General features: G+C 46.7%; 52 protein-coding genes and 1 riboswitch (2 of these 53 cut by a window edge). Of the genes, 20 read left to right on the plus strand and 32 right to left on the minus strand.

Translation table 11 applies throughout. From position 1 onward, the window contains the following. A protein-coding gene (locus tag ACDE64_RS21615) for a hemolysin family protein (protein WP_411348253.1) crosses the window boundary here: on the plus strand, window positions 1–301 show its end. 1,037 nt of this gene lie to the left of the window's left edge; the window shows 301 of its 1,338 coding nt (coding positions 1,038–1,338); the start codon falls outside the window, past its left edge; the stop codon is at window positions 299–301. 238 nt (window positions 302–539) lie between these two features. Here the strand turns inward: ACDE64_RS21615 and ACDE64_RS21620 are convergent, their stop codons facing one another. The 10 genes from ACDE64_RS21620 to ACDE64_RS21665 all read right to left on the minus strand — a co-directional run bounded on the left by ACDE64_RS21620 (window position 540) and on the right by ACDE64_RS21665 (window position 10,258). Then, window positions 540–2,282: an adenine deaminase C-terminal domain-containing protein gene (locus ACDE64_RS21620; protein WP_411348254.1), complete on the minus strand. Its 1,743-nt coding sequence runs from the start codon at window positions 2,280–2,282 to the stop codon at window positions 540–542. Further along, entirely contained in the window at window positions 2,279–3,355 is a 1,077-nt protein-coding gene (locus ACDE64_RS21625; protein WP_411348255.1) for an ABC transporter ATP-binding protein, read from the minus strand. Before ACDE64_RS21625 ends, ACDE64_RS21620 begins: the two co-directional genes overlap by 4 nt. A gap of 81 nt (window positions 3,356–3,436) precedes the next feature. Beyond that, the gene (locus tag ACDE64_RS21630; protein ID WP_411344132.1) at window positions 3,437–4,228 is read right to left on the minus strand and encodes an ABC transporter permease; all 792 of its coding nucleotides are present in this window, start codon (window positions 4,226–4,228) and stop codon (window positions 3,437–3,439) included. Window positions 4,229–4,235: 7 nt separating this feature from the next. Then, on the minus strand, window positions 4,236–5,060 hold the full coding sequence (locus ACDE64_RS21635; protein ID WP_411348256.1) for an ABC transporter permease: 825 nt from the start codon (window positions 5,058–5,060) through the stop codon (window positions 4,236–4,238). Between the two features lie 296 nt (window positions 5,061–5,356). Continuing rightward, window positions 5,357–6,313: a nucleoside hydrolase gene (locus tag ACDE64_RS21640; protein ID WP_411348257.1), complete on the minus strand. Its 957-nt coding sequence runs from the start codon at window positions 6,311–6,313 to the stop codon at window positions 5,357–5,359. A gap of 44 nt (window positions 6,314–6,357) precedes the next feature. Beyond that, window positions 6,358–7,443, minus strand: a complete 1,086-nt coding sequence (locus ACDE64_RS21645; protein WP_411348258.1) for an ABC transporter substrate-binding protein — start codon at window positions 7,441–7,443, stop codon at window positions 6,358–6,360. 205 nt (window positions 7,444–7,648) lie between these two features. Next, the gene (locus ACDE64_RS21650; RefSeq protein ID WP_411344136.1) at window positions 7,649–8,011 is read right to left on the minus strand and encodes a DUF2294 domain-containing protein; all 363 of its coding nucleotides are present in this window, start codon (window positions 8,009–8,011) and stop codon (window positions 7,649–7,651) included. A 150-nt stretch (window positions 8,012–8,161) separates the two neighbouring features. Beyond that, window positions 8,162–9,115 carry a nucleoside hydrolase gene (locus ACDE64_RS21655; RefSeq protein WP_411348259.1) on the minus strand — a complete coding sequence of 318 codons (954 nt, stop codon included), beginning with the start codon at window positions 9,113–9,115 and terminating at the stop codon, window positions 8,162–8,164. 32 nt (window positions 9,116–9,147) lie between these two features. Continuing rightward, on the minus strand, window positions 9,148–9,324 hold the full coding sequence (locus ACDE64_RS21660) for a hypothetical protein (protein WP_411344138.1): 177 nt from the start codon (window positions 9,322–9,324) through the stop codon (window positions 9,148–9,150). 19 nt (window positions 9,325–9,343) lie between these two features. Next, complete coding sequence (locus ACDE64_RS21665) at window positions 9,344–10,258, minus strand: diacylglycerol/lipid kinase family protein (RefSeq protein ID WP_411348260.1); 915 nt, start codon at window positions 10,256–10,258, stop codon at window positions 9,344–9,346. Between the two features lie 425 nt (window positions 10,259–10,683). Here ACDE64_RS21665 and ACDE64_RS21670 point away from each other — a divergent pair, with 425 nt between their 5' ends. Beyond that, complete coding sequence (locus ACDE64_RS21670; RefSeq protein WP_411344140.1) at window positions 10,684–11,550, plus strand: YitT family protein; 867 nt, start codon at window positions 10,684–10,686, stop codon at window positions 11,548–11,550. 245 nt (window positions 11,551–11,795) lie between these two features. Here ACDE64_RS21670 and ACDE64_RS21675 read toward each other — a convergent pair whose 3' ends face one another. Further along, window positions 11,796–12,779, minus strand: a complete 984-nt coding sequence (locus ACDE64_RS21675) for a phosphotransferase enzyme family protein (RefSeq protein ID WP_411348261.1) — start codon at window positions 12,777–12,779, stop codon at window positions 11,796–11,798. A 376-nt stretch (window positions 12,780–13,155) separates the two neighbouring features. Between ACDE64_RS21675 and ACDE64_RS21680 the strand changes: the two genes are divergently transcribed. Then, on the plus strand, window positions 13,156–13,863 hold the full coding sequence (locus tag ACDE64_RS21680) for a DNA-3-methyladenine glycosylase family protein (protein WP_411348262.1): 708 nt from the start codon (window positions 13,156–13,158) through the stop codon (window positions 13,861–13,863). A 331-nt stretch (window positions 13,864–14,194) separates the two neighbouring features. Here the strand turns inward: ACDE64_RS21680 and ACDE64_RS21685 are convergent, their stop codons facing one another. Genes ACDE64_RS21685 through ACDE64_RS21695 form a run of 3 tightly spaced genes read right to left on the minus strand, consistent with a single transcriptional unit; the run spans window position 14,195 to window position 18,362 of the window. After that, a complete protein-coding gene (locus ACDE64_RS21685) occupies window positions 14,195–16,135 on the minus strand; it encodes an ABC transporter ATP-binding protein (RefSeq protein WP_411348263.1) in 1,941 nt (646 codons plus the stop codon). Then, window positions 16,132–17,865: an ABC transporter ATP-binding protein gene (locus ACDE64_RS21690; RefSeq protein WP_411348264.1), complete on the minus strand. Its 1,734-nt coding sequence runs from the start codon at window positions 17,863–17,865 to the stop codon at window positions 16,132–16,134. The genes ACDE64_RS21685 and ACDE64_RS21690 overlap by 4 nt, the downstream gene beginning before the upstream one ends. Then, on the minus strand, window positions 17,862–18,362 hold the full coding sequence (locus ACDE64_RS21695; RefSeq protein WP_411344145.1) for a MarR family winged helix-turn-helix transcriptional regulator: 501 nt from the start codon (window positions 18,360–18,362) through the stop codon (window positions 17,862–17,864). The genes ACDE64_RS21690 and ACDE64_RS21695 overlap by 4 nt, the downstream gene beginning before the upstream one ends. Window positions 18,363–18,812: 450 nt before the next feature. On the opposite strand from ACDE64_RS21695, the gene ACDE64_RS21700 reads away from it, so the two are divergent. After that, window positions 18,813–21,377 (plus strand): S-layer homology domain-containing protein, encoded by a 2,565-nt coding sequence (locus tag ACDE64_RS21700; protein WP_411348265.1) that lies wholly within the window; start codon window positions 18,813–18,815, stop codon window positions 21,375–21,377. Window positions 21,378–21,535: 158 nt separating this feature from the next. On the opposite strand, the gene ACDE64_RS21705 is transcribed toward ACDE64_RS21700, so the two are convergent. After that, the gene (locus ACDE64_RS21705) at window positions 21,536–23,824 is read right to left on the minus strand and encodes an ATP-dependent DNA helicase (protein WP_411348266.1); all 2,289 of its coding nucleotides are present in this window, start codon (window positions 23,822–23,824) and stop codon (window positions 21,536–21,538) included. A gap of 348 nt (window positions 23,825–24,172) precedes the next feature. Between ACDE64_RS21705 and ACDE64_RS21710 the strand changes: the two genes are divergently transcribed. The 4 genes from ACDE64_RS21710 to ACDE64_RS21725 all read left to right on the plus strand — a co-directional run bounded on the left by ACDE64_RS21710 (window position 24,173) and on the right by ACDE64_RS21725 (window position 30,040). Next, complete coding sequence (locus ACDE64_RS21710; protein ID WP_411348267.1) at window positions 24,173–26,509, plus strand: AraC family transcriptional regulator; 2,337 nt, start codon at window positions 24,173–24,175, stop codon at window positions 26,507–26,509. A gap of 505 nt (window positions 26,510–27,014) precedes the next feature. Further along, on the plus strand, window positions 27,015–28,046 hold the full coding sequence (locus tag ACDE64_RS21715) for a tripartite tricarboxylate transporter substrate binding protein (RefSeq protein WP_411350366.1): 1,032 nt from the start codon (window positions 27,015–27,017) through the stop codon (window positions 28,044–28,046). 72 nt (window positions 28,047–28,118) lie between these two features. Further along, a complete protein-coding gene (gene kdgT, locus ACDE64_RS21720) occupies window positions 28,119–29,153 on the plus strand; it encodes a 2-keto-3-deoxygluconate transporter (RefSeq protein WP_411348268.1) in 1,035 nt (344 codons plus the stop codon). 164 nt (window positions 29,154–29,317) lie between these two features. Continuing rightward, window positions 29,318–30,040 (plus strand): NPP1 family protein, encoded by a 723-nt coding sequence (locus ACDE64_RS21725; RefSeq protein ID WP_411350367.1) that lies wholly within the window; start codon window positions 29,318–29,320, stop codon window positions 30,038–30,040. A gap of 221 nt (window positions 30,041–30,261) precedes the next feature. On the opposite strand, the gene ACDE64_RS21730 is transcribed toward ACDE64_RS21725, so the two are convergent. After that, window positions 30,262–31,305 (minus strand): 2,3-butanediol dehydrogenase, encoded by a 1,044-nt coding sequence (locus ACDE64_RS21730; protein ID WP_411348269.1) that lies wholly within the window; start codon window positions 31,303–31,305, stop codon window positions 30,262–30,264. Between the two features lie 157 nt (window positions 31,306–31,462). On the opposite strand from ACDE64_RS21730, the gene ACDE64_RS21735 reads away from it, so the two are divergent. Then, complete coding sequence (locus ACDE64_RS21735; RefSeq protein ID WP_411348270.1) at window positions 31,463–32,368, plus strand: LysR family transcriptional regulator; 906 nt, start codon at window positions 31,463–31,465, stop codon at window positions 32,366–32,368. A 172-nt stretch (window positions 32,369–32,540) separates the two neighbouring features. On the opposite strand, the gene cidR is transcribed toward ACDE64_RS21735, so the two are convergent. Next, window positions 32,541–33,425, minus strand: coding sequence for a cidABC operon transcriptional activator CidR (cidR, locus tag ACDE64_RS21740; RefSeq protein WP_411344155.1), 885 nt, complete (start codon window positions 33,423–33,425; stop codon window positions 32,541–32,543). A 216-nt stretch (window positions 33,426–33,641) separates the two neighbouring features. Here cidR and ACDE64_RS21745 point away from each other — a divergent pair, with 216 nt between their 5' ends. The 3 genes from ACDE64_RS21745 to ACDE64_RS21755 all read left to right on the plus strand — a co-directional run bounded on the left by ACDE64_RS21745 (window position 33,642) and on the right by ACDE64_RS21755 (window position 35,591). Beyond that, window positions 33,642–34,013 carry a CidA/LrgA family protein gene (locus tag ACDE64_RS21745; protein ID WP_411344156.1) on the plus strand — a complete coding sequence of 124 codons (372 nt, stop codon included), beginning with the start codon at window positions 33,642–33,644 and terminating at the stop codon, window positions 34,011–34,013. Further along, window positions 34,010–34,690: a CidB/LrgB family autolysis modulator gene (locus tag ACDE64_RS21750; protein WP_411344157.1), complete on the plus strand. Its 681-nt coding sequence runs from the start codon at window positions 34,010–34,012 to the stop codon at window positions 34,688–34,690. The genes ACDE64_RS21745 and ACDE64_RS21750 overlap by 4 nt, the downstream gene beginning before the upstream one ends. A gap of 424 nt (window positions 34,691–35,114) precedes the next feature. After that, window positions 35,115–35,591 carry an AbrB/MazE/SpoVT family DNA-binding domain-containing protein gene (locus tag ACDE64_RS21755; RefSeq protein ID WP_411344158.1) on the plus strand — a complete coding sequence of 159 codons (477 nt, stop codon included), beginning with the start codon at window positions 35,115–35,117 and terminating at the stop codon, window positions 35,589–35,591. A gap of 407 nt (window positions 35,592–35,998) precedes the next feature. On the opposite strand, the gene ACDE64_RS21760 is transcribed toward ACDE64_RS21755, so the two are convergent. Both ACDE64_RS21760 and ACDE64_RS21765 read right to left on the minus strand, forming a co-directional pair. Next, a complete protein-coding gene (locus ACDE64_RS21760) occupies window positions 35,999–36,784 on the minus strand; it encodes a DUF2087 domain-containing protein (protein WP_411348271.1) in 786 nt (261 codons plus the stop codon). Between the two features lie 84 nt (window positions 36,785–36,868). Beyond that, window positions 36,869–37,369 (minus strand): DUF2087 domain-containing protein, encoded by a 501-nt coding sequence (locus ACDE64_RS21765; RefSeq protein WP_411348272.1) that lies wholly within the window; start codon window positions 37,367–37,369, stop codon window positions 36,869–36,871. A gap of 299 nt (window positions 37,370–37,668) precedes the next feature. Between ACDE64_RS21765 and ACDE64_RS21770 the strand changes: the two genes are divergently transcribed. Further along, a complete protein-coding gene (locus tag ACDE64_RS21770; RefSeq protein ID WP_411348273.1) occupies window positions 37,669–38,037 on the plus strand; it encodes a GIY-YIG nuclease family protein in 369 nt (122 codons plus the stop codon). 174 nt (window positions 38,038–38,211) lie between these two features. Here ACDE64_RS21770 and ACDE64_RS21775 read toward each other — a convergent pair whose 3' ends face one another. Both ACDE64_RS21775 and ACDE64_RS21780 read right to left on the minus strand, forming a co-directional pair. Next, on the minus strand, window positions 38,212–39,405 hold the full coding sequence (locus tag ACDE64_RS21775) for an MFS transporter (protein ID WP_411348274.1): 1,194 nt from the start codon (window positions 39,403–39,405) through the stop codon (window positions 38,212–38,214). 143 nt (window positions 39,406–39,548) lie between these two features. After that, window positions 39,549–39,647: riboswitch (purine riboswitch) on the minus strand. A gap of 78 nt (window positions 39,648–39,725) precedes the next feature. Continuing rightward, window positions 39,726–40,646, minus strand: a complete 921-nt coding sequence (locus ACDE64_RS21780; RefSeq protein WP_411348275.1) for a LysR family transcriptional regulator — start codon at window positions 40,644–40,646, stop codon at window positions 39,726–39,728. 108 nt (window positions 40,647–40,754) lie between these two features. Between ACDE64_RS21780 and ACDE64_RS21785 the strand changes: the two genes are divergently transcribed. The 4 genes from ACDE64_RS21785 to ACDE64_RS21800 all read left to right on the plus strand — a co-directional run bounded on the left by ACDE64_RS21785 (window position 40,755) and on the right by ACDE64_RS21800 (window position 43,504). Further along, window positions 40,755–42,158 carry an MFS transporter gene (locus tag ACDE64_RS21785; RefSeq protein WP_411348276.1) on the plus strand — a complete coding sequence of 468 codons (1,404 nt, stop codon included), beginning with the start codon at window positions 40,755–40,757 and terminating at the stop codon, window positions 42,156–42,158. Between the two features lie 368 nt (window positions 42,159–42,526). Continuing rightward, window positions 42,527–42,682: a CAT RNA binding domain-containing protein gene (locus ACDE64_RS21790; protein ID WP_411348277.1), complete on the plus strand. Its 156-nt coding sequence runs from the start codon at window positions 42,527–42,529 to the stop codon at window positions 42,680–42,682. Between the two features lie 104 nt (window positions 42,683–42,786). After that, window positions 42,787–43,011: a transposase gene (locus ACDE64_RS21795; RefSeq protein WP_411348278.1), complete on the plus strand. Its 225-nt coding sequence runs from the start codon at window positions 42,787–42,789 to the stop codon at window positions 43,009–43,011. After that, window positions 42,923–43,504, plus strand: coding sequence for an IS5 family transposase (locus ACDE64_RS21800; protein WP_411348279.1), 582 nt, complete (start codon window positions 42,923–42,925; stop codon window positions 43,502–43,504). The genes ACDE64_RS21795 and ACDE64_RS21800 overlap by 89 nt, the downstream gene beginning before the upstream one ends. 87 nt (window positions 43,505–43,591) lie before the next feature. Here the strand turns inward: ACDE64_RS21800 and ACDE64_RS21805 are convergent, their stop codons facing one another. The 6 genes from ACDE64_RS21805 to ACDE64_RS21830 form a co-directional block, all read right to left on the minus strand. Continuing rightward, window positions 43,592–44,029, minus strand: a complete 438-nt coding sequence (locus ACDE64_RS21805) for a disulfide bond formation protein B (protein WP_411348280.1) — start codon at window positions 44,027–44,029, stop codon at window positions 43,592–43,594. Further along, entirely contained in the window at window positions 44,010–45,350 is a 1,341-nt protein-coding gene (locus ACDE64_RS21810; protein WP_411348281.1) for a glycosyltransferase, read from the minus strand. Before ACDE64_RS21810 ends, ACDE64_RS21805 begins: the two co-directional genes overlap by 20 nt. Window positions 45,351–45,369: 19 nt before the next feature. Then, the gene (locus ACDE64_RS21815; protein WP_411348282.1) at window positions 45,370–45,780 is read right to left on the minus strand and encodes a thioredoxin family protein; all 411 of its coding nucleotides are present in this window, start codon (window positions 45,778–45,780) and stop codon (window positions 45,370–45,372) included. 20 nt (window positions 45,781–45,800) lie between these two features. After that, window positions 45,801–47,651: an ABC transporter transmembrane domain-containing protein gene (locus ACDE64_RS21820; RefSeq protein WP_411348283.1), complete on the minus strand. Its 1,851-nt coding sequence runs from the start codon at window positions 47,649–47,651 to the stop codon at window positions 45,801–45,803. Window positions 47,652–47,656: 5 nt separating this feature from the next. Next, window positions 47,657–47,863, minus strand: coding sequence for a cysteine peptidase family C39 domain-containing protein (locus ACDE64_RS21825; protein WP_411348284.1), 207 nt, complete (start codon window positions 47,861–47,863; stop codon window positions 47,657–47,659). 73 nt (window positions 47,864–47,936) lie between these two features. After that, the gene (locus ACDE64_RS21830) at window positions 47,937–48,122 is read right to left on the minus strand and encodes a bacteriocin (protein ID WP_411348285.1); all 186 of its coding nucleotides are present in this window, start codon (window positions 48,120–48,122) and stop codon (window positions 47,937–47,939) included. A gap of 271 nt (window positions 48,123–48,393) precedes the next feature. Between ACDE64_RS21830 and ACDE64_RS21835 the strand changes: the two genes are divergently transcribed. Next, window positions 48,394–48,849: a DUF4385 domain-containing protein gene (locus ACDE64_RS21835; RefSeq protein WP_411348286.1), complete on the plus strand. Its 456-nt coding sequence runs from the start codon at window positions 48,394–48,396 to the stop codon at window positions 48,847–48,849. Window positions 48,850–48,899: 50 nt separating this feature from the next. Here the strand turns inward: ACDE64_RS21835 and ACDE64_RS21840 are convergent, their stop codons facing one another. Continuing rightward, window positions 48,900–49,448, minus strand: coding sequence for a hypothetical protein (locus ACDE64_RS21840; protein ID WP_411348287.1), 549 nt, complete (start codon window positions 49,446–49,448; stop codon window positions 48,900–48,902). A gap of 229 nt (window positions 49,449–49,677) precedes the next feature. Here ACDE64_RS21840 and ACDE64_RS21845 point away from each other — a divergent pair, with 229 nt between their 5' ends. Then, a complete protein-coding gene (locus ACDE64_RS21845; protein WP_411348288.1) occupies window positions 49,678–50,727 on the plus strand; it encodes a MerR family transcriptional regulator in 1,050 nt (349 codons plus the stop codon). A 1,181-nt stretch (window positions 50,728–51,908) separates the two neighbouring features. Here the strand turns inward: ACDE64_RS21845 and ACDE64_RS21850 are convergent. The 3 genes from ACDE64_RS21850 to ACDE64_RS21860 form a co-directional block, all read right to left on the minus strand. Beyond that, entirely contained in the window at window positions 51,909–52,466 is a 558-nt protein-coding gene (locus tag ACDE64_RS21850; protein ID WP_411348289.1) for a GNAT family N-acetyltransferase, read from the minus strand. A 324-nt stretch (window positions 52,467–52,790) separates the two neighbouring features. After that, a complete protein-coding gene (locus tag ACDE64_RS21855; RefSeq protein ID WP_411348290.1) occupies window positions 52,791–54,101 on the minus strand; it encodes an MFS transporter in 1,311 nt (436 codons plus the stop codon). Window positions 54,102–54,212: 111 nt separating this feature from the next. Beyond that, on the minus strand, window positions 54,213–54,683 hold the full coding sequence (locus tag ACDE64_RS21860) for an ArsR/SmtB family transcription factor (RefSeq protein WP_411344174.1): 471 nt from the start codon (window positions 54,681–54,683) through the stop codon (window positions 54,213–54,215). A gap of 356 nt (window positions 54,684–55,039) precedes the next feature. Here ACDE64_RS21860 and ACDE64_RS21865 point away from each other — a divergent pair, with 356 nt between their 5' ends. Further along, complete coding sequence (locus ACDE64_RS21865; RefSeq protein ID WP_411348291.1) at window positions 55,040–56,101, plus strand: hypothetical protein; 1,062 nt, start codon at window positions 55,040–55,042, stop codon at window positions 56,099–56,101. A 278-nt stretch (window positions 56,102–56,379) separates the two neighbouring features. Here the strand turns inward: ACDE64_RS21865 and ACDE64_RS21870 are convergent, their stop codons facing one another. Further along, a protein-coding gene (locus ACDE64_RS21870; RefSeq protein ID WP_411348292.1) for an MATE family efflux transporter crosses the window boundary here: on the minus strand, window positions 56,380–57,671 show its 3' portion. 124 nt of this gene lie beyond the right edge of the window; the window shows 1,292 of its 1,416 coding nt (coding positions 125–1,416); the start codon falls outside the window, past its right edge — the gene reads right to left on this strand; it ends in the stop codon at window positions 56,380–56,382.

Raw genomic sequence — 57,671 nt, forward strand, 5'->3', positions numbered from 1 at the left:
CGAATTCGATGCGGACGAAGAAGACGAAATCCAGCGTATGGATGAGAATCGTCTGATCGTGGACGGCAAAGTATTTATCAACCGGGTCAACGATATTTTGAATATCGAGCTGGATGATGAAGAATTGGATACGATCGGTGGCTGGCTGTATAACCAGCGTCCTGATCTGCCAGTCGGCGCTGTGTACGAGTTCGAGAATCTAACCATTCGCGTCCTGCGCCGCGGTGTACGCCGCTACCGCAAGCTGGAGATTTCACGTCATCTGTCCGATTCAGAACTGGCAGAGCAGGAAGAAGAATAACAGAATGAGCTGGTAGTTGCTCGTTGAACTGCCAACAGCCGTTAGCCCTTGCGTGGGTTAACGGCTGTTTTTTGTACAGGGCATTTGCACATCATGTACATCATCTATATGGATTATTATCTTTCACTCTGACTTCTAATCATATGAAGTATTACCTGCAATATAAAAAGCCTTTATCTGTTGATAAAGGCTTACTTGTTATATTCGATTAATATTTGATTCAATAAGGGTACAAAGCTTATACACTCACCAGATCGCCGACTCGCTCTACGATCAGTGGCACAACTTTGCCTGCGTTCACATCGATCAGTCCGTGATCGGTAATTTTCAGAGCCGGGCTAACAGGCAAGGAGTGCGTGCTAACGGACATGATGGGATTATAGTGTTTGTATCCAAGCCCTCTCATCGCGGATACGAGCTGTTCCACCTGTACAGCTGTCTCTTCCAGCGGCGCTTCGGTCAGAATACCGCCTACTGGCAAATCCAGTGCCGCTTGCACACTTCCATCTCCTGCCACGCAGAAGCCACCCTGTACGCTAACGACATAATTAGCCGCTGTCAGCATATCGTCCACCTGATGTCCCACGACAAGCAGATTGTGATTATCGTGCGAATAGGTCGTTGCAATCGCGCCGCGCTGGATCGTGTCGCCGCCGATCAGCCCATAAGCGCGATTCCCGTTTTTACCATACCGCTCAAAGGTCGCAATTAATCCGTAGCCGCTCTCTTGCCAGCATAGCCGCTGATTACGCACTGGAATATCTACCAGCCGTTCCTCGGTAAACGTGGAGCCGTCCTTGACGATCATCGCCCGGCAGCGGTACAGCCCATCCTGAATCGGTACATGCACATCCAAATCCTCTGCTGTCAGCGAACACAATTGTACACTACGGTAAAAATGCGCTGGGAACTGCTTGTCCTCTACGGTTTGCAGATAGCTGTCGCCTTCGCGGTACACCAGTTGCCCCTTTTTATACACTTCGTCGATTACAAATTCATTCACATCCGACAGCAATAGAAAATCTGCCACCTTGCCCGGCGATACCGTTCCGCGGTCGGTCATCTTCATCCGACGCGCCGGGGTAAAGGTCGCCGCATAGATCGCATCTTCCGGGCTCATACCCATATGAATCGCTTTGCGCACGATATGATCCAGATGCCCTTCCCACGCTAATCGGTCGGTCATCACATCATCGGTGACAAAGCAGAAATGCTCCGCTACATCATGACGGATCACATACTCCATCACTTCCGGCGTCATCGACTTCTCCTGCAATTCGATAAACATGCCTGCGGCGATGCGGGCGGTCATGCCTTCAATACTCTGATGCGTATGATCTGAATCCACACCAGCAAGCATAATACGATGCAGATCCAGATCAAGCAGCTTCGGCGTGTGTCCCTCAATAACCAGATGCGGATAGCTCTCTTTGACATGACGCAAAATATGATTCGTTTTGCAATCTGGATCACGGATCACATCGACATAGTTCATAATTTCGCCGAGACAGGCAATATTGCCCGATGTCATCAGCTCGTCGATATCCGCAATTTCAATAGAGCCGCCAGTCGTTTCTAGCGGTGTCGCCGGGACCGAGCTTGGAATCCCGTAGAACATATCGCAGACGGTATTCTGGCTGGCAGCCATCATTTCCTGCACACCTTCGATACCGAATACATTCGCCATCTCATGCGGCTCCGGTACAATCGTAGTTACGCCGCGCCGAATAATACCATGGGAAAAGGTCGCTGGTGTCACCATCGAGCTCTCGATATGCAGATGAATATCGATCAGACCGGGGATCAGGTGTCGCCCCTCTCCCTGCACGGTAACTGCCGCTGAGAAGCGGTGGGAATCGCCATCGCCGATATAAGCGAATTGACCATTCTTCACCGCCACCATGCCATGACGAAACTGCTTGTAATAGCTGTTGAATACCTTTACGTTCGTGATCAGCAGATCTACTTCATAAGAACTCATAGCTTCACCATCACAATCTTGTCTGCCGGAAAATGAACTCCGACCTGCATACCCGGCGCTAGCGGCGCATCCATCTCCTGATTCACGGTGAACATACCGAGCGGTGTCTCCACTTCGTACTGGTAACTGCGCCCCAGATACGTACTCACTTTGATCGTACCCGGCAACGTATTGACCGATGCAGTCAGCGATTGTCCTGCCTGTTCTGCTGCAACCAGTTGCAGATCGTCTGGACGAATCGCGCCTTTGTACCGATCTGCTGTCGATTGTCCGGGCTGCAACAAAGCGGCAAAGCCATATTCGCCCGCTGTCCATTCCAATCCCTGCACGCCTTGACGCGTATCACCAAAATCAAGAAAATTGTTAAACCCGATAAACCGCGCGACATATTCCGTTTTCGGATACTGATAAATGTCTGACGGTGCACCCAGCTGCTCAATCCGCCCAGCGTTCATAATCGCCACACTGTCAGAGATGGAGAAGCATTCTTCCTGATCATGCGAGACATATACCGCCGTCATGCCTAGCTCCTGCTGCAAACGACGAATCTCCACTCGCATCGTAACCCGCAGATTCGCATCCAGATTGCTCAGTGGTTCATCGAACAGCAGCAGATCCGGCTCAATAACGAGCGCCCGTGCAATCGCGACCCGCTGACGCTGCCCACCGGACAACTCTTGCGGAAACCGTTTCTCAAATCCGTTCAGATTGACGATTTCCAACATACGCAATACTTTGGTTTTCACTTCTGCTTCCTTCAGCTTGCGCAGCCGCAATCCAAAAGCGACATTATCGTATACCGACAGATGCGGGAACAACGCATAGTTTTGAAATACAAAGCCAAAATTACGTTTGCTCACTGGTAGTCTTGTATAATCACGTCCGTTGAATAGGAACTTGCCATCCTTCGCTTCCAGAAATCCGGCGATCAGGCGTAACGTTGTTGTTTTGCCGCAACCGCTCGGACCGAGCAGAGAGAGCAATTTGCCTTCTGCCAGTTCTAGATCAAAATTTTCAAGAATCAGGTGGTTGTCATACGCCACCGATACTTGTTCCAAGTTGAGTAATGCCATAGCCGTATGCCTCCAATAGATGTAATCCGGCATCGTTGCCAGCCGGTATGCTTATAGTGTTGTCTATTCCGAACGAATACGTCAGCGTTTGGTAAAATACGACAGTCCGCCCATCAAGCGTTCAATACCGAACATGAGCAGCACGGTCAGCAACATCAGCACGACCGAGATTGCCGCAATTGTTGGGTCAAAGTAATTTTGTACATACGTCAGCATCTGGATCGGTAATGTACTGATTCCCGGACCGGTCATGAAGACGGAAATGTCCACATTGTTGAACGATTCCAGAAAGGCGATCAATACCGCTGCCATAATGCCAGAGCGAATATTCGGCAGGACGACCTTGAAAAAGGTTTCGACCCGACCTGCACCAAGGCTAATCGCCGCCTCTTCAATCGCAAAGTCAAAGCTCGACAAGCTGGAGCCGACGACCCGGATAATGAACGGCATCATAATAACGGTATGCCCGACCAGCAAACCGGTGTAAATCGGCAGATGATACATAACGAGCACGTATTTGAGCATCGTAAACCCAAGCACGATGCCGGGAATCAATACTGGCGACAGGAAGATTGCATTCAGCAGATCGCGTCCTTTGAACCGATAACGGCTGAGCGCATACGCCGCCGGAATGCCCAGCACGAGTGCTAGCAGATTGCCGAGCAACGAGATGATGATCGAGGTGACAAAGGTTTTTGGGAACATGCTCACTTCCCATATATTCTGATACCATTTCAGCGAGAAGCCGTCCGGTGGAAACTTGAGTACTGTTCCCGGACCGAAGGAAGTCACCGAGATAATAACGAGCGGTCCCAGCAAAAATAGAAATACAAGCGTGCTGAAAATCGCCAGTCCGTAATGTCTTTCTTTCATGCTAGGCTCACCCCTTCGGATTCAATTTCACAGCTGCCTTGTTCATCAGGGCAACAATGATTAGTGTAATGACAATCATAATCGTGGCGATGACGGACGCTAGATACCAGTCATTCAAGGTCATCGCATTTTGATACAGAAAGGTGGAAATGACCCGCTCTTTCCCGCCTAGCAGCGCCGGGGTAGTGTATGCGGTCAGACTACCGACGAAGACGAGTACACTGCCGATGATCAGACCGGGAATGGTAAGCGGGAACAGAATTTTGCGCAGTGCGGTAAAGCGAGATGCACCCAGACTTTCCGCGGCACGGATCAGTTCGTAGTCAACATTTTCCATCACGCCGACCAGGGTGATGATGATGAGCGGCAGGAACAGATGCACCATACCGATAATCATCGCTGACGGTGTGTACAGAATCTCCAGCGGCTTGTCGACGATACCGATGCCGGTCAGAAACTGGTTCACTAGTCCATTGCGTCCGAGGATGATCATCCAACTGAACGAACGCACAACCGGGCTGGTCAGTAGCGGGAAAATCGACAGCGCCAGCAGGATTGCCTTCGGACGTTTGCCCAGTCGGGATATGTAAAAGGCGACCGGGTAGCCGAGCACGATACAGATCAGCGTGGTCAGCAGGCTGACTTTGAGTGTCGTCAGCAGGATTTTATTGAAATAGGCGTCTTTGAAAAAGTGCAGATAACCGTCCAGCGTCGGTCTGCCTTCCTGTACAAAGGTGGACCCGATCGTCAGAATGATCGGCACCAGCATGAAGACGGTCAAGAATAGCAGACCGGGCAGGAGCAGCCAGTAGATGTGCCTTGATTTGGTCATGGTGGGGGCGCTCCTTGAGTTTTAATTGGTTTGGTTGGTTGGCGGGATTGCAGGACGTCCGCTGCGGGAAGGGATAGGGGAACGTCCTCCGGTGGAACGCGGGAATCTTTTGGAGTAGGAAGGAATGAAGATTCCCGCGCTCCAAGGTCGTCCTTTTCCCCTATTCCCTTCCCTCCGCTACGTGCTGAATCGCGCTTTGGGTGGTGTAGCAGGGTAGAGATTAAAATCATTTTGCTTTGGGGGTGTAGCAGGGTGAATGAAATTGAAAGTTGGACTTTGATAGTTTGATTCTTCTGTTACAACCGGCTTAGAGCGCTTAGGAAGTAGTGGAAGAATTCGATGTGGTCTACGTTTAGGGCGACTTGGATGTTGGGGTGTTTGCCTAGACGGTTTTGGAAATCGCAGACGGTTTGACCGTCGCAGAGGTCGCTGTTCGTTTCGACGTCGACGTGGTAGGCGGTTGTGCTTACCAGTTTGGGATTCAGGGCGGCGGCTACGGCTAGTGGGTCGTGCATGGCGCAGGCTTGTACGCCGTTGCGTTGTTCGTAGCGTTGCATGTAATCCGATGTGCTCTGACGGACGTAGGCGGCGATTTCCGGTTTGGCGGTGCGTGCTAGGGCAGCCAGATGGTTGCGGTCGAGCAGGACGCGTCGGGTGACGTCGAGCGGGACGAGCACGATGTGCTGGAATCCGGCAGCGAAGACTTGTTTGGCAGCTTCGGGATCGACGTAGATGTTGTATTCGGCGGTTGGTGTGATGTTGCCGTACTCATTGACAGCGCCGCCCATGATGATCACTTCGCGTACGTATTGCGGTAGGTCGGGCTGATGCAGCAGGGCGCGTGCCAGATTAGTCAGCGGCGCGGTCATGATCAGGGTAATCTCGCCGGGGCGGTTCATGACCTGCTCGATGATATATTCATGCGCGGGTTGCGCTTCGGTACTGCGCTGTACGTCCATATCTTGCAGCGCACCGCCGATGCCGTCATTGCCATGCACGGCGTGTTCAAATGTCGGTTTCCGCACCAGCGGCGCGTTAGCACCGCGGTAGACGGGAATGTTGTTATGCTGAATGAGCTGTGTGATTTTTAACGTATTGATCGTTGCCTGTTCCAGCGAGACGTTGCCGTTGACAGTCGTAATGCCAAGGATGTCACAATCGCCGCTGCCAGCGGCTAGCATGATGCCAAGTGCGTCGTCGATCCCTGTATCTACGTCCATAATGACGGTACGTTTGTTGGTTTGCGTGTCCATAAGGTGAAGGTTCATCCTTTCGATAGGGGAATCAGCGCTGGAGATCAGCCGCCGATTTCACGGTTCCAGCGATCCGTCCATGTTGGCATATTGTCGTTGACGAATTTCATATCAAGTTTGCGCAGACTTTCGATCACGTCAGCGCCGTATGTTAGTCCTTGCGCTTCTTCGTCAGTCAGGACAACCTGCGTATTGACCGGAGAATCGACTTTGGCTTTGGCGGAAGCTTCCTGCACGTCTTTGCCTAGCTGCCAGTCGATAAACTCTTCTGCCAATTCTTTGTTGGCACTGCCTTTGACGATGTTCACGGTGTTGATAACGGCATAGCCACCGTCTTCCGGTGAGACGAATTTGGCGTTCGGTACAGCTGCCTGAATATCTTTGAAATACATTTCCATAATCGGTCCGCCAGCAATCTCGCCCTGACCGATCATATTCACGTATTCAGACGTCTGGCTATAGTATTTAACCACACTGTCGTTTAGCTTGGTCAATTGTGTGAAGGCGGCGTCTTCGTTAAATTGTTCATTGCCTGCGGCACGGGAAGCGGCGTCGACCATCATCGGACCAGCAGTGGCAGTAATCGCTGGCATCGTCAGATTGCCTTTGAATTCCGGTTTCCACAGATCAGACCACGATTTCACTTCGCCACTCACCATATCCGGGTTGTACGCGATGCCAAGCTGCGCGACGGTGTAGGCAGGACCGTACTGGTCGCCATTGGGTGCTTTGGCAATGTCGTAAATATTGTCAATGTTCGGGATTTTGCTGCGGTCGATGGTGTCGAACAGTCCTTCGTCGATGCCTTGCTGCGCATAATAGTCGGACAAGTAGACCAGATCGACGTTAGAGCTGCCCTGACGAATCTTGTTCAAACGCTCGGCGTTATTGCCTGTCTCCAGCACGATGTCAACGTTATGCTCCTTTTCAAACGGTTCAAATACCGATTGTTGCAGGAAATCTTCGGAAAAGCCCCAAGTCGAGATTACCAGCTTCGGCTTGCCATCACTGCTGTCGGAGCTATTGCTTGTACTGCCTCCGGGTCCGTCAATCGTCGTGCCGCAACCAGCCAATCCTACGCCAGCCAGCGACAGCGCCAGTACTCCACTCATCCACGTCTTTTTGAACATTGTCAAATCCCCCTTTAAAATGATCCACCGTATTATGCTTGCCTATAAAAAACAAAAAAGAAAAGTATTCTTGTCAGAGAACAAGAACACTTTTCTTCGATAAACAAAGGAAAAGCGGTACCCGTTGCAGCCTGTGCCATGCGGTCAACCTTTAAGATAGATCAAAAAGGAAAATCCGCCAGCCAGATCAACATAGCGCAAAGCGTTATTGCGCCTGAGGTTCCTTCACCAGGATCACATTCGTAAATGCCCACTGGGTCGGCGCGTCATAGTCACGCAAAATCGCTTCAATATTCAGTTGCATATCCTGCTCCAGCTTTTCGCGGAATTTGCGCTTATATACCATCGATAAGCGAAAATCCACTTCCTGCTTGAGCGCCAGGTCTTCCCCTTCCAGCGCTGCCGAGCGCGGTGAGCGCCGGTGTCGTGCCTGAAAGGTAATCAGTCCATCCTCCACGGTCACACGCAACAGCGTCGTTCCGTAACCGAATAGTTCCTTGGATACTTCGTTATACAGCTGTGCCATCCGTTTCTTGGACTCATTATGGTCCAGAGGTAGAGGATTCATGTTATCACCTTCGCCGGAAAATGTCGTACATTGTCGTGTACTGACCCTGTCATTATACATAAATTAATCGGTACAGGCAAGACAATATCATTTTAAAATTGAAAATATGCTCCAAAAGCGAACATTCCATGTAACTATCGATAGTTACAATCAGTAACGCGCCGGTGCTGATTTCTTCGCCAGCTCAATCATATAATCGGCAAACGCTTCTGGATCGGTATCATACACCAGATTGACTGGACGACCGTCTGGCTGTTCTACCGTTCTGCCCTGCGATGGACCGTCCGGGATGACGATGCAGTTGATCGTCTTTTTGCTCACCAGCTCTGGTTTGCCAATCGACAGCGTTGTCAGTACATCCCAGAAGTAGTAGGTGGAATTGTTCTCCATATGCACTAGTGGCGGGCAACAAGCATAACAGTTGCCGAGGAAATCAACACCTTCGTACCGGCGTTCGGATGACCAACGCTTGCGGATTTTCAGATCGAGCGGTACTTTGATCGTACTTTCCAGTGCAACCAGATCGATCTCGATGCCGCTTTGCCATACACGATGCGCCGCTTCCGGGTCCCAGAATACATTCCATTCGGCGGTGCCGTCATGCTCTGGCTCATCTACATTACCACGTTCAAAGCCGCCGCCCATCCAGACCAGCTTCTCGATCTTGTCTTCAATCTCGGGCGCTTCATCCAGTGCACGCGCCAGATCGGTCAGCGGACCAGTGAACAGCAGCGTTGTTTTGCCTTCGGTTTGCAGCAGTTGCTGGATCATATGACGATGCGCCGGAAGTTCCGACAAGGGCGCATCCATGTTGCCAGATTCGTTCAGGATTGGCAGGGCATCCACGTAAAAGGTATGCATGCGCCATGCTGGTGGAAATGGATTTTTGCCGCGCGAATTGGATTTGGCAGTTTCCGGTGCATATGTTCCGAAACGGTCAATGATTTTGCGGCTTGCATCAGCACCCGGCTCCAAATAGCCGTCGGCTGGAATGACCGATACACCAGTCAATTGCACATTGTCCATTTGTAGCAGCATAAACAGGGATACCAGATCATCGACACCGGCATCATGGTTAAAATATACGGATTTGGTCTGTGACATTGCGTTTGATTCCCCCAATTTTGTTTGCTCAATCAGTCCGCAGCTGTGCCTGTCGCAGCCGCTTGCGAGATGGCAAGCATTGGCAACGGACGGCGATCCAGAAGGCATGTCGTTCCGGCAATCAACGCCATACGATCAAGGCGTACTGCCAGCATGCCATACGGCTTGTTTCTATTATGAGGGAAGCTTGCAGGATGTTCCACAGTCATTTACTGGAAGCTGTGCATCTCATCCATTGCTGCTGCTCGTTACATCTTCCGGTTCACCAACGAGAAAGGTCAGCTTGCCCGGTAGCACACCGAGCTTACCCGGTGTTTGCAGATAGATCTCGCCATCCGTATCCGCTGCCATCGGCTTGTCAGTGATCACATGCAGCTGCGAGGTACGGATATACTGAATGTTGTCATTTTGCGGCGCCCATTCGCCCGGCACTTTGCGACTGAGCAGCTCACGCAGCAGCGGCAATCCTGCCTCGCGAATCACTAGCACATCCAGCAATCCATCCTGTAGCGATTTGTCGTGAAACGGCAGCGGATTGGTCCCGAGATAACGTCCATTTGCCGCATAGATCATCACTGCTTCGCCGGACAGCTCCCCATCGTCATGCTCCAATTGAAAATGAAACTGCTGTGCCGTTCGCACGGTTTGCAATGTACTGAGAAAATAACTCAGCTTGCCAAATGCCCCTTTCATATCCGTGTTAATATTTTGCGACGTTTCCGAGATCAGCCCGATGCCATAGAAATTCGTAAAATAATGCCCGTTCGCCGTACCGATATCCAGCGTGCGCGTATGACGCAATATTAATGCTTCCGCTGCGCGCTGTAATTGCTGCGGCATAAACAGCGCACGCGAAAAGTCATTGCAGGTGCCGCCCGGCAGCACGCCGATTACCGGCGGATGCTCCAGATCCGCCAACCCATTAATACACTCATGCACTGTACCATCGCCGCCAAAAATATACACCACATCATACTGCTCCCCCAGATCACGGCATAGCTGCTTCGCTTCGCCCGGTTTGGACGTACGTCGTACATTCAGTTCTGGCAGCTCCGGCGACAGAATGCCAAGCACCATACCGAGCTGCCCCTCATCAACCGAACCGGCATTGCCGTTATAAATAAAAAGACCTTTATCGTACATCGTATAACCCCCATTTTGGATCATTGGCAGATAATAGCGCACCGATGATATGATTTTTTTACATGATTTTGCGACATTGGCGTATATTTTGCGTGCCTTGTTGCGATATAATGGAAATTGTTCGTTAAATCTGGCTTTTTTGCAAAAAATCGATTCAATTTTACGTTTTATTGGGTTTGCAAGTGTTTTTATGCTATAATTTATATAGGTAGATTATCATTATGATTTAAAGATAAAATGTTTGTTGAGTAGTTCGATAAAGCCGCTTCCGGTTACAGATTTGAAGCCCTACAGAGACAGATATTGCAGTAATCCGGCGGTCGGTCACTTGTTCGCTGATGTCACTTTCGTAATCCGGAACTCCACGCAGCGTTATGGAATTAATCAACAATCCTGCCAAACTACTCCGGAAATGAGGATTGTGTATGCCAAGAAAACACCGTAAAATGTCGTTGACTCAATTGCTAGCCAAGTTTATCTTTATCACGACCGGCGCCGTTCTGATGGCGGTAGCACTCGAAATTTTCCTAATCCCCAACAGCGTGATTGATGGCGGTATTACCGGTATCTCGATCATCCTGTCTGAGCTGAGTACAATCCAGCTTGGTATCTTCATCTTCATCATCAACGTGCCGTTCCTGATTATCGGGTATAAACAGATCGGTAAAACGTTCGCTATATCTACCCTGTACGGTATCGCCGTCATGTCGTCGATGACCGCGTATTTGCACCATGTACCAGCACTGACCGATGATAAAATGCTCGCCAGTATGTTCGGCGGCGTCATTCTCGGCTTCGGAATTGGCCTTGTTATCCGCTTCGGCGGTTCATTGGACGGAACCGAGATTGTAGCGATTCTGTTGTCTAAGAAGTTCCACATGCCGGTCGGTCAGATCGTCATGATTATCAATATCTTTATCTTTACCGCGGCAGGCTTTGTATTCGGCTGGGATTCCGCAATGTTCTCCATCTTCACCTACTATATTGCCGCCAAAGTGATGGATATCGTGGTGGAAGGTTTGGAAGAATCCAAATCCGTTACGATCATCTCGCAAGAATACAATGAGATTTCCCAAGCGATCATGGATCGTCTCGGTCGCAGCACTACATTCATGTATGCCAAAGGCGGATACTCCGGCGAAGATACGCAAATGATCTACTGCGTCGTCAGCCGTCTGGAACTTGCTAAGTTGCGCAACATCGTACACGATATAGACCCAACTGCATTCCTTGCTGTTGAGCATGTGAGCGAAGTGATCGGTGGCAATTTTGAGAAGAAAAGTATTCACTGATTCCGCGTTAGCCGCCGTATGATGAACTGTGGAGTAGAGACCTTCTATTAACCATAACCCAATCGATACGGTGTCTGATTCAATAAAAGAAGCTTTTTCTCGGTATAGAGAAAAAGCTTCTTTTTTCATATGATGGATTGTAAAGAATTTTGTGATGAAAAGGGAACTAGATATATGTGTATGAATGTTGACAATCCGTCACGTAAATTCCCTCTCTTGCTATTAGAAGCGTATTCGTTCATATCTTATAAAGAAATATAAGGATAACCTTGTTCAATATTCTCCTTAGCAAAAACAATGTAATCTTTTGTCCAATCGTCCATCAAATCTGGATGCAAACTACGATAGATAGCAGAGAAGAGCAGCATCTCGCGCAATTTAAGTAACAAAGGTAGATGGTTTAGCTGATATGCTTCTAAACTATTCTCACTGATGTAGCCCTCCATAAAATTTTCGTAGAAATGACGCGCTACTTCTAAACGCTTTGCTTCTCCTCTCCAACTAGGTAATGGAGTCGCATAAAAAAGTGCAATCGCTATGTCACTCATATACCAACTGTATTCGCACTCATCGAAGTCGATGATAGATACCGTTTGTTGCTTCACAAGAAAATTCCCGAGCCTTATATCACCATGAATCAGTCCATATGTATTTTTATTTTTGGGCAAAGACTGTATATCTTGTAAAAGATGTTCAAATCTTTTGTGAACGATTTCCAATTCGATTGGAACATAATTTTTCACCCTACGAAGGTAATGATTGTCATGCCATTCATAACGTGTATGTATTAATGATGAAGGTTGATAGTTTTTTGATAGAGCATGAATTTTACCAGTTATTTTCCCTAATTTTTGATATAGCACAGGATTTTCTTCGTATGAAGGAGGAATATGTCCCTCTAGCTTTTCAAAAGCACATGCAACAAAATAAAAATCACGAACTTCAATAACTTCTATAAATCTACCAGCTAATGAAGCTACTGGTTTTGCACAAGGTATTCCATGTTCATACAGATAATTCACCCACTCTAACTCTCCTTCCACCATCTCAGCAGAACGATGAGATTGATGGGCGATGCGCAAGATAAGTGGTTTATTCTGTCCAAACGATTCAAAGACAAAGTTTTGAAAACCATGAAGATTTTTTAGTTTTTCTGTATTCATTCCGAAGCGTTTTGCTGCTTCGTGTAAGATTGCCGGCTGAAACAATGGGATAATAGCTCTTTCCATTTCATAACCTCCTTGGTTTGTTATTCTTATTTTTTATAATTTATCACAACTATAATGAAATGAATGTATCCGTCATATGTAAAAGTTTACGATACAAGAGTACAACGTTCGTGCCTATGATCTTTATGTATGCTGCTTGGTATGATCATCCTACTATCATTTATCTGTCCAAGGAGGGATAGCTTATTCGCACTCCACTACGCAACATCACTGTACAAAATAGACGATTTGTTTACTGGTATCAAAGTGGACATAGTTTTCAATTCAATCTTTCGCCCACTCATGATAAAAACTGTAAAGTGTCGATAATCTTCACTGCTATACCGCCTGATGAATTACTGCATATCGAATGAAATTTTTACTAGGAGGCATCACCATGTCTGAAGATCATACGAACATCAATCGCAAACCAACTACATTACAGCTCTCTCTCGATCATGAGCAGATACGCCAACTAATGCAAGCCGATCCTGTACTAGGACGATTAATCCAACTCATCGGACCGCTGGATATTCCACTACGTGCGGACCCCTTTATGTCGCTCGTCTCGTCCATCATTTCACAGCAATTGTCTGTCAAAGCTGCCGCCACCATCTGGGGGCGTGTCGTGGAGCTATGCGGCGATCGTATGAATGCTGATAGAATCAGCGAATTGAGCGACGAGCAGCTGCGCGAAGTCGGCGTATCTATGTTCAAAATCCGCTATATCCGCGATCTGTGCCATCATGTACAGGAGGGCATGCTACCGCTAGAACAATTAGATGAGCTATCTGATCAGGAAGTGATGAAGGCGCTGATCGCGGTCAAAGGCATTGGACGCTGGACAGCGGAAATGTTTCTCATTTTCAGCCTTGGTCGTACGGGGATTCTCTCCCATGGCGATGCCGGATTGCAACGCGCCGCCCGCTGGCTGCATGGGATGGACGAACGTTCAGATGGCGGATACACCCAGCAGCATGAGATCAACTGGACAGCGCATCCAACCGCCGCGTCCATTTACCTGTGGGAAGCGATCAATATCGGCTGGGTCGATTCGGGCAAGAGTTTTGCCGATTACGATGTGCCGGATGATTCTACATCCTAACTCAGTGGGCTAAATAATCCAGTGGAAGCGGAGAATATACCAGCGAATATACATAGATATTCCGCTGCTCATATGTAAGGATATCGTCTCGTTGATCATGTTGATCCATATTCTCTACTCCCTTTCCATCCTATCCATCACTTACGTCATCTACATCATCCACTTTATTGTACAACAGCCTCTACCAAAAATCCCGCTGACCAAGCAGCATATAAGCTGTCAGTCAGCGGGACAAGTCTAGCCTTTTTCCAAGTACTCTATTCCCTACTCTTCATCCTATTCACTGTACCTCACGATGCTCCATCATCCTTCCCAATGAAGCATTCACACGTTAACCAACTGCCTGACCAGCAAACTGACTGTTGTACAGATCCGCATAAAATCCATTCCGTTCCAACAACTGTTCATGCGTTCCCTGCTCGATCACTTCACCGTGGTTCATGACCAGAATGTGATCGGCGCCGCGAATCGTGGACAGACGATGGGCAATCACGAAGCTCGTGCGATCCTGCATTAGCTCATTCATCGCCTGCTGAATCAGCACCTCGGTGCGTGTATCGACACTACTGGTTGCCTCATCCAGAATCAGAATCGACGGGTCAGCGAGAATGGCGCGTGCAATCGTCAGCAATTGCTTTTGCCCCTGTGAAATGTTGGACGCTTCTTCGTTCAGCACCGTATCATATCCATCTGGCAAGGTACGTATAAAATGATCCGCCCGCGCCGCCTCGGCTGCCTGTACAATCTGCTCCACACTCGCACCTTCCCGACCGTAGGCGATATTGTCGCGAATCGTACCGCCAAACAACCACGTATCCTGCAACACCATACCGAACAGACTGCGCAGCTCTCCGCGTGGTATGTCCGTAATATTCCGTTCGTCGATCAGAATGCGACCGCCGTTCAACTCGTAAAAGCGCATCAGCAGATTGATCAGCGTCGTCTTGCCCGCACCAGTCGGTCCCACAATCGCTACCGTCTGCCCGGCGTTTACATGAATATTCATATCCTTGATAAGCAACTGTTCCGGCTTATAGCCAAACTGTACATGTTCAAAGGTCACATCTCCGCGTACCCAGCGCGGATCGCTATCCATCGATGTATCCGAAGCAGGAACACCCATCGATACCGAAGAACCTTGACGCTGTTGTTCTCCGGCAATAGCCAGAGCAGGCTGTACCTCCTCCTGCTCATCCAGCACTTCAAATACGCGCTCTGCCGACGCAATCGCCGACTGGATAATATTCGAAATATTCGCCAGCTGCGTAATCGGCTGTGAGAATTGGCGTGCATACTGGATAAATGCCTGAATGCCACCGATCCCAATCGCACCGCGTGTCACCATAATGCCACCAACGACACAGATCAGCACATAACCGATATTACTAACAAAGTTCATCAGCGGCATAATGATACCGGAGATAAACTGTGCACGCCAACCGGATTGATACAGACGGTCGTTCAATGTATCGAATTGCGCTAGCGACTGCTGCTCCTGACCGAATGCTTTGACGATAGGATGACCGGTATACATTTCCTCCACATGTCCGTTCAGCTCACCAAGCGCTGCCTGCTGTCCGGCAAAATGTTTTTGCGAACGCTTGGCGACGAAGATGGTCGCGACTAGACTGAGCGGAATCGTCAGCACAGTAATCAGCGTAATCAGCGGGCTGAGCGACAGCATCATAATGATAACACCGACCAGCGTCACCGCTGAGGTGATCGTCTGTGTCAAGCTTTGCTGAAGCGTGGTGCTAATATTATCCACATCGTTCGTGACGCGGCTTAGTACCTCGCCATGACTGTGCCGATCATAATAACTGAGCGGCAAGCGGGTCAGCTTTTGTTTGATCTCGCGGCGCATCTCATATACTGTATTTTGCGTAATACCCGCCATCCAGAACTGCTGAATATACGAAAAGAGGGCGCTACATATATACAATCCGGCGAGCATCAATAGCAAACGCGAGATCAGACCAAAGTCGATCGCCCGCCCGCCGCTCACACTGTGAAACAATTCATCCGTCGCCATCCCGAGAATGCGCGGCGAGATAATGCTGAATACGGTACTCAAAATCGCCGCCACCAGCACCCCGGTCAGTTGCAGACGATGCGGCTTCAAATAACTCAGCAGGCGGCGGAGTGTACGACCAAAGTTTTTCGGTTTATCGCCCGGCATCATCATCCCCGGCGGACCGCCAGGAGGTCCTCCCATCGGTCCGCCCGGTGGTCTGCCAGAAGGTGGGCGTTTCGGTGGTTGCTGTTGATTCATGCGCTCTCCTCCTCCGACAACTGGGACGATACAATTTCACGGTAAACGTCACTATGTTCCATCAATTCATGATGATTGCCCATGCCGACCATACCGCCATCGTCCAGCACAATGATGCGATCTGCATCACGAACCGTACTCACACGCTGCGCGACCATTAGCACTGTGGAATGAGTCGTTTCCGCCTTCAAGGCGGCGCGCAGCCTTGCATCTGTTTTAAAATCCAGTGCCGAGAAGCTATCATCGAAAATGTACAGCTCGGGACGACGCACCAATGCACGCGCTATCGACAAGCGCTGCTTTTGCCCGCCAGACACGTTTGTACCGCCCTGCGCGATCATCGCCTGATAGCCGTCCGGCATTGCCGAGATAAAATCATCCGCCTGCGCAATGACAGCCGCATGTCGGATCTCTTCTACCGTTGCCTCACTGTGACCGTAGCGGATATTGTCCGCAATCGTGCCGGTGAACAGCAGCGCCTTTTGCGGGACATAGCCAATATGCTGGCGCAGCTCCGTTTGCTGCATGTTCCGAATATCTACCCCGTTGATCAAAATAGAACCGTCACTCACATCGTAAAAGCGCGGAATCAGATTCACCAGCGTTGATTTACCCGAGCCAGTACCGCCGATAATCGCTATCACTTCGCCGCGTTTGGCTGTAAATGAAATCCGGCGTAGTGCAGGCTGCTCCGCACCCGGATAATAAAATTCCACATCGCGGAATTCCAGCACTGCCGCACCTGTGTCCGATTCAGTCGCAATTGGTTGCGCTGGATCAACGATGTCCGGCTGCATATCCAACACTTCATTGATGCGCGTAATCGAAGCCGAAGCACGTGGCACCATAATGAAGATTGCCGACAGCATCAGAAATGAAAATAGAATCTGCGTTGCATACTGCACAAACGCCATCAGATCGCCGACCTGCATCCGTCCATAATCAATCTCCATACTGCCAAACCAGACAATCGCGATGATCACCAGATCAAGAATCAGCATCATCATCGGCATCATCAACGCCATCAGCTTGTTCACCCGAATCGCCGTATCTGCCAGATCGCGACTCGCTCCGTCAAAGCGTGTATTTTCATACCGATCCCGGTTAAAGGCACGGATGACGCGAATACCAGTCAGATTCTCGCGAATGACCATATTGAGTCGATCGAGCTTTTGCTGCATTACTTTGAACAGCGGAAAGCCCCGCCGCCCGATCAGCCAGATCGCCAGTCCGAGCAGCGGAATCGCCACGATGAAGATCAAGGATAATTGTCCCTGCTTGGAAACCGCCATAATGATACCGCCCAGCATCATCAGCGGCGCCATCAGCATCATACGTAGCATCATCGTCAATACCTGCTGCAATTGAGTAATATCGTTCGTCGTACGCGTGATTAGGGAAGCGGTACCAATTGTATCGAATTCCTGTAACGAAAAATGCTCCACATGCGCAAATACACGGCTGCGCAGATCACGTCCGAAGCCGAGCGCCACGCGCGCCGAAAAAAAACTTGCAAAAATCGAACAAATCATTCCGATTGCTGCAACAATTAGCATGTAAAAGCCGATATTCCATATATACGGGATGTTCCCGCTCACAATGCCCGTATCCACAATGTCCGCCATCAAGGTCGGCAAATACAGTTCAGACATTGTTTGAACAAACGTTAAGAACAGAATAAAAATTGCGGCCCCATAATAAGGCCGCAATAGACGGAGCATTCTGGTCATCCTCGACCATCCCCTTTTTGGGTAGGCTCCAGCGGTTCAAATACTCGTTCTTCAAAATATTGATAAGCACGTCCAAGCAGTTGTGCCAGCTTGTGACTGTCTTCCTCGCCCAGATATTCAACCAACCCCTCAAAAGAACGTTTAAATCCCGACAATGATTGTTCCATGATGGTTTCGCCTCTGTCCGTCAACGTTACACGAACAGCACGACGGTCACTTGGGTCCATATTGCGTTCTACCAGCCCGTCATTTTCCATACCCTTGATTAATTGGGTGACGGTCGGTGAGGTTACTCGCAGCATACGACTCAGTTCAGATACCTGAATCCCGCAGCTTTTGCAATCCTCTTGGTTGCCGATACAGATCAGCGCCATAATTTCACTCGGTTTGTAACCATCCACGCCTTTTTGCTTCCAATCTGCCTTTCGGAACATTCGAAACGCACGAAGCAATTCTTCGCCCATTGGCGAGATTCCTTCAAATTTTATATCTTCCACATTCTTCACCCCGAAATTTCATCACGTATTTTGTACTACATGGCAATTATTTAGCATTACTATTTATTAGGTTATCTAATTTTAGAACTTTCAGTAAATCCTTGTCAATCATTATCTCTATTATAATACCATTACTTGCACACTTTTTAAGCTTATTCTTGCAAAATAACGTATATTCGTACCAATATATTTGCACAATACGATCTACCGTTTTTGTTTGCTTGATTTGGATTGCGCTTGTGGCAGCATTATGTCATCCCGGAGCGGGGACTTCCATATCTTAATACCACCATCAATTGTTAAATAAGTGTTAAGATATGACTTTTTTGCAAACTTGCTAAATTTTTTGACAGTTAAATGTTAAAAAAGCTTAATAACTGTACGATAAAGAGAATATGGGATTTGCGTCGTTAAGCAAACCTCGCGAACGATATAAGGAGGTATATGAAAATGAAAAAGAGCAAGCTGCGTTCGCATCAACATAGAACGTTCAAACGTGGCGCATGCGGCTGGCTGGTTATTCTGTTATTACTGCCGTCTCTACCGATTCATGCCGAGGGCATCGCCCATCATGGACAAGTCGGTCAAGATACCTTTTTGGGCGGTCAATATATGGAATTGGGCATTTCGGGCAGCGGTACGCTGGGAACATCCAGCAATAGCCCGGGCGGCTTTCACCCCGGACAGCTTCGTCAAACCATCGGATTGAATATCGACAGCGACGGCTACGATACTGGCAAGGACATGAGCAGTGGAGATTATGTACTGCCAGGCAGTCCATCGGAAGGCTTTATCGTCGGATATAAACCACAACCCTCTAGTACATCTGCCAAAAGTTTTATCAATGAAGAACTGAACGGCAATATCGAAATCCCCGGTACTACGCAAGATATATCCTCGGATGACCAACTTGCCGCTCGCACCGTCGGCAAAACGCTAGATAACGCGCTTGGAGTAGATCAAACCATTTCATTCAAACCAGGAGATTCCTTCTATAAAACCACCATTACTCTTACCAACACCAGCGTAACCGACTCCGTTTACGATGTTCACTATATGCGCTTCCTTGATCCCGATATGGATGCTGACCTGAACAGCGATAACAGCACCATCAACTGGGTTCCTTCCAATCCACCACAAGATTCCGATGCGATCGCCGTTGCGATGGGCAATGTGAGCGATAACGTATTTATGTATGTAGCAAGCGACAAGCGTGCACAAGCATCTGTCGGCTTCAGCCGCGATGCTTACAGCGAGCCTGCGTTCCGCGCAGATGGCGGACAGCATACCGATGCACAGCTGGCGGATGACTGGCTGACGCTTACCTTTAACGCTGGCGATCTGGAACCGGGCAAATCAACAGAGCTGGTCTTCTACAGCAGCGTTGATCCGAATATGAATGCTGCTCTGTCTGCGATCCATGCCGATTACCAAACCGCACCAGAAGACCTGCCAACCGATATCGCGCTGTCTAACGATACACTGACTTGGGATTCTACTGCTGGTACATTCGTTGGTCAATTGAGCGCAACGAGCAGCAACCCGGACGACGCCTTTATTTTCAGCCTCGTATCCGGTGAAGGCAGCGAAGGCAACAGCTATTTTGACATCAACAACAACCGACTGGAAGTATCCAACACTCTAGTACGTGGCGTGAACAGTTATCCTATCCGCGTGAGAGTGACCGGACCGGAAGGCGGCACATTTGAAAAGACCTTTGTCATTCATGCGACTGCACCGGAACAGAGCGCCGAGCTGACAGCCTTGTCGCTGCAAAACGGCACCCTGCAACCTTCGTTCCAACCAGATGTAACATCGTACACTGCTAGCATGAACGCGGATGCTTCCAATATAACCGTATTTGCCAGCGTATATGATCATGATGCAACACTGTCTGTGAATGGCGTTGCCGTTACAGATGAAGTATATGGCACTGGTGAACTGCAATACACCGCTCCGTTGACAGACGATCTGACGACACTAGCAATGAAAGTCACTGCTCCTAACGGACGCTCCAAAACGTACAACGTTGACATTATTCCAGCGTCTCTGCAAGCTCCATCGCAACAGGGAACGCCTGCAACGGACGATCCAGCAACCGTTCCAGCACCACCAGTTGGCGAATCGACACCGGGTACAGAGCCTGCACCGGGCAGCACACCATTCCCGGGTACACCGGTAAGTGACACGTATGTACCTGCCGAAGCACCGATTACGATCACCTTCCCGTTCCTGCCACAGTTGCCGGTCGATCCAACAACTAGCATTCCGGTCATCTTTGACGGCGGTAGCGGTAGTGATGGCGCAGGTGCATCCCGCTTGGATGATGTTGTTGCTTCCGGCTCCGGCACATCCGGCAGTGTAACCACTCCGGCAACGACCGATACGACCAAAGCAACCAACACCTCTGCCAAAACTTCTACAGCCGCAGATAACAGTGCTGCTAGCAAAGCAGCCGTTGTTCGCAAAGGCTATGTGCAAGGATATGAGGATGGTACCTTCCGTCCAGACCAACAAGTGACCCGTGCAGAACTGGCTGTGATGCTGCAACGTCTGATCGGCGATAACAGCGATAGTACTACCGCTAATTTCAAAGATGTTCCTGCTTCCTACTGGGCATCGAATGGGATTCAATTGGTAGAAACCAATGGCTGGATGAAGGGCTATCCAGACGGTAGCTTCCAACCGGGACAAGCATTGACTCGCGCTGAACTCGCTTCCTTGATCTCGCGCTGGAAAGGCCTGGACAGCAGTGATACTTCCGCTGCAACGCCTGCCGATGTACAGAGCAACTGGGCAGCATCCGATATTAACAAAGTCGTCTCCGCCGGTCTGATGAAAGGCTTCCCGGACGGCAAATTTTATCCGAACCAACCGGTTACTCGTGCTGAAGTCGTTACTGTGCTGAATCGTATTCAAAGCAGCAGCACTTCCACCTCCGGCACCGCATCTTCGTGGAAAGACGTAACGCCGCAACACTGGGCATACGACGCAATTAACAAGGCTTCGGAGTAAATCCATTCATAACATTGCGGATATTACGGATATTCATTTTCCACACAAAACGCCTAGTTGTACAAGCATTCATTAAGTAATACCCATTGCATCAGAAGTACAGCACAATCCCCCGATACGCTTCATAGTATCGGGGGATTTTTTGTGACGATTATTATTCAGCGCTCCGGCTTCCACTCTGGCGGCAGCAGCTGCGCATATGGATTTTGCAAAAATCGGTCGTCCACTAGCATCAGCAGCCCGTGATCCTGCTCGGTACGGATCAAACGTCCACCTGCTTGCAGTACTTTATTCATGCCCGGATATACATACGCATAGTTGTACCCGCTATGCCCTTCCCGTGCAAAATGCTCACGAATCAGCTCACGCTCCGGTCCAAGCTGCGGCAGGCCAACACCGACGATAATAACACCAGTCAGCCGGTCGCCTGCCAGATCGACACCTTCACTGAAAATACCGCCCATTACTGCAAAGCCAGTCAATGTGCGCGTATGATCTGGGCGGAACGCTTCCAGAAACTTGTCTCGCTCCTCCTCCGCCATATTCGACTGCTGCACCAGAATATCGCTATCCGGCTCCAGCGCCTCAAAGACTTCCAGCACATCACGCATATACTGATACGACGGGAAGAAGGCGAGATAATTGCCACTACGTCCGTTGACCAGCTCCGCTAGCAGCCGTGCCAGCTCATCTCGCGTTTTCTCCCGATCCCGATAGCGGGTCGACAGCGGCACAATTCGCACTTCCAGTTGTTCTCGTGAAAATGGTGACGGAATCGAGATATTGTAATCGTCCTCCTCCGCACCCAGCATATCGCGGTAATAGCGAATCGGCGATAGTGTTGCCGAGAAATGAATGACCGAGCGATAGCCTTTTGCCGTCTGGCGCAATTGCAGTGACGGATCGATGCAGAACATACGCAGCAGCACCTCGCTGCCGTCCACCTCCACATACGTAATATGGCTGGACAGATCGTACAGCCGCCCGATACGTAGAAATGTCTGGGTCGCAAAATATGTTTCCAGCAACAATTCAATCTCACCGTCCGCGCCCTGCTCCAGCAGTGTGACTTCGGCGCGAATCACAAACTCCTCCAGCAGCTTGAACAGATCCTCCGGTGCTTCACTGCGACTGATCATATCCTTCTCACCCATCTGCTTGCGCAAGCGCAAGAAGTAGGCGTTGATCGCACCAGCGATTTTGGATAGTGGATCGGATGACGTCTGGAAGTCCCGTTTTAGATTTAGAAAAGACGACTTGGTCAGCTGAGCGGAAAACATATTCCGTCCGCGGTCGACGAGATTATGCGCCTCATCGACGAGCAGGACGGTGTTTTTGCGCTGATCGTCGGTCAATCGTTTGAGTGAGACACGCGGGTCGAAGACGTAGTTGTAATCGCAAATGACCGCATCCGACGCATACGAAGCGTCCAGTGACAGCTCGAATGGACAAATCATATGCTTTTGCGCGTATTGCTCGATGATCTCGCGATTCATCAGCGTCTCGTTGGTGAGCATATCGAGAATCGCTTCATTAATCCGGTCGTAGTAACCATCCGTGTAGGCACAATTCTCGCGACCATTCATGCCATCCGCCGTGCAAAAGCAAACCTTGTCTTTGGCGGTAATCGTCACACCGTGCAGATGCAATCCGTTTTGCTGCATCCGCCCTAGCGCATCCTCGGCATTGGCACGGGTGACCGTTTTGGCGGTCACGTACATCAGCCGCTCGGCGCGCTCGTTCCCGATACTTTTAATGACTGGAAATAAGGTCGAGATCGTCTTGCCTGTACCGGTTGGCGCTTCGGCGAATAGATTGACCTTCTCCCCGACCGTTTTGTATACTGCTCCCGCAAACTGCCGCTGCCCGGAACGGTAGCCGGAGAACGGAAATGGCAGCCCTTCGATGCTCTCATTGCGGCGGCGACGGTGTTCAGCCAGCATCTCTGCATATGGTGCATACTGGGCAATCGTATCCATCGCAAAATCCTTCAGCTCCTGCCGCGTACGAATACGCTCCAGCTTCGTCTCCCGTCCGCTGCTCTTATGCACATACGTCAGCTGTACGCGCATCTGCTCCAGCTCACGCTGCTCTGCCAAAATATGCCCGTACATCTGCGCCTGCGCCCAGTGTACCTCGCGTCCGTCGCCAATATCTTCGGCAGAGATCGAGGTGGACTTGATCTCGTCTACCGTTAACAGCCCAGCTTCATCCGTCCACATGCCGTCGCATCTGCCTTCGATACGGAACAGCAGATCGCGGAACGGAATCTCGATTTTGAGATGTACTTCCTTTTCCCCGTGCTCGTCGTAGCCCTCTTGAATCTGCTTGTGAATGCGCGTGCCTTCTTGCATCGACTGCGCCACCCGGAAGCCGGATTCGATACTGCCCGTCCGGTACACATACTCTACTAGCGGTCGCACTGGAATCTCGATCAGAGTTGTCATGGGCGGCACCTTCCTTTCTGTATTGTATATGTTTATTGGATACACTCAGAGTGGACTTGTGTATACAATGATTCAGTAGATTACTATCGATACTATATATTTTCAGCGACAGGAACGTCATTTCTCATCATACCAGATTTGATCCTTTGCCACGTCGCACAATATTCATAAACATACAATATTTATCCATCATCATAGCATCAAAAGACATAGCGCAGTGTCAGGTTCGACCAGTATGATACTTTTATTTATAATAGTAAAAGATGGATAATATGGATAAAAATTAAGATAACGTACAGGATGCCACTGCATCTCTTTACCCTGTATGCGGAAGGATGATTCTGCTTCATGACTTCAATGCTTCGACTTCGACTGCACTTTCTATTACGTAACAAGCAAACTCGGCTCATTCTGCTGCTGACGCTATGCCTGTCACTGCTGATCTCATCCATTGGTCTGTTCTCGTATTCCCGCTATCGGCAGGAGCTAGACAGTGAGCTGAATATTCCGAATATCGAACTGCTGCAAATCAATCTGGATGTGACCAACCGTGCCTTTCGCCAGTTCGACAATCTGGCGGTGGATGCGTCATTTCAGCCAGATGTGCTGAGCAATATGAATGATACCAATGAAAATGGCACGACGTCCTCCAATCTGCGAAGTTATTTGCAAACGTTATCATCGACCGAAGGCATCTCATCGATTCAATTGATTCGCTTTGCGGACGAAACGGTATTGTCCAGTGACCACAAGCGGCAAAGCTGGCAACAAGCGCCTGACAATACATGGATGGATTCTATTCGGCAAGTGCAGCGACGCCCACTGTTAATCCAACGACGCTGGCAGGGACGAGATGCAGCCCAGGGCAATACGATGCTGTTATCACTGGCACGCCCAGTCGTCGTACACGGGCAAGTGCGTGGCGCAGTGCTGGTCAATCTTGATTACGACCGCTTCTTTTCCAACTTTTACGTGCATCTGTCCAGTGCGCAGATGGTGTACGATCTGGACGGACGCTTAATCTATCCGAAGCAGGAGCAGACAGTCGATGATCACGGAATGGATCAGGTATTACAAACGTTAGGTGTACAGCCGTATGCCTATGTGCAGCTAAATGGACAGGATTATATGGCAAATCAGAGCTTTTCCGATGTGACCGGATGGCGACTTGTCTCGCTCGTACCAATGGAGGAACTACTCAAACATGTTCGGCTCGCTCGCAATATGATGCTACTGCTCTCCGCCATCTCCATCGTGATCGGCTGCGGCGTCATGTATTACTACAGCTATGCCGCCTTTCGCCCGCTGCGCCGGATCAGCACGTTGCTCCAACCAGAGCAGGAGCATCCACGCCGCACCAGTCTGCATGAGTTGGAGCATATCATCGGACGTCTTGTTGGTGATGCGCATAGCAAGGATGTGCTGGCAGAACGCAGCTTGCCGGAATTGCAGAGCAAATATGTACAGGACATTTTACATAAACATATCGGCAGTCGCGATATCCGTGCCAAATGGGAGCAATACTTCGCCAGCTGGCAACCTGCTCCACTCTATATCGTGATGCTATCGATTGATCGGTATGCCCAGTGGGCAAGGCAATATTCCGAGGACGACCGCACGCTACTTCACTATGCGCTGCACAATCTGATCAGTGAGATTCTGCGCCCACACTGGCGGCTCGTCATTGTGGGCAGTGAGCGAGATCAATGTATTGTACTCATTCAACCGGATGCGACTTTTGTACAAGAACCCGATGTCACGCATACTGTATCAGCAGAGCAGCCGGCTGCCCATGACTATGATCGTGAATATGACAGTGATCATGAGCAGGCATATGAACACCAGCTACAGCCTGATTTATATGACATTATTGCAGCAGCAAGGCAGCACCTACGTATATCGCTTTCCGCCGGAATCGGTACACAGATGCAGTCTATACAAGAGGTATCAATTAGCTGTGAAACGGCTTCACAGGTGCTTGCACAGCGATTGTACGCAGGGTATGGACAAGTGCATACCTATACTGCTGATACTGCTTCATCTCTGCCAGCCGAGCAGGAATGGAGAGATGCGCTCGTAACGCTGTCAGAACAAGATGATATCCATTCGCTACTGCCTATAATACGAAATGGGTTGAACGAGATTGTTCAAACTCATCCAGCACCAGAACGTGTATATCCGCGATTGTACGATCTATTGGAGCGATTGGTGACTGCTGCTGTTCGATTCCAGCTGAATATACCGGACGAATGGACATATGATCCGGTGCATCTGCTATCTACATTGGAGCTGTATGAGATTATTCAGCAATTGGAGCAGCTATTGCATGAGCTGGAACAACATTCCACTACGCGCCGTACTTCGCGTGAGCAGATGATCATCCAAACGATTCGCGACTATATGCAGCAGCATTTGGATGACAACATCGGGCTACCGGATATCGCAGAGCAAGTGCAACTAAGCGTGTCCTCGGTTAGCCAGCTGTTCAAAGAGCAAACCGGCAGTACGATCTACGATTATTTGACCCGCTTGCGAATTGATCATGCGTGCGAGCTGCTGCGTCATACCAATCTGAAAATCGCCGATATCGCTCACAAGGTCGGCTACCAGAACGAGAACAGCTTTATCCGTACCTTTCGCAAATACAAATTCACCACACCGGGCAAATATCGGGAACAGCACTAAGCAGCCCCGGCATAGAGTGGGCAGTATCGCTGGGCAAGCTACACAATCAATTTTCAAGCAAGCCATATCGTGCATATGCAGATTGACCAGACAGTATGCACATCTTCCAAACCCGCGCCACGTCGGCGTTTTGGCGTACATGATGGCAAAATGCAATATAGATGTACCTCTGACCGCAGACTACACTGAGACTGTACCCGTTGAGCCTATGATCTCGTCACACTTTGACATCGTAAGGTGAACAGAATGTGCACTTGGCTGATATGGCAAACGGACAACAGCAATCTGCGGGAGGTGAATAATCCCATTGCCACTAGATCCGGCATGCTCCCATCGTTGATCGTATTGACATAGGATATACGATATCCACATACGATCAACGATGGGAGTATACAAATAGAAGCATACGCTTCACTCTTAGCATTATTGGAACAGAATAGCGAGAGTAGCTTTCTAGTGGCAATCGAAATGAGGGTGTATCCCATTGTTCAAATTATCATTCCAAATGAATAGACGACTCCGCCGAACGGCAGGCATCATCATAACGGCGGGACTGGTGATCGGATTGATTACCTTTTTTGCAGGTAGATGGTCGCCGGTATTTCCGTTTTCCGGGCAGGCGGACGGACATTATCCGCAAAAGCCCATTACACTTGTCGTCCCGTATGCGGTCGGTGGTGGTACAGATATTACTGCGCGAGCGCTAGTAGAAGCAACACAGCCGTATCTAAGCCAGCCCATTCATGTGGTAAACCGCACTGGTGGCGGCGGGGCAATCGGTCTGATGGAAGGCGCGGGCGCCAAGCCAGACGGATATACCGTCACCTATTTGGTTGCCGAGCTGACTACATTACCTCATATGGGCTTGCTGCCGATGGATTATCGTCAGTTCAAACCGATTATGCAAACGAATTCCGATCCGTCCGCCATTACGGTACGGGCAGATGCACCGTGGAAGACTGCGGAGCAATTTCTCACCTATGCACGCACTCATCCCGGCGAACTGCGCATGGGCAATGCAGGCACCGGCAGCATTTGGCACCTCGCTGCCGCCATGCTGGAACGATCCGCGCATGTGACCTTTACCCATATTCCATATGAAGGTGCTGGACCTGCTGTATCCGCGCTAGATAGCGGCTTTGTCGATGCGGTGCCAGTCAGCCCTGCCGAAGTGAAGCAGGATGTGGATATTGGCAAGCTACGCATATTATTTATTAATGGCAATGAGCGGTCGCAAGTCTTCCCGCAAATTCCAACGTTGCAAGAAGCAACCGGATATACGACGGATTTTAACGGCACTTGGCGTGGACTCGCGGTGCCGCAAGATACACCTGACGAGATTGTACACATTCTTGCCGATGCCTTCACCCGCGGTACTGGTGAACCAGCATTTCGCGAACAGATGGCAGATGCCGGTCTCGGACTGCGCGTACGTAGCAGTGACGAATGGGAGCAGCAGCTCAGGCAAAGTCACGAACGGTATGCCAGATTAATTCCCGAGCTTGGTCTAAGCCGCAATGAAGCAGGGCAGCCGTGAATATGCGCTGCTTCGTGTCGCCAGATGCAGACAGATCTGTGAAGGCAAGGTACACGAAAGGACAAATTAACGATGAGAATCAAATATTTTATCGATAAAATCCCCGGTGGTATGATGCTGGTGCCACTGTTCATCGGAGCATTAGTGCACACGTTCACACCGGGAGCTGGCGAATACTTTGGCTCGTTTACCAAAGGGTTAATGACCGGTACGGTGCCGATTCTGGCAGTCTGGTTTTTCTGTATGGGTGCTTCGATTGATGTACGTGCTACCGGTACCGTGCTGCGCAAATCCGGTACACTCGTGCTAACCAAAATTGCGGTCGCATGGGTGGTAGCGATGATTGCTGCGCAATTCTTACCGACGGGCGGTGTTCAGACTGGATTTTTCGCCGGATTATCGGTGCTGGCACTTATTGCAGCGATGGACATGACCAACGGCGGACTGTATGCGTCCATTATGCAGCAGTATGGTAGTAAGGAAGAAGCCGGAGCGTTTGTGCTCATGTCACTAGAATCTGGACCGTTGGTCACGATGCTGATTCTTGGCAGTACAGGCATGGCGGTATTCGAACCACAGACATTCGTTGGAGCGGTATTGCCGTTTCTGGTCGGCTTTTTGCTAGGGAATCTGGATCATGATCTACGCGCGTATTTTGGCAAGGCAACGCAGACACTGATTCCGTTCTTTGGCTTTGCGCTTGGTTGTACGATTGATCTAGGCGTGATTGCACAAACAGGGATGCTCGGCATTGTACTGGGGATCGCAGTTATCATCATTACTGGTATCCCGCTCATGCTGGCGGATCGCTGGATCGGCGGCGGTAACGGTACGGCAGGTCTTGCTGCTTCCAGTACCGCCGGTGCCGCAGTCGCCAACCCGGTCATTGTAGCGACGATGAAACCGGAATTTCTACCAGCGGCTCAATCGGCAACCGCCCTTGTAGCCGCGTCGGTTATTGTGACTTCCATTGTAGTACCGATCCTGACTGCATACTGGGCGAAGCATATGAAAAAAAAGCATGGTCATCTGCAAGCAGCATCGGATACTCCCCTGCAACCGACAGACGCTGAGGTCAAGCTTCGTAATGCCCGCAGCCATACGTAAGATGCAACACGAATCTTAGCTAATATTCATTCTAGATTCGGCTCACAACCGTTTAACGCTATCCTCTGCTCCGTATATTCATATGGACAGCCTCGCCTCCAAACTGGATAATATTGCTGGAAATTGGAAAATGATCTCTGGAGGCGATACATATGAAACATGCAATGAGCAAACTGTTATTATCGACTGCCCTGACGGCTGCTGCTTTTACCGCTGTCATGCCAGTGCCATCTGCGCACGCGGCGGTCATCGACCACGACAAAGTGGTTGGCTTCAGCGAAGTTACACCGACCAACGACTCGCAAAAAGCTGCCAAAACGTTTCAACCGTTTCTAAAGGTGTACAACGGCAGCGTGCCCTTTCCGGCAGTCGATGCACAGGGCAATACGAGCGGCGGCTTGCAGCCGACAGGTGCATCCGAAGGTCAGAGCAGTAAAAGCACCGGGCAAATTTATGCTCGTTCCGGCTGGTATAACGGGGTCTGGGCGATTATGTATGCGTGGTATTTTCCAAAGGATGAGTCTTCTCCAGGGCTTGGTCATCGACATGACTGGGAAACTGCCGTGATCTGGATTGATAATCCGGCAGTGGCAAGCCCCAAAGTACAATCCATCTCTTATTCGCAGCATGGCGATCTGCTGAATGCAGCACCGACAAGCAGCAATATGAGCGGCAATCATGCGCTCATCGGCTACCGCAGCGTGTGGCCCCTCAATCATTCCTTGTTCAGCGTAACCGATGTGGGCGGTACACAGCCGTTGATCAACTGGGAGCAACTGACTCCGGCAGCACGGACAGCGCTGAATACGACCGACTTTGGCTCTGCCAATGTGCCGCTGAATGATACGAATTTTAATACGAATTTGCAGAAGGCATGGTTCAAATAAGCCGGAAGTTTGCCTGAATGATGCAGCTCGTGATACGCATATCACAGGCATGGACATCTCCAATTCTGCACTACCAAAAAGCCCGGATGTCGCGTATCAACACGCATCCGGGCTTTTGGTATACCATACTAGCTTGGATTGTACACTGTTCGTGTACAATTTTGTGATTGCGATGGTATGTTGTATATTTTGTTGTTGTAGGCAGTACAAGCTATTTCCAATCAGTCGCCGATTTTTACTAGAATCTTCGCGTGGCTCTTATCGCTGAGCAGCAGCTCCAACCCTTGCTCCACAATATCATCGAGCTTGATTGTGTGTGTGATGACCTGCTTCACATCCAGCGCGCCAGCAGCGATTAGCGAAATAATCTCCGGGAAAATGTGGCGGTATGCTAGCGTTGCGGTAATCGTCGCTTCCTTCACTAGCAGTTGGAAAAAGTCCACTTGCAACGGCTTAGAAATGGCAGCGATGACAACTACCTGTCCACCTTTTTTCACAATTGATACCGCGCTGTCCATCGTTGGCTGTACACCCGCCGCTTCAAAGGCAATATCAATGCCACCCGATTGCTGGCTAATTACTTCGGTAGCATTCACTTTGGCACTATTGACCGGAATCGCGCCAAGCTTTGCCGCCAGATCCAGACGCTCGTCGAATACGTCTACAGCGAAGATTTGTGACGCTCCTGCGGCTTTGGCACATAGCACGGTTAGCAGACCGATTGGACCAGCGCCGTATACGACTACTTTTTGTCCGACCTTGAGGCTGCTGTGCCGTACCGCGTGCATCGCTACCGCTGTCGGCTCGACCAGCGCGCCTTCCTCAAAAGAAACCTCATCCGGGATCTGATGTGCCATATACGCTTCCACTACGACATAATCAGCGAAGCCGCCATCACTGTTCAAACCGACAAAGCCAAAATCTACACATTGATTGTACTGTCCATGCAGACAATATTCGCATACTCCGCAATGATACAACGGCTCCACTACAACGCGCTGACCCACATTGATTCCGCTTACATTTTCACCTAGCTCTACAATCGTTCCGGCAAACTCGTGCCCAAGTGTCAGCGGCGCCTTTTGATGGGATAACGGATGCTCCTGCCCTTCCTGAATTCCCACGCCATGATGATACGCATGCAGATCACTACCACAAATACCCGCGTATTCAACCTTGATCTTCACCTGACCCGCTTGTACACTACGCACCTCGCGTTCCTCGACTCGCACATCCTTCTCACCATACCAGACTGCTGCTTTCATGATATACATCTCCTTTTGCATTCTATGGACTCTATTCAAATGATGGATTGTACTCAATCCGTATTGTTCAAATTTTATTATATCGCCAATACAATATCATTTATAATAATAGATATTAATAGAACCATTAGTAAAAATAATGGAAGGGGAACAGCATATGAATCTGGAGCAGCTAGAATATATCGTAGAAATCGCCAAAACGCGTTCCTTCTCCGCCGCTGCATTGCAGCTGCATATGACCCAGTCGGCAATCAGTCAATCGGTACAGCGCTTGGAGCAGGAATTGCAGCTGACGATCTTCGAACGTTCACGGCAGGGCACAATTCCGACCGAAGAAGGCAAAGCATTGATCGAGCAGGCAATCGACATTTTACAGCGTGTGCAGTTGATGCGCCTGACTGGAGAGGAGAGCGGGCAATTGAGCGGTTCGATCCATGCTGCTACCTTTCCTAGTGTGATGCCGTATCTGATCCAGACGACAGCAGATATGAAGCTGGAGTATCCGGGTCTCGACATCTCAATTGAGGAAAAGAGTTCGATGGACATCGTGGAGGACATTCGTCAGAATCGCACCCAGCTTGGGTTTATCGCCATTTACAACCAGCAGCTCTCCGGGTTGAATGGACTGCGCTTCAGTCCGATGTATACCGGCAAACTGGTGATCGGTGCGCATCCAGATTCCCAATTGGCACAGTATAGCCGGGTGACCCCAGAGCAATTGATCCAGCACAAGCTGGCGCTGTACAATGACCGATTTGTGCATGATTTTGTAGATCGGTTCACGGATACATATGGCGCATTGTCGATTCTGTTCTGGACGAACAACTCCGAGGCGATTACGAGCACGATGGATAGCGGTCTTGCCGCCAGCATCGGGCATGACTTTTCCCTGTATCAACATCCACTGTACAAGGCAGGTCGCATCAAAATTATCGAGATCGCCGATATTCATCAACCGGATATGCAGATCGGCTTTGTCCAGTCGCAAGCACGCCCGCTCAGTCCGGGTGCAGAGCGCTTTGCCACCCGTTTTCGGCAGGCGATTGAGATGGCGCATTTATAACAGAGAACAGAGAACAGAGAACAGAGAACAGAGAACAGAGAACAGAGAACAGAGAACAGAGAACAGAGAACAGAGAACAGAGAACAGAGAACAGAGAACAGAGAACAGGCGAAGCTTAACTACCAAGCTTCGCCTGTGCAAGTGCCTAATGACACTCCCAACATAACTAGCACTACTGCCGCATCTTCTCACGCGTAAACCGCAGCCATTCGCGTGCAGCAAACGATAAATACCGCTCCCGATGCCAGATCATACCAAGCTGCCACGGGATCACCGGCTGAATACCGGGGATGATGTGCAGATGCTCCTGATTGATCTGACTACAGATCGTCTCCGGCAATAACGCGATACCGAGTCCCGCACCAACCATCTCGCTAATGAGATCCCATTGCGAACTTTCATAGATTACTCTTGGCTGAAAGCCTGCCTTGATACACGAATCGATAATCCGCCCATGCAGCGTGAAGTCCTCACGGAAAATAATAAAAGAATCTTCCGCCAGCTCCTTCATCTCCACCTGCTTGCGCCCGACCAATCGATGCGTCGTCGGCACAAGCAGATTCAGCTTTTCCTCTCGAAAGGAAAAATGCTCCAGTACATTCTCTGCTACTGGCAATACGGTCATACCAATATCAAGCGAGCCGTTCACCACATCGCTTTCTACCTTTTTCCCACCATCCTCAAACAATTGAATCGTCACATTCGGATATAGCTGATGAAATTCCCCGATAATCTGTGGGAAGAAGCGCGATCCGATCATCGGCGGCAATCCGATGCGCAGATGCCCGCTCTCCAGATTACGCAGATCGTCCAGCTGCGATGACAGACTTTGAAATGACTTCACGATCGTTTGCGCCTGCTGCTCAATAACCCGCCCTGCATCGGTCAGCTCCACCGTCCGTCCAATCCGATTAAATAGCGGCGCGCCCAACTCTTCCTCCAGCGAGCGAATCGTCTTGCTGATCGTCGGTTGCGTAATGAACAGCGCTTCTGCCGCTTTGGTGAAACTGCCCGTTCGTACCACTTCCATAAAATACTCCAGATGCCGAATATCCAATTGTTCCTCCTCCTTCTATCCTCTCCTCTATATCGAACATTCCAAAACGGAATACATTTCATGCCATATATGAATTTTACCTATGAAAGAAAGAGATGTAAACTTTTCATATTAACCGGTATGGCGGATCGCATGCAGACATCAGCTGCGCCGGTTTCATCATTCCAAACCTAGGGCTGATCAAGCCTGCTAACTATAGAAAGAAGGATGTAGGTTATGAAAACTATAGGGAAAGGCATTTTACAGGTCGCTGTGCTGATGGGCTTCTCGCAATTGTTGAATCTGCTCGTGAACTGGCTGCACCTGCCTGTTCCCGGTAGCATTCTCGGTATCGCCATCCTGTTTATCCTACTGCAATCCGGCGTCATCAAGCTGGAATGGGTGGACATCGGAGCAAGCTGGCTGCTGGCAGAGCTGCTGCTCTTCTTCATCCCATCTGCGGTCGGCGTTATGAATTACATTCCGATGCTGGAGCAAGACGGCGTTCGCATTATGGCAATCGTTATTTTCAGTACGATGCTGGTGATGGCAAGCTCAGGCTTGCTCGCCGCAATTATGTCCAAACGAAAGGAGCGTCACGCAGAATGAACAGTATCATTTTCCTGCTATCCACACTTATCATCTACGCAGGAGCCAAAAAGCTATACCGTCGCTTCCCACGCGTCTATCTGTCTCCACTGCTAACGACTCCACTCGTGCTCGTCATCGTGCTGCTAAGTATGCGCATTCCATACACGCATTACAACGAAGGCGGACATCTGCTATCCCTGTTACTGCAACCGGCAACGATCGCCTTTGCCATTCCATTGTATAAAAATTTGCATACACTCAAAAAACATGCAGGCGAGATTATCGCCAGCGTCCTGTTCGGCTCCATCGTCGCTCTTGGCAGCTCGGCACTGCTGGCACGCATGATGCATCTGGATCACGATCTGATGGGCAGCATCATCCCTCGCTCCATCACCACCCCAATCGCCATGAACGTATCGCAGGCGATTGGCGGCGTACCGACCATTACCGCGGTGTTCGTCATCATGACCGGCTTGATCGGTAGTATGATGGGACCGTATATCGTCAAATGGCTACGCATCGAGAGCGAAATTGCGCGCGGCATTTTATTCGGAACCGCCGCTCACGGAACGGGCACATCGAAGGCATTTGAACTTAGTTCATTGACCGGTACGATCTCTAGTATTTCCATGATTTTATCCGCCTTATTTACACTGGCGGCAACTCCATTACTCACATTCATAATGCTGTCCTGAAAAGGGCAGTATTTTTTTGTATATTTACTACGCTATATACATTATAATCTTATCATGACAGTTTGATTCCTATAATTTTAAATTTATTTATACATTAATTTGAATTTTTATTAATTTATTTAAAATTTATAATATATAGAGAATACCAAGTCGGTTAGCATATTCTATTAATACAACCCCTATTTTATAAGGTAAAATCTGTATTTCTCGTTGTTAAATCCATTTTTACCCATTTTAGTTTAGCGTATGAATTATGACAATTTCCATTATTTTTATGAACATCCAATTCCGAAAGGTGAATTTCATGCTAATATTGTTGTATATTTGTATAAGGGCAGCCTGCTGCTGGAGCCAACAGGTACAAATGAATATGCAACGCCTAATGTTAATCAATTTAAACTGACCAAAGCGGAGGACCTTTATTATGAAAAAAACAGGTATGGTACGTCAGTTGGACAGTCTCGGCAGAATCGTTATTCCCAAAGAAATCCGGGACACGATGGAAATTGGCATCAGCGATCCAATGGAGTTCTTTATTACAGAGAAGGAGATCATCTTCCGTAAGCACAAAGGCATTCAATGCATCTTTTGCGGCAGCTTCGACGATCTCGTGTATTACAAAGATCAATTCATCTGCGGCGATTGCGCTGAACAGATGGGCGACGAATCTCAGCATACTCCAATGGAGGAAGCCAAAGAAACACCTGCTATGAACCGCAATCTGCAATCATCGCTTAGAAAATCACGCAGCAAACGGGGGGAAATGCTGAGTAAGGTCGAAAACGCTATGCAAGAAAATCCGGGTGCCACCCAAAATGAATTAGCACGTATTCTCGGCATCTCGCAAAGTCGGGTATGCCAGATTCAAAAGGAACTTCGTTCCGCCAATTACGAACGCTGATCCTTCGGTTCATTCCGCTTCACAACTACGCAAGCGCTCCACGGGTAGTCAACAAACGCCAGGGATGACGGCAGCAGCTTCGGCTGGCTCCACCGGCATATGCGGTTGGTATCGATTCCATTAATCGCTGCGTTTGTGCAGAATAAGGACAGTCAAACAAACCCCACCTTTTCCGTCACACGGGAAAGGTGGGGTTTGTCGTTGGCAAAGAATTTTTTCTTTGTAAACATTCGCTTCTCTATCGATATTGTGAAACTTTACCTTTAGGCAGAAGCTGAGATCATATACGAAGACCATATCTATTCTACCCTTGGTATGGCTGACCATCACATGAAGCCTACTATGTTGATCCGTATTTATCGCAAGTAGAGATATCCCATGCTTATTGTATTGTATCCAAAATCGCTTTATTCCTTGACCCAGTAGGCGCTGCCATCCTCCTGCCGATCCATAAATCCGTATTCGATCAAATACCGGCGCAGCGTTACATAATCAGCAAATGCCGCCGACAGCTGCTCATTCACTTCTTTTTCCGTATACTGTCGTCCACTTGTAAACCGCTTCATCAGATGACGCAGAATAGCGATCTTCCGCTTCTCTTTACGCGGGAATTCGGATAGCCGCCCATCTAATCCTTCTTTGAAATACTGCTTCAGAATTGCCGCATTTTCCTGCTCGGTCATATTGTAACGCTCATCCACCATCGTCGCTGTACGATGGATCTCGATAAATGGTGCTGGATCATCGTTCTGCTGCTCCAACAATTCCATAATCGCTAGCAGTACACGCGCCTGCTTTGCCTTTTCCCGCAGAGCAAATCGGTGATTGCGAATGGTGGATTTGCTGCTGCCATGTGCCGCGACCAGATCGGTATCGCTTTTGCCTTCATAAAAAGAACGCAGCAACTCGCATTGCAGCTCGGTCAGCCCGGTCAGCTTTTTGTTCAGAGTGAGCAGATAATGGAACATGGAGACATACTTGATACGGATATACTGCTGCATAAAGCGCTCTGCTTCGTAAAAGTATCCATCCTGCTCATAGATCCGCCCTTTTTCAAACACTTGCCCATCGATCAGACAAACAAAGCCGCCAAATGGTCCTGTCTGCCGCTCCTCCATATAGCCTTGCTTCAATTCTTCCAGAGAAGCTTGCCAGAACCGATCGGATTGCTGCTTGCCGGTAATTTCACTCATAATGATGTGCCCCTTCGTTAATTATCATTCCTATGTTGTTGGATCTGCACCATACATTGCTCGTATTGCTTCAATCCACTGCTTCTATTCCTTCACCCAATACGCACGCCCATCCTCTTGCCGATCCATGAAGCCATAAATGATAAGATATCGGCGCAAGGTCGCATAATCGTCAAAAGCGGCTGCCAGTCGTTCATTCACTTCTTGCTCTGTATACTGACGTCCACGCTGAAATCGTTGAAGCAGATGACGTAAAATAATAATCTTGCGCTTCTCCTTACGCGGAAACTCTGACAACCGTCCATCTAGCCCGTCTTTGAAATACCGCTTCAATATCGATTCGTTCTCCTGCTGTGTCATCGTATACCGATCATCGACCAACGTCGCCGTCTCTTGCATCGGCATGATAGACGATTCGTTCTGGTTCTGCTGTTGTTTTGCAGACGCCGATGACTTGGATATAGACGTATCCGACGTTTGTTTGGATATATTCGGCACATGTGTAGATTCATTCGTAGTTTGCGTAGATACATGCACGGTTAGTCTAGACAGATCGTTTGATTGTCTATTGTTTGCTTCATTCATTATTATACACTCCTTCTATTGGTGATTGGCTTGATGATTTGCGCTTATATTCGGATTTGCTACCACACCCAGCGCCAAATCCACTATTGTATGCGCCACGATGAATACCTTCGACTTGTTTTGTCTCATCGGAATATGGAATGGAATGGTTACATATTGCATTAACTTATTACATTGACTTATTGTGATTCTGAGTATAATATCTAGTTAATAAATAGTCAAATTATAATTTTGTCTATAAAATAAACAAACAAGTGTTATTCCATCTATTATATGTACACTACGAAGGAGGAATTGTAATGGAAAAGTTAAAACGAAAAGAATTACAGGAGCAGTACAAGCAAATGAAAACCTATATGGGCGTCATCCAGATCGCGAATACGATCAACGGCAAAATCTACCTAGACAGCTACCCCAATCTAAAAAACAAATGGTTTACCTTAACAATGCAACTTAATCAAGGACGATTCGCCAATGCCGGATTGCAAAACGATTGGACGTTGTTCGGAGAAGAAGCATTTCATTACGAGGTATTGGAGCAGAAGGAAACGGATAAAGTTACGGATATACGTTGGGAAAAGAAACAGATGCTGAAACCGTGGTTGGCAAAGCTTCAGCCTTACGGAGAACGCGGATACAATAAACGGCAGCCTTCGCTTGAGCAATAAGCTTTAGTAAGAACCGTACTTTAGAATCGGAATCTGATCGAATATGCTTACATGAAGAATCATACAAAATACCCCTTCCACACAATGGGAAGGGGTATTTTGCATTCATATTTTGATCGTGTAATCTATAACCTGTACGTTTGTATCTATATCATCATACACCTGAATATGATCTTACGAAGATTGTACCGGTGTCTGACCTTTCACCTTCGAAGACGATGCAGGCACGGCTGGACGCGATAACGAATACAGCGCACACAGGAACGACAGCACGACGATTCCTGCGCCAACCCAGGCATTAATCGTAACTGCACCAGTATTTTTGATCACGATTCCGCCGAATGCGGAGCCGATCGCGATACCGATTTGCAGAGCGGAGAAGTTGAAGCTTTGTTGAATATCGGATGTTTCCGGTGCTACTTCGATTAGGTAGCTCTGCTGTGCCGGAGACAATGCCCAGCTCAGTGCGCCCCAGATAAACAATACAACCGGGAAAATAAACACCGATTTCGCCGAGAATGGCAATACGAACATCGCCAGAGCGAATACACCGGTTACGATAAGCATACTTTTGTTACTGCCTAGACGATCCGACATCACGCCGCCGATCATACCACCGCTAACGGCTGCAAGACCGAAGACGAAGTAAACGATGCTGATCCAGTAAGCGTTCAGGTTCATCGTACTTTCCAGAAATGGTGTCAAATACGCATACATCGTATAGTGACCTGCCAGCAGCAGCATCGTTACAAGATGCGCGCTGAGGATTTTGGAATTTTTCAGGGAAGCTAGCTGTGCTCGTAGCGGCATCGACTTTTCAACCGGAATCGGAGCGAGGAACAGCCCGATAATAACCATCGCTACCAGTGTCAGCAGCGCAATCGCCAGAAACAGCACGCGCCAGCCGAGGGCTTCTTGAATCAGTACACCGACTGGTACGCCGAGTACGATCGACGAGCTAATCCCCATCGAGATAATACCGATGACACGTGCACGGAATTGTGGAGCAACCACTTTCACCGCAATCGTCAGCGACAATGTGGTGATCAGCGATCCACTAGCAGCGGTGATCATACGGGAAATAAACAACACTTCATAGTTCGGACTCCAGAACGCCAATACCGCACCAGCGGTAAATGCGAGCATCGACCACAGATAGAGCGCCTTACGCTCCACTCGCGAAGTAAACGCCAGCAGTGTCGGTCCCGAAATTGCATATACGAGTGCATAAATGGTAATCAGCTGACCGGCTGTCCCGATCGATACATTCAGATCGCGAGCAATCTCCGGTAGCACACCACCAATAATCAGTTCAATCAATCCCACCGTAAAGGTAGCAATCGTCAAAATCAGTACTTTAAAATTCAAGCTGTCTCTCTCCTTTGCATGGAACGTTTCTTTTATAACATGCATGCAGACGGCTGTCGTCACAGACCGCTGCTTATGTTCCAAAACGCGAGTGCCGGAATCCTGCAAATCCATAAAAAAATCCTGATTACGACAGGATGCACGGACGATGCACCATCTGTAGTAATCAGGATTGTTCGGTTCCTGGTAGAGACCCTCAAACCATATTATTGAGGTTATACACGATGTATTATAAATTCCATAACTCATTCAGTTGTAAGTGGATCGTTGATGGGACGTCACATCAACATTACATACCTTACCAGATCGAAAATGGGATTTCAACTGTTATTTTCATAATTTTTTTGATTTTCTGCCGATTTTGCAAAATGCCCTCGCACCACTCGGCGAAATTCCTGCGCTGCCTGCGAGATATACGTTTCCTGTCGCCAGACTAGCACAATCTGGCGCATCAATGGAGGCTGAGATGGCATCAAACGTACCTTGCTGCTAAAGTCATCTGCGGTTTGAATTCCAGTTGCCGGAAGAAAGCCGATACCGATTCCCGCTTCGATAAAAGCACCCAGACGCGCTGGTTCATTCCCCTCTAATATATATGTCGGCACGAAGCCTGCTTTTGTACAGGCTTGATCAACCAGATCGCGGGTATGATATCCTCGTTTGACACCGATTAGCGATTCGCCAGCAAGCTCGTTTAGCGATAATTCATTTACACGTTTTTGCGCCAAATGATGGGTATTGGGAATGGCGATTAGAATGGGATCGTTCAATACGATCTCGTATTCCAGCGTGTCACGATGAATTGGTAGCGAAGCCAAGCCAATATCCACGTCCCCCTTCTCTAGCAAGCTCTCCATCTCGTCGGTCGCACACATTTGGACATGAAACGGTATATGCGGATACTGCTCACGAAATGTCTGCAAAATCTGCGGCAACGTACTCGCATTGGTCACCGCAAGTCGGATCGATGACTGCTCCGGATGACGCATATCCAGCAGTTTCTGCCGCCCCTGCTCCAGCTCGAATAGCGCCTTTTCCGCTCGTGGTAAAAAGGCTTGTCCGTATGCATTCAACTTGAGCTTTTTGCCGATTCGGTCAAATAAAGGCACACCGACACTCTCCTCCAATCGCCGAATCGTTCGACTCAACGACGATTGCGTGACATACAGACTTTGTGCCGCTTCCGTCATATGCTCCAGATGTGCAACTCGGACAAAATATTGCAGCTGTAACAGCTCCATGCCTACACCTCTTATTCTTTTGAATACATTCATTAATACATATAAATGCATTGGAGTAAATCATCTCTTTCTTTTATGATGAATGCAAGGATACGAGGAGGGACGCTTATGAAAGTACGTCGTAATAGCATGGTGCTGGCGATTAGTCTTGGCATGATGCTCAATCCACTAAATTCGTCGATGATTGCGGTTGCGATTCCATCGTTGCAGCAGGCATTTGGACTGTCGCTGACAGCGGTCGTCTGGATCGTATTCGCTTTTTATATTTCCGGTGCGATTGCACAGCCGATTGTTGGAAAATCGAGTGATCTGATCGGACGAAGACGATTGTTTTTGCTAGGATTGGTCATTGCGTTAGTCGCTTCGCTGGCGGCACCTTTTGCCCCTAATTTCGGAACACTCGTTACGATGCGAATTGCGCAGGCAATCGGCACGGGCATGACAAGTACAGTCGGATTGGCACTGATTCGCTTTCATGTCAGCGATAGACGGGAGCAGGCATTGTCGATGATCTCGTCATTTCAGTCAGGAGCTGCTGCGCTTGGACCGTTTATTGGCGGGGTGCTGATTCACTGGTGGGGATGGTCGTCGATCTTTTATGTTAATTTGCCAGTCATGCTGGTCAGTCTAGTAATGGCATGGAAATTGCTGCCCGTAGAAGCGCCAGTTCAGCGAACACCGATGTCGGTGCGTAACTGGTTGATACAGATTGACGGGAACGGCGTGCTACTGTTCGCCGCTGGACTGATCATTCTGCTGGGCAGTCTGTTGTCTGGTAAATCCAGTGCGCACTGGTCGATGCTCCATATCATCGGCACGATGGGCGGACTGCTACTGCTGATTGCGCTTGTGCGACATGAATGGAAGGTAGATCAGCCTTTTATTCCGCTGCGTACCTTTGCCGAGTTTCCGGCGCTTAGCTGGATCAATGGTGGATTTATGATCGCGAATATATTGTTTTATGCGCTCTTTTTCGGTTATCCATCGTACTTGCAGCAGGTCGTGCAATTGGATTCGCTGCATACCGGGATCATTATGCTAACGCTCGGTCTGGCGTCGGTTGTAGGAGCAGCGCTGGCGGGTCATGGTGTTCGCCGTTATTCGTCTCGAGTGATGTTGTGGCTGGCTGCTGTGTTAATGTTCGTCGGCGCAGGGTTGTTATTAACAGTGCAGCTACAATCGCCGCTGTGGTTATCGTGCGGAATCTTGCTGTTGTTTGGCTTAGGCAGCGGGTTGAGCAATGTGGCGATGCAGACCGATCTGATGCAAGAAACGCCCGAGTCAGTCGTAGGTGTAGTGTCTGGGCTGTTTAATATGGCGCGTAACTTCGGCGGCATTCTCGCTTCGACGTTGATCAGCATTATGGCAGGATCGGCATTTACGGCAGACAATTTTCACGAGTTGACGATGGTACTGATAGGATTGGCAGTGGTGTACGGCGCTGTGCTGTATGGACGCCAGCGTATGAGTAATTCAGCTAGAAACAGGCAGGGACAACATAAATCAAAATGATCTTGCACAATCACCATGACTATCTTCATCACAACTTGACTAAAATGATTTTCATTATGAAAATATGCAAATGTTATTGACGATGACGGGCATACGTTATATGCTACTTATGAAATCGCAACCAATCGCATAACGACCGTACATCGGCGTGTTACCAGCAATGGGCATGAGCCAAGCAACGGAGCGTAGTTCTCGCATACGTATATCGTATGTGCTGCCTCCTTTGTCTTGGCTCTTTTTTGCGTTTCGGCAGGGTGTCTAGGTTCCATTGCGAGCAGGAAATGCATAATGTGGTGTCTGCAGCGCTTCATTGTTCTTTTCCAACCTCGTCTGGCGTGGTATTCTGCAAGCAAGAGGTGATTGTCTCCATGAACAGAGAACAGCGGATGTTACAGGTGGATCGGGTGGTAGGCAACAATATTGTCATGGCGACAGATGCGTTAACTAGCGTGGAATATGTGCTGCTGGGGAAGGGTCTAGGCTTTGCCGCCAAAAATCTGCAAGAGCTGGACACAAGTAGATAGTGGGGGTTGAAAATCTTTAACTCATAATTTAATTCAAACTAGGACGTGTCTGAAAACGAAAATGATTTATGATACGCTTAAGAAAAAAAAGAGAAGCGATCCGTATGACTCCAAGACGACATGAACTTAGTGATGAGCAATGGGAGCAAATTCAAGATCTATTTCCATCTTATCGTACAGGACGTCCGCCTCAGCTTTCCTCTCGCACTGCGCTACATATGATTCTTTGGATCGCCCGTAGTGGCGAAGCTTGGGCGCGATTTACCTTCGGAGAGGTATGGCTCTTGGAAAACAGTGTACAGCCGATTTTCCAATTGGCGAGATACTGAGCGTTTCTCTTCTATTTTTCAAGATCTTCATAAGGAACCCGACTTTGAGAACTTGAGTATCGATTCTACTTCCGTTCGAGCGCATCAGCATAGTGCAGGTGCTAAAAAACGCAAAAGGACAGGGAATCCATCAACACATTGGGGTGAGTCGTGGAGGAAAACGACTACAATCCATACGGTGGTAACCGGTTTGAGGAATGCGCTTGCTTTTCTACTGACTGGAGGACAAGTCTATGATTCCGTGCCCGCCACGGCACTATTCCAAGGTATAGAGATTGCGGGAAGCCGAATTCTCGGCGACAAAGCCTATGGCTCTGAATCCTTTCGAACATGTTTGATCGCAAGACAAGCTTCTTTTATCATCCCACCGAAAGCCAATGGCCGAAGTCCTTGGAACGTCGATTGGGATTTGTGCAAAGAACGTCATTTAGTAGAATGTTTCTTTAACAAACGCAAGCATTTTCGCCGTATCGCTAAGCGTTACGACAAATGAGCAAATTCTTTCTTAGCGTTTATTTATGCTGTTTCCATTTTTAAACTCACTCAATCATTAGTTTTCAGACACATCCTAATATATTCATTATTTTTTACGGGTACTCAATAATAAAGTTATACTAACAAATGCCATAAAAGATAGCATAGGAATAGTAAATACACCAAACAATTTAAAACCCGAATGTGTACACGGGTTATTTATATCACATGCATTTAAAACCGGAATACTAATCTGCTGAATAATAATATGATAGGACGAAATAATTATTCCTAGTATTGAGAACGGAATCACAAAAAATTTAATATTATTAGCTTTGATCAATATACCCACTAAAATTATTACTACTAAAGGATACATTAATATTCTTTGATACCAACACAAATTACATGGTTGCAATTTTAATACTTCACTAAAAAACAAACTTCCTATAGTTGCTAAAAAAGATATTACCCAAGCTATAAATAATCTATTTTGAGAAAACATTTCATGCTCACCCTCCAATTTATATACTTGATAATACATTTTTTATTTTATCGATTTTGGATATTAAATAGTTCTCAGCCTGTTTTTTGAGTATAGATTCTTGAGGCAGTCTCAAAAAAATTTTTTCTATAGCTTCAAAATTATTGCTATTGTCAGCTGTCAATAGCAATAAAAATTGAAGATGATCTTTTGTACTATTAACAACACTGTAACTTTCTTTACTCATATATTCTTTTTCAATTTTCAGAATATTATTTTCTATTCTATAGTTATATACTATATTAAAATATAATAATTCTAAGTATCCAATATCAGAGCAATGAGGGAAACTGGTTTTGAACACTGTAAACCATTTTTGAAATCCTGCAATATCATTTAATTTTAAATATTGATTACATATTATAAATAGAGCGTATGCGTTATAGTTGGAGTTTACAAAAATATCAGATTCTTGATCTCGTAAATACATTTCTAGATGATTTATTATTTCATAGATTTCTTCTAATGCTGGCTGATCTGAATGCAATAAATTTTGATGATTAATTGACATATCTCTAGCATACAAAAATAACCATTTTTTATTCTCAGGTTCTATCTGTATCATTTCTTTAAGTAATTTTAAATTTCTTTTTTGCTTATTTTTGATTTTTATCACATCAATATCATATCCATCATGCTCTATAATCATATTGATAGATATAGATTGAGTACTTTTCATATTAGAATCTACTCGTAATAACTCTTCGTGAACTTTACCATAAAACCTAAAATCCGATTTTTTATTTACGATACGCTTCATATCATAATCAATATTCCCATCGCTATTTCTAATATCTAATGTAAAACAATGTTCTAAAAAATCTTTGGATAAATACTCTAAAACTCTCAGAGCACTTTTCAAAGAAAATTCGCTACTATTTTGATTTTGCAAATATTCATCAGAATCAATAAATAATATCCAATTGCAGTTTGCTTTTTCAAATATATAATTTCTTTGTAATGAGAAATCGTTTCTCCAAAGATATTTGTAAACATTCTCAAACGGAATCATTTTTTTAATAATATTTAGTGTGTTATCTTTCGAGCCCCCATCAATAACTATAATTTCGTCAACTTCATTAATAAGGCTATTTATGCAACGTTTTATACATCTTTCTTCGTTGAGCGTAATTATACCTGCTGTTATTTTAGGATAAAAAGTCTTGTCATATTCGCATATGATATTTTCTAAACAAGGCATACTCAACTCATCTTTTAATTTTATTTGAGTTAAATCAGTTTTAATTAAAGAAATATCTTTTTTTAGTTGACTTTGTGGTAGATTTTCAAGTTTTTTGTATAAATCGTATATAGTATACATATTGAATCACATCCTAGAATCAGTTATTTTCCTCAACAAAATGTTTTAAATCTTTAGTTGTTATATATCCAACGCTTCTAGAGGATTCTTTACCATTTTTATAAAAAATTAATGTTGGGGTTTTAGATACTTTTTGTTGCATTAAATATTCAGGATTGTTATTTTCCTGAATGTCCAAATTAATGGCATAAAACTTGGTTCGACTTTTTTCTAAAAAATCATTAACTACGGGTTTGAATTGCTGGCAAACCTCGCAAGAATTAGCATATATATACATGTAAAAAGTTTCTTTGCTTTCTACTTTATTTTTGTAATCTTGCAAAGTGATATTGTGGTACAGAGGAGGGTTTGTCTTAATATTGTTCATGACCATATAAACCATGATTGAAACGCACAAGAAAACTCCTAAAAAAATTAAAATTTTTTTCAAAAATTTCACTCCTAACAATTTTATATTTTATATATTTTACCAAAAAAATCTTTTTCTTCAATTGTATGTGAAATGTAAATCAGAGTAATATTCATCTCAAGCAATACTTCTATTATTTTTTTTCTGTTGAATATATCTATATTTGCCAAAGCTTCATCGACTATGAGCACTTCAGGTTTTTTTAATAATGCTCTTATTAGCATTATCAATTGCTTTTGACCAAGTGATAAATTTTTTGCACTTTCATCTATTAAATTATTAATAAAAATATCAAAAAGTCCTATTATTTCATCGAAATTCAATAAAAAACATATTCTTTTTATTTCTTCTAAAGAGTATTCATTATTCAAATCTAAATTTCTTAGTATAGTTTCTTTAATAAAAAAGCAATCGGATGACAAATAAAGTATCTTCTCTCGAATGCAATATTTGTCTAAATCTAATAGATCTATTTCGTTGATAAAAATAGTATTTATAGGTGGAGATATCAAATTAGGAATCATTTTTGCAATAGTCGATTTACCACAACCCGTCTTTCCCACAAGCATTATTTTATCATTTGCTTCTATTTCAATATCAAAAGATAGTTTAATAGACATTAATCTATTATATGAGAACTCCATTTTTTTGATTTTAATAGTCTTTATAGTATTTATTTTTGATTCCACTTTTTTTGATAAGCTATCAGGATAATCTATTACTTCAAAAAAGCGATCTGCTGCGAAGAGACTCTTTTGAAAGGTAGGCTGAAGATTCATAATATTTTCTGCTGCTCCTACAAAATAGGCTAATAGAGCTGAAAAAGTCAGCAATTGACCTAAAGAAAGTTGATCCATAAATATTTGCATACATCCGATCCAAATGATCGTTATGTTAACTAAACTTCTTATGATTTTTTTGAACATATTATTTAAATTCACTATTTTGTCCTGTTTTACCATACTATCCAAAAATCTATTATATTTATCTAAAATAAATCTGTCAGCAATTTCACCTTGATTAAAACTTAATATACTTTCTGATGATTTGATTACTTGGAATAATAAATTATTCACTGAAGCTCCATGAACAATAGTCTCTTGACTGTATTTTTCAATCTTCTCATAAAAATAATATGAGAAAAATAAATACAATATTATAGGAATTAAAGATAGAACAAATAACATTTTATTCTGTACAAAAAGCAGACCACCTGCTAAACAGAATAAAATCATATCAGAAAAAAAAATCAAAACTAAATTAGCTAATATTTCTTTTAAAACGAGAGAATCATTGAATCTTGTTATTACTTCTCCATCTGGCCTTTTTTTAAAAAAATGGAGTGGCATCCGTGTAACTTTTTCAAAATATAATTTTGATAATTTATGTTCAAAATTTTTAATCAAATAAATCAACATTTGATTCCTCGAATACTCTAGTATATTACTTATCAATATAATTAAAATAAATGATATAGAGACTATAGTTAAAAAGTTCCTCATATTTTTAGGTATTACGATGTCTGCAACTACTCTTAAATAAAAAGCTAAAATGACTGCACATATACTTACAATAAGAGATATTATACCGATAAGAATTATTTTGAATTTATTTTCTTTATAAAAATAACGACATATTCTTTTAAAATTATTAGATTTCAGTTTTTTCTTATCTATTATTTCTTTTTTCGGTAAAGGTACTAATATAATATTCAAAAAAATCTTCTGGAAATCTTTTTCTTTTATCCATATTAGCTTAGGAAGCTCAGGATTACTTACCAAAAATTTATCACTTTTACAATTGTAAACAACTACATAATGTTGCTCCTCTTTATTCTTTACAAGCGCAATAAATGGAGTTGATTTTTGTAATATAAAATTTTTAATTTCCATATCAGCTATTCTAAAACCTTACAGTTGAAATTTAACTTTTCAAAACCAGTTACAATATCACTAGCTTTCGTTCCTAAATAATCACTAAAAACATAATCATTTATAGCATCATAAGAATAATGAATACCGTAATAAGATAAAATTGAACTTATGCATGCTATTGCGCAATCGTTCTTACTAAGTTGTCTAATATGTATAATTTGTCTATTCAAAATATCACCTTTATCAAATGTAATTATATGAACAAGAAGTATCTTAAAAGATACTTCTTGTTCATATTAAAATTTACAGACACTGAGTTGCATACTGCACACAAGCTTCACGTTGTGAAATGGAAGAATATCTCCCTGGTATAATATTTGAACATTGTGCTCCTAAAATGCTACATAAGTACTTGGACGCTCCACCTGAAATTTCACTCATTTCTTCTAGCGATAGTTCTTCAAACTCAATTTCTTGAAATTTGGTCATTTTACAACTCTCCTTATAATTAGAATATTTTGTTACAATTCGAGTATATCAATATAGTTTTATAGTAGTCAACATTCCTTATAACAACCGACTCGCACAAAAAAAGTTTCATTGCGTACAAAAAATCATTGAAAATAATTTAATAGTGATCAGCATAAATATTTGTAACAAGTAAATTTATGGGTATACAGTAAGTATAGGTATCTGCCTGGCAGCTTTGCTACATCAGCAAACGCTCTACCTAATCATTCTTATTCAGGAGGAACCATTCATGCCCGACAAATTCGACTACGATCTGGACTATCCCAACCTCAATCTGCGTGAACATCCCGAGCTATACCGTGTCGGCAAGGGCGAGCAGGGTGTACTGATGGTGGAACCTTACAAAAGCGAGATTTTACCCCACTGGCGTTTTAAAAATCCAGATATCGCCACCGAATCATCTGAGAAAATCTACGCTATGTTTCTGGATTACAAAGAAAACGACGACTTTGTTGGCATGGATATGGCGCGCAAATTTCTACAAATGGGTTACACCCGTGCCCGCCGCTACACCAACCACAAAGGCGGTCGCAAATACGACGAAGACGGCAATGTTCTCCCTTACACCAGCGACCCGATCAAAGCAGAGTCCGCACGCATTTTCAAGGTGAAATGGGATGAAGCCAAGGTGGATGCGGATTACGTACGTATGAAAAAAGAGCATCAGCAGCGCTACGGCGGCTGATGCTCTTTCTTTGCAATGATGAGTCTGAATCCATACGATAAGACAAGTTTTTATAACAAAGATGGATTTAAAAATGACTGGTACAAACCAGAGGATAGTTGTCTCTGCTCCATAATTGAACGATTTATCCATACTTCTTTAAATAAACCTAATTTGTTTATATTCTCTTCATTCATGATGTACATATGAACATGTTTAAACAAAATCTCATTTAATATGATAAATAGTGAATCACTCAGACTATTTGTTGTGTTTGAAGAAATGTCGATCTTCACATCAGATAATTCGACAATGTCACGCTTAGGAAACAAATAAGCGTCATCTTCATCCTCAGGTGTAAATTCCTGAATGAATGAAGAACGTATAGCATACAGATCAGTAATAACAAAAGCGATTTCATTTTCGGAATTTTGACATTGAATTGACAATCGGAATTCATCAAGCATCCATACATTTACATTTATATTTCCCAGCCAATGCTCAAGCTGTACTGGAGTCATTCGTGTTTGTTGAGCTAGTTCAATCAGTTCCGGTTTTTTTAAAAACTCTATAATAGACTTGTAATCTTTAAACTCAGAATATAACGTTCTTATGCTCACTATATCCCTCCTTCAAAAGTCATATTCATTCATAATATTGTTAAGTATAGCGTTGAATATCAAGTTCGATCGATCTATTTTTAGCAGTATCCAATGTACAACAAATATTGTACATGTATTACAACTGAATACTACAAATGCTATATATCCGTTTACGCTTAATCAAATATTACAATACAATAATGATCAATAAAGAATACAGTATAGATTGTGAGGTAGGTGAATATTTATGAAAATCAACGAACTCGCAAGTAAACTCGGAATCTCCACGCGGACGATCCGCTTTTACGAGCAACATGGTTTGCTGCCGGGTGTGAAGCGGGAGCAGAATACTTACCGTGTCTTCGACGAGCAGGACGTGTGGCGTCTGCAAACGATCATCGCGCTGCGTGAAGCCGGGATGGCGGTGAAGGAAATACGGGAAGTGCTGGACGTGGAGCAAATGCCAGATCACGAACGGCTTCGGTATGTATTGGAATTGCAGCAGGCGCTGTTAACGGGACAATGGCTGGAGATGCGGCGAATGGCGGAGACGACTTCGCAGATGTTGGATTTGCTGCGTGCCGAGCAGGATGTGCCCGTACAGGAGTTTTTTGAAATGGCACAGCAGGCAAGGCAGCTTCGTGAATTGCGGCAAAATTGGCGAGATCATTGGAACTTTGACCAACGTGCAGTCGAGCACGACGTTTACGTACAAACCGACAGTATGCAATATCCCGGCTACGATGTTGCGCTCTCGCATACAGCGTCAACCGTGCGCGCTACCGCTGGTGAACACGGATTGGATCTCGGCACCGGAACTGGTAATCTCGCTGGAACACTATTGGCATACGGCGCACATATGTCCGGCATCGATCAATCACGCGAAATGCTAAAGCAGTGCCGCAACAAATTCCCGCAAATGGACGTGCGAATCGGCAATCTGCTGTCAATTCCGTACGCGGATGATAGCTTCGACTTTGCCGTATCCAGTTTTACCTTTCGCCATCTGACGGAATCGCAGCTGCCACTGGCGCTGGAAGAACTGCATCGCGTACTGCAAAAGCATGGACGAATCTGTATCACTGACCGTGAATCGGAACAGGAAGCGACATTGGATCAAGCGCAAACCGATGGAATGGATGCTAAGGCTGAATATCGCATCGCAAATGAGCAGCATTTCAAGCTGTCCGGTGTGCTGCACAACTGGCTAGAGCAACATGACTATATGGTGCAGCGCACTTCCCCCTATCCCGCTGTCTTCACCTTGCTCGCTGTACCGATTCATTCGCGTGCTTGAGGATATAAAAGAACAGAAAAAGACCGCTTTTTCGGATTGATCGTGATGTCAGGGAAGAAATCCGAAAAAGCGGTCTATGGTTATGTTTAAAGTAAAGATTAGCTATGTCGAGGAAAGCAAATTGCGGAGAAGATAGAGGAACTATTCAGCAGAATCGGAATTTACGACTTGATAATAATGATGACACCACGATCCATATTGTTGGACATTGACGTGCCTCCTTTGGTAATAAAATGGGGGAAATAGTGCATTGTTGTACACGTCGGGTTGCTTATTTGATGATGATGATTACTTCGCGTGTTTGTGCAGGTGTCATTGTATTGCCTCCTTTCTTGATTTCAGAGTATGAATAGAGTAGGACAGCAGATTATCGGATGATGATGATCACGTTTTGAACTGGAGTCATGGTCGTCCCCTCCTTCGTTTTAAAGTTGATCCTGCGACGACTGTAACTTTGCGGCATCCAGCTTACTTCGTTACGATAATGATCACGTTACGCTCGTTTGTCATGTGTAGCCCTCCTTTGCTTCAAAATGAAATTCACCACTTTTTCCTGTCTACCAGCAGCCCAATTACTTCGTTACGATGATGATCACGTTGCGCTCGTTTGTCATGTGTACCCCTCCTTCACTTCAAGATGGAACTCATCACTTTTTCCGCCTACTAACATCCGATTACTTCGTTACGATGATGATCACGCTACGCTCGTTTGTCATGTGTACACCCTCCTTCGCTTCAAAATGAAATTCATGACTTTTTCCGCCCGCCAACACCGAATTACTTCGTTACGATAATGATTACGTTGCGCTCGTTTGTCATATGTATAACCTCCTTCACTTCAAAATGAAATTCACCACTTTTTCCTGTCTACCAGCAGCCCAATTACTTCGTCACGATGATGATCACGTTGCGCTCGTTTGTCATGTGTACTCCTCCTTCGCTCTAACATGAAATTCACCACTTTTTCCTGTCTACCAGCACCCAATTACTTCGTTACGATAATAATCACGTTACGCTCGTTTGTCATGTGTAGCCCTCCTTCACCCCAAAATGGAATTCACCACTTTTTCCGCCTACCAGCACCCGATTATTTCGTTACGATGATGATCACGTTACGCTCGTTTGTCATGCCGCTCACCTCCTTAATGGAATCTGTATTGCCACTTTGCCCGTGCGGTTGGTCAGCGTGCTACCGCATACGGCTTGAGCTGAGACGGGTACACCACCGCTGACTTCAAAATGCTATACATGTACATATCCCGGTGCTCGCCTTCCCGGTATACATGATCCCGCAGCACACCCTCCTGTTCAAAGCCAAAGGCATGAATCAGGCGCATCGCTCCTTGATTGTGCAGATGAACCTCGCCGGACACTTTGCGCAAATTCAGATAGTTGAAGCAGTATTGCAGGATCAGCTCGGTTACGTAAGTACCGACTTTTTTGCCGACGAACTCCGGTGTCAGCACCAGACCGTATTTGCAGCGTTGATGTATGTAGGAGGTTTCGTACAGCATCGCCATACCGGCACGCTCCCCATTTACTTTGACGATAAACATCTTGTTATCACCGGATTCAAACACCGCTATCGTCTTATCAATACTGCCAGCAGAGATCGGATAATCCGACGGCTCCAGAGCGTTCATGACGACAGTCGGGCTATTGTACAGCTCCAGCAAAAATCCTTTGTCATTGTCCTCGACACCAACCAGCACAATCCCTTGCTCTGCATTCATCAACATGAGAATCCCTCCATCATTTTAATTGGGTGTATCATCCATGCGGTGTAGCCTGCTGCTTGCGTTGCCTAACTTGAAGCTGCCTAACGTTGTATGACAGCAGGCACGGCGGCATGTTCAGGATGTGGATTCCAGTTGAGTGGGCCGGTGACACTGCGCAATAACTATAGATCGTCACGCTAAAGCGGATCGTTGCTGTACATATATTGGTTGTACATGGAATCGTTATTCACAAATGAGCGGTTTGCAATGGAACAGTTTATAACCGAACAGCTAACGACTCGCTTACTAGTGAACGATCGTTTGCGAGCCGAATGATACCAACGTTTATTCTGCCAATCCCAGTACAGCAGGGGTCATATCCTTCGCTGGCGGCATAGCACGGGTATGCTTGTTAAGCAGCCAGTACGCCGAGTTCAGCACGACGATCACGCCGCAGGAAATGATGAGTACCGAGTTGCCTGCCCATGCGCCAAGTGCTCCACCAAGAATAGCTCCAAGCGGTGCGATAGCGGCGGACAGTCCGATAACAGCTGCCATCACTCGTCCAATGAGCTGCGGCGGTACAATCGATTGAATCATGACCTGAGACAATACGTTGATCATACCTGCCGGAATCCAGCCGATGGCGAACAGTGCAATCGCCATCCATGCCGAAGGGACAAGACCGGTGAACATCCAGCATAGACCGCAGATGAAGATGAGCAGGCAGTACAGCAAGCCCATTTTGAAGCGGTACAGCTTGAGCATCGAAGCAGCGTATGAACCAGTCACGATACCGACGCCCGCAGCAGCCATGAAGAATCCGTAGTATTGCGGTCCACCCCAGCTTTCGCCAAATGCGGGCAATACCGCATAGATCGAAACTCCAGCGAGATTGACGAAGATGATGCCGAGCAGCATACGGGTGAAGACGGGCTTTTTCAATACATCCAGCCCTTCACGCAGATCGCTCATATACTGGCGAAATACGGTTTTCAGCGTTGGTCGCTCTGCAACAGTCTGTTCATTTTCAGATGTCGCGAGAGCATCTTCATGGTTCTCTGCTTGCTGAGCCTTCTGCTCGGCTTGCGGCAATCGCAGCAGCGTGAACAATAGCGCTGTCAGTACGAAGGTCATACTGTTCAGATAGAAGACGGATACCGCTCCGATCATGACGATAACGATACCTGCCAGTGAATTAAAAGCCGCGTCACTCCCTTGATAGGCGATGGCGAATAATGAATTACCGCGTGTGAGCTGTTCTTTTGGTAATACTTTGGGTAGCAGGCTCAGCTGCGTTGGATAAATGAACTGATTGAGCAGTGAGATGATCGGCATCAGGGTTAGCACGACAGCGATGGTAAGCAGCTGGTAGGCGTATAATGCCGGGATGATCAACAGCAGTAGCGCTTGTGTGAGCTGCGTGAAGATCATGAGCCGTTTGGCGGGAAAGCGGTCGATCAATGGACCGAGTACGATCTGTGCCAGCGCTGGTAGTGAAGTGAGAAATAGCGCCAAACCCGTATACAGCGTCGATCCTCCCAGTTGATACACCATCCACATGGCAGCGATGGCGTAGAAGCTGTCGCCCATATTTGCTAGAAAACGTCCACTTAACAGCAGGTTAAAGTTCCAGTTTCGGAATATTGAACTCATGTGACTTTCTCCTTTCATGTTTATTAAATTGTTCGGTCATATTTTTTTGACCGTTTTGGTGAAATAAAAACCTACACTCTTTCAAGTAATAGGTTTGTATTAAGATGAAGCTTAGTCGGCAGATTTGACGGTACTCAGCTCTGCCCACTGAATCTTCACTTCGTAGCTAGACTGCTCGCCATCTCCGCCCTTACCATTCCATTCCTCGTACAGACGATCCACGCCATCCAAGAAACGTTGCAGCGATTCGGCATTGCCTTCAAACTGATAATCCTTTTTGGTTAATTGCGGTACTCCGCTGAAGCTAAGCAAATCTTCGCTTGGAATGATTGCCTTGGCGACGGGACTGTAGAATTTTTGCAAAATCCCGTTTTTCTCTTCCCGACGAATGACTTCGATGATGCCGTTCTTTTCCAGCTCCTGTAGATGGTAATGAATTTTGGAGCGGGACAGATCCATCTTCTCGGCCAGTTGCTGACCGGTCATTGGCTCTCTGCCCAGATGATACAGTAGTTGAACCCGGAATGGATCGCTGACTGCGCGTAGTTGATTTAATTCATCAATAATCAGAACATCCTTCATTTGCAACTCACTCCCACTTTTTTGAAACCGTCAGTTTTGTTTGACCGTGTTGTTTGATTGTATTGTATGATGGCGCAAGTGGTATTGTCAACATGTTTTTGAACTTTTTTCCAAATTAAATTCGGGACTGCTGTTTGGCGGTATTGTATGGGAATGATGATGGCTAGAACAGAGGGGGCATCGCTGTCATCACATTCCTTGTAGTTATTACTTTCATGACTCTCATTACTGTTATTGTGTTCGCCGTAGTTATTGCATATGTATTTGGTTATCGTTGCATCCGCATTTTCGTTATACTAAAGGTATGGTAGAGCTTCGTCTCTATTATTGTTTATTGTGAAAGGAGCGTACAGGAGATGGATCGTTCATTGTATCATCGTACAGCATGGAATGCACAGACTACTCGCCAGCGTGCACAATGGTTGAAGCAATTGGAACAGCAGCTTCCGTCTGGGTTTGTACTCCAACGATTGGAGTCATTCAGCCGATATGGACAGACAATAGAAACAGGGATTTTTACATATGAAGACGAAGACACGGAATTTGTCTATGTGCCGGGTGATACGGTGACGCTCGGTTGGGAGCAGTGGCCTCTCGAATGGGATGCAGAGACACGAGAAGATCTGGAAGACGGCTTGGGTGGAATGGAAATGGAGATCGACGAAGCAGGAGCAATGGTATTGCAGCAAATGTCCCCAGTACGGCAAGCTCATATTCCACCGCTGTTAGTAGAGCGGCACACGGATTCCGTCGGCTGGCATCCGTACGACCCAGAGCAACTTGATCCGCATGAAGACGCGGATCTGCTGGAGCGACTGCAATCCTTTCGGGCTTCCTCTCATCATAGTCTGGAAGTAGATCAGACCTGCTTGCTGGAACGCGACGGTGAACAAGTGAACCTCTATCTATTCAGCGATACAGAGGATGTGCAGGAATGGACAGAGCAGCATCTCGCGGCACCATTTACATTACCGACAGAAGATGAATGGGAGTATCTATACGGCGGTGGATGTCGCACACTGTTCCCGTGGGGCGATAACTTTGACTATACGATGAAGGTGAAGCATTTTGGCGATCTGGCAAACAAGCACACTGCCCATCATGCAGACGAACGTCAGCAAGCTGTACCGTCTGACTCTACTTCCGCTTCGCGTCCGTATGATCTGGAACTGCCTAATGCTTTTGGGCTTCATTTTGCTGGTGATCCGTATCGGTATGAGTTGACGCTAACGGCAGACGGACAGGATATCGACAAAGGCGGAGATGGCGGTAGTGCCATTTGCGGTGGTGTAGGTGTGATGCTCGGTTATTTGCCTGTGGCAACGTATTATCGCAATCCGTATCAGGATGAATTGGATTGGGCAGAGCGCATGAGTTATATGCAGTACCGCCGAATTGTACGGCTGGCATCTTCTTAATGCCTGTGGTCACTATGCGTTATTGCTTATCCTCTCTCCTCTCGCTTGCATTGAAAATACAATACAACCGCGCGCAATCGTAGTTACGACTCGTACAACCGCAGTTGCTACTATACAATAACCATATCAAAAACCCGTCCGCATTATGCGAACGGGTTTTGATGCTTTACAGCTATATTCACCATTGTCTCAAGCTGCGATATCCTAACAATAGCTTTGATCGCAACAATAACGATGGATTCATGAGATGAAACGAAAGATTCCATCCAACGGATACCTTACACCGGAGCTGGAACAGGTGCATTGTCGAGCACTTCTGGCTCGTCGTGCTGCACGAGTGCGTGTTTCTCCCATGCTCTGCTCTTCCAGCGGAAGTACATAATGACCGCGCGTGTCCACTCATCTGCGGCAATTGCCAACCAGATGCCTGCCAAACCAAGGTTCATTTTGAAAACGAACAGATACCCGAGCGGCAGACTCATGCACACCATAGAGATCAGTCCGATATATACAGGGAACTTGGCATCGCCCGATGCACGGAGCGAGTTAATAATGACGATGTTGCACGTACGACCTGTCTCCAACAAGAAGCTGAGCAGGATGACCTGCGACGCCATACGGATAATCTCTGGATTGCTTGTAAACATGCCGATCAGCGGCTCGCGCAGCAGGATGATGATAACATCCATTACCAGCGTAGCACCCATCGCCCATTTTACACTTTTCCATACCCGATGGTACGCTTCTTCCTTACGACGTGCGCCGACCAGACGACCGACGATGATCGCTGTACCCATACCGATTGCGATACTGAACAGATAGATAAAGGTCGAGATGTTATTCGCATATTGGCGCGAAGCCATCGCTTCACTGCCGAGATACGTAACATAGAAGACGAACACGAGCTGGCACAGTTGATACATAATTTGCTCAACAGCGGACGGAACGCCGATTTTTAGAATTTTCATTACGTATTCTTTGGACATTTTGAAGTAATCGCCGATCATGATGCGTACTTCCATCACACGGTACATGAGCCAGAAGAAGATCAGTACGCAGACGAGACGGCTCACAATTGTCGAGATCGCTGCACCCTGTACGCCCATTTGCGGCAGACCCCAGTGACCGAAGATCAGCAGATAGTTGAGACCGATGTGCAACACGTTCATGAAGACCGAGACGAACATCGTTTCTTTGGTAAAACCGTACGTACGGATAACCGCCGCCAGTGTATTGATCAGCGCCTGCAAGAAGATCGCACCACCGACAATAGCGATATAACTTTCAGCAAGGGTTAGAATATCACCCTGTAAATGCATAGCTTGCATAATATGGCTACCAAACAGCAGGAAGGTGCCACTGAGCAACAAACCGACCGACAGATTCAATGTAATAGCAACCGCCGTAATGCGGCTTGCCTCCAACAACTTGCGTGATCCGATATACTGGGCTACAACGATTGCCGCCCCGTTACCGATAACCTCCAATACCAGTATTGCGATTGAAATAACCTGATTGGATGTACCAACCGCTGCAACGGCATTATCGGACACGTCGCTCAGCATTAATG

Source organism: Paenibacillus sp. WLX2291, from assembly GCF_046603665.1.
Lineage (GTDB): Bacteria > Bacillota > Bacilli > Paenibacillales > Paenibacillaceae > Saccharibacillus.

Excerpts from the sequence above, each read along its gene's own strand:
- ACDE64_RS21715 (WP_411350366.1), top strand. The coding sequence starts at position 27,015 with ATGAATAGACGACTCCGCCGAACGGCAGGCATCATCATAACGGCGGGA.
- ACDE64_RS21730 (WP_411348269.1), bottom strand. The coding sequence starts at position 31,305 with ATGAAAGCAGCAGTCTGGTATGGTGAGAAGGATGTGCGAGTCGAGGAA.
- ACDE64_RS21685 (WP_411348263.1), bottom strand. The coding sequence starts at position 16,135 with ATGAATCAACAGCAACCACCGAAACGCCCACCTTCTGGCAGACCACCG.
- ACDE64_RS21865 (WP_411348291.1), top strand. The coding sequence starts at position 55,040 with ATGGATCGTTCATTGTATCATCGTACAGCATGGAATGCACAGACTACT.
- ACDE64_RS21640 (WP_411348257.1), bottom strand. The coding sequence starts at position 6,313 with ATGGACACGCAAACCAACAAACGTACCGTCATTATGGACGTAGATACA.
- ACDE64_RS21810 (WP_411348281.1), bottom strand. The coding sequence starts at position 45,350 with ATGTATACTATATACGATTTATACAAAAAACTTGAAAATCTACCACAA.
- ACDE64_RS21735 (WP_411348270.1), top strand. The coding sequence starts at position 31,463 with ATGAATCTGGAGCAGCTAGAATATATCGTAGAAATCGCCAAAACGCGT.
- ACDE64_RS21645 (WP_411348258.1), bottom strand. The coding sequence starts at position 7,443 with ATGTTCAAAAAGACGTGGATGAGTGGAGTACTGGCGCTGTCGCTGGCT.
- ACDE64_RS21710 (WP_411348267.1), top strand. The coding sequence starts at position 24,173 with ATGACTTCAATGCTTCGACTTCGACTGCACTTTCTATTACGTAACAAG.
- ACDE64_RS21780 (WP_411348275.1), bottom strand. The coding sequence starts at position 40,646 with ATGGAGCTGTTACAGCTGCAATATTTTGTCCGAGTTGCACATCTGGAG.
- ACDE64_RS21650 (WP_411344136.1), bottom strand. The coding sequence starts at position 8,011 with ATGAATCCTCTACCTCTGGACCATAATGAGTCCAAGAAACGGATGGCA.
- ACDE64_RS21835 (WP_411348286.1), top strand. The coding sequence starts at position 48,394 with ATGCCCGACAAATTCGACTACGATCTGGACTATCCCAACCTCAATCTG.
- ACDE64_RS21745 (WP_411344156.1), top strand. The coding sequence starts at position 33,642 with ATGAAAACTATAGGGAAAGGCATTTTACAGGTCGCTGTGCTGATGGGC.
- ACDE64_RS21805 (WP_411348280.1), bottom strand. The coding sequence starts at position 44,029 with ATGTATTATCAAGTATATAAATTGGAGGGTGAGCATGAAATGTTTTCT.
- ACDE64_RS21855 (WP_411348290.1), bottom strand. The coding sequence starts at position 54,101 with ATGAGTTCAATATTCCGAAACTGGAACTTTAACCTGCTGTTAAGTGGA.
- ACDE64_RS21795 (WP_411348278.1), top strand. The coding sequence starts at position 42,787 with ATGACTCCAAGACGACATGAACTTAGTGATGAGCAATGGGAGCAAATT.
- ACDE64_RS21765 (WP_411348272.1), bottom strand. The coding sequence starts at position 37,369 with ATGAATGAAGCAAACAATAGACAATCAAACGATCTGTCTAGACTAACC.
- ACDE64_RS21830 (WP_411348285.1), bottom strand. The coding sequence starts at position 48,122 with ATGACCAAATTTCAAGAAATTGAGTTTGAAGAACTATCGCTAGAAGAA.
- ACDE64_RS21845 (WP_411348288.1), top strand. The coding sequence starts at position 49,678 with ATGAAAATCAACGAACTCGCAAGTAAACTCGGAATCTCCACGCGGACG.
- ACDE64_RS21705 (WP_411348266.1), bottom strand. The coding sequence starts at position 23,824 with ATGACAACTCTGATCGAGATTCCAGTGCGACCGCTAGTAGAGTATGTG.
- ACDE64_RS21630 (WP_411344132.1), bottom strand. The coding sequence starts at position 4,228 with ATGAAAGAAAGACATTACGGACTGGCGATTTTCAGCACGCTTGTATTT.
- ACDE64_RS21625 (WP_411348255.1), bottom strand. The coding sequence starts at position 3,355 with ATGGCATTACTCAACTTGGAACAAGTATCGGTGGCGTATGACAACCAC.
- ACDE64_RS21665 (WP_411348260.1), bottom strand. The coding sequence starts at position 10,258 with ATGTACGATAAAGGTCTTTTTATTTATAACGGCAATGCCGGTTCGGTT.
- ACDE64_RS21670 (WP_411344140.1), top strand. The coding sequence starts at position 10,684 with ATGCCAAGAAAACACCGTAAAATGTCGTTGACTCAATTGCTAGCCAAG.
- ACDE64_RS21620 (WP_411348254.1), bottom strand. The coding sequence starts at position 2,282 with ATGAGTTCTTATGAAGTAGATCTGCTGATCACGAACGTAAAGGTATTC.
- ACDE64_RS21655 (WP_411348259.1), bottom strand. The coding sequence starts at position 9,115 with ATGTCACAGACCAAATCCGTATATTTTAACCATGATGCCGGTGTCGAT.
- ACDE64_RS21760 (WP_411348271.1), bottom strand. The coding sequence starts at position 36,784 with ATGAGTGAAATTACCGGCAAGCAGCAATCCGATCGGTTCTGGCAAGCT.
- kdgT (WP_411348268.1), top strand. The coding sequence starts at position 28,119 with ATGAGAATCAAATATTTTATCGATAAAATCCCCGGTGGTATGATGCTG.
- ACDE64_RS21755 (WP_411344158.1), top strand. The coding sequence starts at position 35,115 with ATGAAAAAAACAGGTATGGTACGTCAGTTGGACAGTCTCGGCAGAATC.
- ACDE64_RS21850 (WP_411348289.1), bottom strand. The coding sequence starts at position 52,466 with ATGTTGATGAATGCAGAGCAAGGGATTGTGCTGGTTGGTGTCGAGGAC.
- ACDE64_RS21820 (WP_411348283.1), bottom strand. The coding sequence starts at position 47,651 with ATGGAAATTAAAAATTTTATATTACAAAAATCAACTCCATTTATTGCG.
- ACDE64_RS21700 (WP_411348265.1), top strand. The coding sequence starts at position 18,813 with ATGAAAAAGAGCAAGCTGCGTTCGCATCAACATAGAACGTTCAAACGT.
- ACDE64_RS21660 (WP_411344138.1), bottom strand. The coding sequence starts at position 9,324 with ATGACTGTGGAACATCCTGCAAGCTTCCCTCATAATAGAAACAAGCCG.
- ACDE64_RS21675 (WP_411348261.1), bottom strand. The coding sequence starts at position 12,779 with ATGGAAAGAGCTATTATCCCATTGTTTCAGCCGGCAATCTTACACGAA.
- ACDE64_RS21860 (WP_411344174.1), bottom strand. The coding sequence starts at position 54,683 with ATGAAGGATGTTCTGATTATTGATGAATTAAATCAACTACGCGCAGTC.
- ACDE64_RS21750 (WP_411344157.1), top strand. The coding sequence starts at position 34,010 with ATGAACAGTATCATTTTCCTGCTATCCACACTTATCATCTACGCAGGA.
- ACDE64_RS21635 (WP_411348256.1), bottom strand. The coding sequence starts at position 5,060 with ATGACCAAATCAAGGCACATCTACTGGCTGCTCCTGCCCGGTCTGCTA.
- ACDE64_RS21770 (WP_411348273.1), top strand. The coding sequence starts at position 37,669 with ATGGAAAAGTTAAAACGAAAAGAATTACAGGAGCAGTACAAGCAAATG.
- ACDE64_RS21725 (WP_411350367.1), top strand. The coding sequence starts at position 29,318 with ATGAGCAAACTGTTATTATCGACTGCCCTGACGGCTGCTGCTTTTACC.
- ACDE64_RS21785 (WP_411348276.1), top strand. The coding sequence starts at position 40,755 with ATGAAAGTACGTCGTAATAGCATGGTGCTGGCGATTAGTCTTGGCATG.
- ACDE64_RS21690 (WP_411348264.1), bottom strand. The coding sequence starts at position 17,865 with ATGACCAGAATGCTCCGTCTATTGCGGCCTTATTATGGGGCCGCAATT.
- ACDE64_RS21790 (WP_411348277.1), top strand. The coding sequence starts at position 42,527 with ATGAACAGAGAACAGCGGATGTTACAGGTGGATCGGGTGGTAGGCAAC.
- ACDE64_RS21680 (WP_411348262.1), top strand. The coding sequence starts at position 13,156 with ATGTCTGAAGATCATACGAACATCAATCGCAAACCAACTACATTACAG.